The 57,671-nt window shown below is 72.9% G+C and carries 47 protein-coding genes, 1 pseudogene and 1 riboswitch (1 of these 49 cut by a window edge); of the genes and pseudogenes, 19 read left to right on the forward strand and 29 right to left on the reverse strand.

All coding sequences use genetic code 11. The features are described from left to right. Both ACZ6TV_RS17025 and ACZ6TV_RS17030 read right to left on the reverse strand, forming a co-directional pair. Nucleotides 1-827, reverse strand: a pseudogene (locus ACZ6TV_RS17025) (hypothetical protein); the annotation flags it as partial. An 872-nt stretch (nt 828-1,699) separates the two neighbouring features. Continuing rightward, nucleotides 1,700-2,446 (reverse strand): helix-turn-helix domain-containing protein, encoded by a 747-nt coding sequence (locus tag ACZ6TV_RS17030; RefSeq protein ID WP_465298117.1) that lies wholly within the window; start codon nt 2,444-2,446, stop codon nt 1,700-1,702. Between the two features lie 228 nt (nt 2,447-2,674). Here ACZ6TV_RS17030 and ACZ6TV_RS17035 point away from each other — a divergent pair, with 228 nt between their 5' ends. From ACZ6TV_RS17035 to ACZ6TV_RS17045, 3 genes are read left to right on the forward strand one after another with little or no spacing between them, the layout of a single operon-like run. Next, nucleotides 2,675-3,340 carry a DUF4097 family beta strand repeat-containing protein gene (locus tag ACZ6TV_RS17035; RefSeq protein ID WP_465298118.1) on the forward strand — a complete coding sequence of 222 codons (666 nt, stop codon included), beginning with the start codon at nt 2,675-2,677 and terminating at the stop codon, nt 3,338-3,340. Between the two features lie 53 nt (nt 3,341-3,393). Next, a complete protein-coding gene (locus tag ACZ6TV_RS17040; protein WP_465298119.1) occupies nt 3,394-4,173 on the forward strand; it encodes an alpha/beta fold hydrolase in 780 nt (259 codons plus the stop codon). A gap of 8 nt (nt 4,174-4,181) precedes the next feature. Beyond that, nucleotides 4,182-5,426 carry an MFS transporter gene (locus ACZ6TV_RS17045; RefSeq protein ID WP_465298120.1) on the forward strand — a complete coding sequence of 415 codons (1,245 nt, stop codon included), beginning with the start codon at nt 4,182-4,184 and terminating at the stop codon, nt 5,424-5,426. On the opposite strand, the gene ACZ6TV_RS17050 is transcribed toward ACZ6TV_RS17045, so the two are convergent. Continuing rightward, nucleotides 5,401-6,057, reverse strand: coding sequence for a hypothetical protein (locus ACZ6TV_RS17050; protein WP_465298121.1), 657 nt, complete (start codon nt 6,055-6,057; stop codon nt 5,401-5,403). The genes ACZ6TV_RS17045 and ACZ6TV_RS17050 overlap by 26 nt on opposite strands. A 127-nt stretch (nt 6,058-6,184) precedes the next feature. Between ACZ6TV_RS17050 and ACZ6TV_RS17055 the strand changes: the two genes are divergently transcribed. Continuing rightward, nucleotides 6,185-7,444: an MFS transporter gene (locus ACZ6TV_RS17055; protein WP_465298122.1), complete on the forward strand. Its 1,260-nt coding sequence runs from the start codon at nt 6,185-6,187 to the stop codon at nt 7,442-7,444. A gap of 31 nt (nt 7,445-7,475) precedes the next feature. On the opposite strand, the gene ACZ6TV_RS17060 is transcribed toward ACZ6TV_RS17055, so the two are convergent. The 3 genes from ACZ6TV_RS17060 to ACZ6TV_RS17070 form a co-directional block, all read right to left on the reverse strand. Beyond that, nucleotides 7,476-7,997 (reverse strand): hypothetical protein, encoded by a 522-nt coding sequence (locus ACZ6TV_RS17060; protein ID WP_465298123.1) that lies wholly within the window; start codon nt 7,995-7,997, stop codon nt 7,476-7,478. A gap of 76 nt (nt 7,998-8,073) precedes the next feature. Then, nucleotides 8,074-10,110 (reverse strand): prolyl oligopeptidase family serine peptidase, encoded by a 2,037-nt coding sequence (locus ACZ6TV_RS17065; protein ID WP_465298124.1) that lies wholly within the window; start codon nt 10,108-10,110, stop codon nt 8,074-8,076. A 4-nt stretch (nt 10,111-10,114) separates the two neighbouring features. Continuing rightward, complete coding sequence (locus ACZ6TV_RS17070) at nt 10,115-12,385, reverse strand: putative bifunctional diguanylate cyclase/phosphodiesterase (RefSeq protein WP_465298125.1); 2,271 nt, start codon at nt 12,383-12,385, stop codon at nt 10,115-10,117. A gap of 131 nt (nt 12,386-12,516) precedes the next feature. Here ACZ6TV_RS17070 and ACZ6TV_RS17075 point away from each other — a divergent pair, with 131 nt between their 5' ends. Next, the gene (locus ACZ6TV_RS17075; RefSeq protein WP_465298126.1) at nt 12,517-12,882 is read left to right on the forward strand and encodes a hypothetical protein; all 366 of its coding nucleotides are present in this window, start codon (nt 12,517-12,519) and stop codon (nt 12,880-12,882) included. A 26-nt stretch (nt 12,883-12,908) separates the two neighbouring features. On the opposite strand, the gene ACZ6TV_RS17080 is transcribed toward ACZ6TV_RS17075, so the two are convergent. Further along, nucleotides 12,909-14,270 (reverse strand): dihydrolipoyl dehydrogenase family protein, encoded by a 1,362-nt coding sequence (locus tag ACZ6TV_RS17080; protein WP_465298127.1) that lies wholly within the window; start codon nt 14,268-14,270, stop codon nt 12,909-12,911. Nucleotides 14,271-14,280: 10 nt separating this feature from the next. Continuing rightward, nucleotides 14,281-14,541 carry an SCO4848 family membrane protein gene (locus ACZ6TV_RS17085; RefSeq protein ID WP_465298128.1) on the reverse strand — a complete coding sequence of 87 codons (261 nt, stop codon included), beginning with the start codon at nt 14,539-14,541 and terminating at the stop codon, nt 14,281-14,283. A gap of 208 nt (nt 14,542-14,749) precedes the next feature. Here ACZ6TV_RS17085 and ACZ6TV_RS17090 point away from each other — a divergent pair, with 208 nt between their 5' ends. Beyond that, on the forward strand, nt 14,750-16,663 hold the full coding sequence (locus tag ACZ6TV_RS17090; RefSeq protein WP_465298129.1) for a S8 family serine peptidase: 1,914 nt from the start codon (nt 14,750-14,752) through the stop codon (nt 16,661-16,663). A gap of 66 nt (nt 16,664-16,729) precedes the next feature. Here ACZ6TV_RS17090 and ACZ6TV_RS17095 read toward each other — a convergent pair whose 3' ends face one another. After that, on the reverse strand, nt 16,730-21,736 hold the full coding sequence (locus tag ACZ6TV_RS17095; protein WP_465298130.1) for a type IV secretory system conjugative DNA transfer family protein: 5,007 nt from the start codon (nt 21,734-21,736) through the stop codon (nt 16,730-16,732). Further along, nucleotides 21,733-22,296 carry a hypothetical protein gene (locus ACZ6TV_RS17100; protein WP_465298131.1) on the reverse strand — a complete coding sequence of 188 codons (564 nt, stop codon included), beginning with the start codon at nt 22,294-22,296 and terminating at the stop codon, nt 21,733-21,735. Before ACZ6TV_RS17100 ends, ACZ6TV_RS17095 begins: the two co-directional genes overlap by 4 nt. 184 nt (nt 22,297-22,480) lie before the next feature. Between ACZ6TV_RS17100 and ACZ6TV_RS17105 the strand changes: the two genes are divergently transcribed. After that, the gene (locus ACZ6TV_RS17105; RefSeq protein WP_465298132.1) at nt 22,481-24,289 is read left to right on the forward strand and encodes a hypothetical protein; all 1,809 of its coding nucleotides are present in this window, start codon (nt 22,481-22,483) and stop codon (nt 24,287-24,289) included. A 27-nt stretch (nt 24,290-24,316) separates the two neighbouring features. Further along, nucleotides 24,317-24,661: a trypco2 family protein gene (locus ACZ6TV_RS17110; protein WP_465298133.1), complete on the forward strand. Its 345-nt coding sequence runs from the start codon at nt 24,317-24,319 to the stop codon at nt 24,659-24,661. 7 nt (nt 24,662-24,668) lie between these two features. On the opposite strand, the gene ACZ6TV_RS17115 is transcribed toward ACZ6TV_RS17110, so the two are convergent. Further along, a complete protein-coding gene (locus ACZ6TV_RS17115) occupies nt 24,669-25,472 on the reverse strand; it encodes a serine hydrolase domain-containing protein (RefSeq protein ID WP_465298134.1) in 804 nt (267 codons plus the stop codon). Nucleotides 25,473-25,504: 32 nt separating this feature from the next. Further along, on the reverse strand, nt 25,505-27,121 hold the full coding sequence (locus ACZ6TV_RS17120; protein ID WP_465298135.1) for a chitinase: 1,617 nt from the start codon (nt 27,119-27,121) through the stop codon (nt 25,505-25,507). A gap of 277 nt (nt 27,122-27,398) precedes the next feature. Between ACZ6TV_RS17120 and ACZ6TV_RS17125 the strand changes: the two genes are divergently transcribed. Further along, nucleotides 27,399-28,247 carry an SDR family oxidoreductase gene (locus ACZ6TV_RS17125; protein WP_465298136.1) on the forward strand — a complete coding sequence of 283 codons (849 nt, stop codon included), beginning with the start codon at nt 27,399-27,401 and terminating at the stop codon, nt 28,245-28,247. 539 nt (nt 28,248-28,786) lie between these two features. Here the strand turns inward: ACZ6TV_RS17125 and ACZ6TV_RS17130 are convergent. From ACZ6TV_RS17130 to ACZ6TV_RS17180, 11 genes are all read right to left on the reverse strand, one after another. Beyond that, nucleotides 28,787-29,245 carry a GNAT family N-acetyltransferase gene (locus tag ACZ6TV_RS17130; protein ID WP_465298137.1) on the reverse strand — a complete coding sequence of 153 codons (459 nt, stop codon included), beginning with the start codon at nt 29,243-29,245 and terminating at the stop codon, nt 28,787-28,789. A 70-nt stretch (nt 29,246-29,315) separates the two neighbouring features. Beyond that, the gene (locus ACZ6TV_RS17135; RefSeq protein ID WP_465298138.1) at nt 29,316-31,484 is read right to left on the reverse strand and encodes an MMPL family transporter; all 2,169 of its coding nucleotides are present in this window, start codon (nt 31,482-31,484) and stop codon (nt 29,316-29,318) included. Nucleotides 31,485-31,546: 62 nt separating this feature from the next. Next, nucleotides 31,547-32,086 carry a TetR/AcrR family transcriptional regulator gene (locus ACZ6TV_RS17140; protein ID WP_465298139.1) on the reverse strand — a complete coding sequence of 180 codons (540 nt, stop codon included), beginning with the start codon at nt 32,084-32,086 and terminating at the stop codon, nt 31,547-31,549. Between the two features lie 120 nt (nt 32,087-32,206). Further along, nucleotides 32,207-32,569 carry a hypothetical protein gene (locus tag ACZ6TV_RS17145; RefSeq protein WP_465298140.1) on the reverse strand — a complete coding sequence of 121 codons (363 nt, stop codon included), beginning with the start codon at nt 32,567-32,569 and terminating at the stop codon, nt 32,207-32,209. Between the two features lie 50 nt (nt 32,570-32,619). Beyond that, entirely contained in the window at nt 32,620-33,600 is a 981-nt protein-coding gene (locus tag ACZ6TV_RS17150) for an N-acetylglucosamine kinase (protein WP_465298141.1), read from the reverse strand. Then, nucleotides 33,597-34,838 carry a 6-phospho-beta-glucosidase gene (locus tag ACZ6TV_RS17155; protein ID WP_465298142.1) on the reverse strand — a complete coding sequence of 414 codons (1,242 nt, stop codon included), beginning with the start codon at nt 34,836-34,838 and terminating at the stop codon, nt 33,597-33,599. Before ACZ6TV_RS17155 ends, ACZ6TV_RS17150 begins: the two co-directional genes overlap by 4 nt. Next, nucleotides 34,835-35,656, reverse strand: coding sequence for a carbohydrate ABC transporter permease (locus ACZ6TV_RS17160; RefSeq protein WP_465298143.1), 822 nt, complete (start codon nt 35,654-35,656; stop codon nt 34,835-34,837). The genes ACZ6TV_RS17155 and ACZ6TV_RS17160 overlap by 4 nt, the downstream gene beginning before the upstream one ends. After that, nucleotides 35,653-36,564: a carbohydrate ABC transporter permease gene (locus ACZ6TV_RS17165; RefSeq protein WP_465298144.1), complete on the reverse strand. Its 912-nt coding sequence runs from the start codon at nt 36,562-36,564 to the stop codon at nt 35,653-35,655. The genes ACZ6TV_RS17160 and ACZ6TV_RS17165 overlap by 4 nt, the downstream gene beginning before the upstream one ends. A 1-nt stretch (nt 36,565) precedes the next feature. Then, entirely contained in the window at nt 36,566-37,867 is a 1,302-nt protein-coding gene (locus tag ACZ6TV_RS17170; protein ID WP_465298145.1) for an ABC transporter substrate-binding protein, read from the reverse strand. A gap of 156 nt (nt 37,868-38,023) precedes the next feature. Then, the gene (locus ACZ6TV_RS17175; protein ID WP_465298146.1) at nt 38,024-39,151 is read right to left on the reverse strand and encodes an ROK family transcriptional regulator; all 1,128 of its coding nucleotides are present in this window, start codon (nt 39,149-39,151) and stop codon (nt 38,024-38,026) included. A 75-nt stretch (nt 39,152-39,226) separates the two neighbouring features. Continuing rightward, a complete protein-coding gene (locus ACZ6TV_RS17180) occupies nt 39,227-39,607 on the reverse strand; it encodes a DnaJ family domain-containing protein (protein WP_465298148.1) in 381 nt (126 codons plus the stop codon). Between the two features lie 14 nt (nt 39,608-39,621). Here ACZ6TV_RS17180 and ACZ6TV_RS17185 point away from each other — a divergent pair, with 14 nt between their 5' ends. Both ACZ6TV_RS17185 and ACZ6TV_RS17190 read left to right on the forward strand, forming a co-directional pair. Further along, entirely contained in the window at nt 39,622-40,212 is a 591-nt protein-coding gene (locus ACZ6TV_RS17185; RefSeq protein ID WP_465298149.1) for a DedA family protein, read from the forward strand. 174 nt (nt 40,213-40,386) lie between these two features. Continuing rightward, complete coding sequence (locus ACZ6TV_RS17190; protein WP_465298150.1) at nt 40,387-40,962, forward strand: chaplin family protein; 576 nt, start codon at nt 40,387-40,389, stop codon at nt 40,960-40,962. A gap of 121 nt (nt 40,963-41,083) precedes the next feature. Here ACZ6TV_RS17190 and ACZ6TV_RS17195 read toward each other — a convergent pair whose 3' ends face one another. The 3 genes from ACZ6TV_RS17195 to ACZ6TV_RS17205 all read right to left on the reverse strand — a co-directional run bounded on the left by ACZ6TV_RS17195 (nt 41,084) and on the right by ACZ6TV_RS17205 (nt 43,627). Continuing rightward, nucleotides 41,084-41,917, reverse strand: a complete 834-nt coding sequence (locus ACZ6TV_RS17195) for a PhzF family phenazine biosynthesis protein (RefSeq protein WP_465298151.1) — start codon at nt 41,915-41,917, stop codon at nt 41,084-41,086. Between the two features lie 205 nt (nt 41,918-42,122). Further along, complete coding sequence (locus ACZ6TV_RS17200) at nt 42,123-42,530, reverse strand: hypothetical protein (RefSeq protein ID WP_465298152.1); 408 nt, start codon at nt 42,528-42,530, stop codon at nt 42,123-42,125. 194 nt (nt 42,531-42,724) lie between these two features. Further along, nucleotides 42,725-43,627, reverse strand: a complete 903-nt coding sequence (locus ACZ6TV_RS17205; RefSeq protein WP_465298153.1) for a dihydrodipicolinate synthase family protein — start codon at nt 43,625-43,627, stop codon at nt 42,725-42,727. Between the two features lie 70 nt (nt 43,628-43,697). Between ACZ6TV_RS17205 and ACZ6TV_RS17210 the strand changes: the two genes are divergently transcribed. The 6 genes from ACZ6TV_RS17210 to gcvP all read left to right on the forward strand — a co-directional run bounded on the left by ACZ6TV_RS17210 (nt 43,698) and on the right by gcvP (nt 53,122). Beyond that, complete coding sequence (locus ACZ6TV_RS17210) at nt 43,698-44,576, forward strand: LysR family transcriptional regulator (RefSeq protein WP_465298154.1); 879 nt, start codon at nt 43,698-43,700, stop codon at nt 44,574-44,576. 196 nt (nt 44,577-44,772) lie between these two features. Further along, complete coding sequence (locus ACZ6TV_RS17215; protein WP_465298155.1) at nt 44,773-46,203, forward strand: DUF1800 domain-containing protein; 1,431 nt, start codon at nt 44,773-44,775, stop codon at nt 46,201-46,203. Then, nucleotides 46,200-47,462: a DUF1501 domain-containing protein gene (locus ACZ6TV_RS17220; RefSeq protein WP_465298156.1), complete on the forward strand. Its 1,263-nt coding sequence runs from the start codon at nt 46,200-46,202 to the stop codon at nt 47,460-47,462. Before ACZ6TV_RS17215 ends, ACZ6TV_RS17220 begins: the two co-directional genes overlap by 4 nt. Nucleotides 47,463-47,915: 453 nt before the next feature. Further along, entirely contained in the window at nt 47,916-48,908 is a 993-nt protein-coding gene (locus tag ACZ6TV_RS17225; RefSeq protein WP_465298157.1) for a hypothetical protein, read from the forward strand. 79 nt (nt 48,909-48,987) lie between these two features. Next, complete coding sequence (locus ACZ6TV_RS17230) at nt 48,988-50,034, forward strand: hypothetical protein (protein ID WP_465298158.1); 1,047 nt, start codon at nt 48,988-48,990, stop codon at nt 50,032-50,034. 97 nt (nt 50,035-50,131) lie between these two features. Then, nucleotides 50,132-50,226: riboswitch (glycine riboswitch) on the forward strand. Between the two features lie 73 nt (nt 50,227-50,299). Continuing rightward, a complete protein-coding gene (gcvP, locus tag ACZ6TV_RS17235; protein ID WP_465298159.1) occupies nt 50,300-53,122 on the forward strand; it encodes an aminomethyl-transferring glycine dehydrogenase in 2,823 nt (940 codons plus the stop codon). A 21-nt stretch (nt 53,123-53,143) separates the two neighbouring features. Here gcvP and ACZ6TV_RS17240 read toward each other — a convergent pair whose 3' ends face one another. Beyond that, nucleotides 53,144-53,353, reverse strand: a complete 210-nt coding sequence (locus tag ACZ6TV_RS17240) for a DUF5999 family protein (protein ID WP_465298160.1) — start codon at nt 53,351-53,353, stop codon at nt 53,144-53,146. Between the two features lie 132 nt (nt 53,354-53,485). Here ACZ6TV_RS17240 and ACZ6TV_RS17245 point away from each other — a divergent pair, with 132 nt between their 5' ends. Then, entirely contained in the window at nt 53,486-54,685 is a 1,200-nt protein-coding gene (locus ACZ6TV_RS17245) for a chorismate-binding protein (protein ID WP_465298161.1), read from the forward strand. 268 nt (nt 54,686-54,953) lie between these two features. Here the strand turns inward: ACZ6TV_RS17245 and ACZ6TV_RS17250 are convergent, their stop codons facing one another. Next, the gene (locus tag ACZ6TV_RS17250) at nt 54,954-56,141 is read right to left on the reverse strand and encodes a ferric iron reductase (RefSeq protein WP_465298162.1); all 1,188 of its coding nucleotides are present in this window, start codon (nt 56,139-56,141) and stop codon (nt 54,954-54,956) included. A gap of 93 nt (nt 56,142-56,234) precedes the next feature. Here ACZ6TV_RS17250 and ACZ6TV_RS17255 point away from each other — a divergent pair, with 93 nt between their 5' ends. Next, entirely contained in the window at nt 56,235-57,314 is a 1,080-nt protein-coding gene (locus ACZ6TV_RS17255; protein WP_465298163.1) for an alanine racemase, read from the forward strand. Here ACZ6TV_RS17255 and ACZ6TV_RS17260 read toward each other — a convergent pair. Further along, a protein-coding gene (locus ACZ6TV_RS17260) for a peptide deformylase (RefSeq protein ID WP_465298164.1) crosses the window boundary here: on the reverse strand, nt 57,301-57,671 show its 3' portion. It continues 124 nt past the right edge of the window; the window shows 371 of its 495 coding nt (coding positions 125-495); its start codon lies off the right edge, out of view; its stop codon occupies nt 57,301-57,303. The two genes, ACZ6TV_RS17255 and ACZ6TV_RS17260, sit on opposite strands and share 14 nt — an antisense overlap.

Genomic DNA, 57,671 nt, shown 5'->3' on the forward strand with positions numbered 1-57,671 from the left:
TCGTGGGCATTGCAGACGCCGCTGCTTTCGTTGGCGTTGCTGCCGCTGTCACCGCCGTCGTAGTAGCTGGTGTTGGTGTCGCGGCCACTGTCGTGGGCGTTGCTGCTGCCGTCGTCGTGGCTCTTGTTGCTGGTTCCTGGGCGCCCGTTGCCGTCGTGGCTGCCGCTGCTGTCGTCGTGGCTGCTGCCGCGGTCGCGTTCGGATCCACCGCTGCCGCCGCTGCTGTCGTCGGCGTTGCTGCCGCTGTCACCTCCACCGTCGGCGCTGCGGTCGTGGGCGTTGCTGTTGCCGTCGTCGTGGCTGCTGCCGCGGTCGCGTTCGGATCCACCGCTGTCGCCGCTGCTGTCGTCGGCGTTGCTGCCGCTGTCACCTCCACCGTCGGCGCTGCGGTCGTGGGCGTTGCTGCTGTCGTCGTCGTGGCCGGTGTCACCGCCGCTGCTGGTGTTGGTGCGACTGCCGCCGCCGGGGCCACCGCTCCTGTCGTCGTGGCTCCTGCTCTCGCTGGCGCCGCTGCCGTTGCTGGTGCTGTGGTGGTGGCTGGTGTTGCCACGGTCGGCGTTGTTGTCGGTGTCGCCGCTGCCACCGCTGTTGTCGCTGGTGCTGGCGTCGTCGGCGTCGCGACTGTCACCGCCGCCCTCGGTTCTGCCGCCGCTGGCGTCGTTGGTGCCGCCGCTTTTACTGCCTCCGCCGGCGTTGCTGCGGTCGTCGGCGTTGCTGCTGCGGACGTGGGTGGTGTTGGTGCTGCTGTTGTCGCTGGGGTGCGTGGTTGCTGGTAGGCGGCGGGCTCGTCTTCGTCGAAGTCCTCGACGAACGTGAGCCTGAAGCACAGGCGCACCGGGGAGGGCTGGCCGCTGGTCACCCAGCGGCGGATCTCGTCGCGGACCCGGCGGACGTCGGTGCTCTCCCGCACGATCCGGCCCGGGCCGGGGGGTTGGTCCTGGGTCGGGCGTTCGCGGAGGGTCGGGTCGGGGCCGGTGAGGGCGGCGAGCCAGGCGCGGACGGTGGTGTCCTGGCGGACCTGGGTGTCGGCGACGATCGGGCGGTCGCCGAGCGCGGCGCGGACGAGGGCGTCGACCTGGTGGGACAGGGCGGCCCGGACGGCCTCCTCGGCGGTCCAGTCGGCGGCCGCGCAGGCGACGCCCGGCATCGCCCGCCACAGGGCCTCGAAGGTGACGGCGTCGTCGGACCAGAGGACCGGCTGCCAGCGGGCTTCGAGGGGGTGGTCGAGGAGGTCAGGGAGGACGCGGCCGCGCTGCACCAGGTCGGCGGCGAAGGTGACCAGGTCCGTGAGGGCGCCGATCGAAGGGCCGCCCGTCAGTGCCAGATCAGCGGCAAGGCCGGCCGTGGACAGGGCGGCCTCGAGGTCGGTGCCGGCCGGGACGTACACGGCCGGCACGGTCCACAGCATCTTGGCCGCGGAGTCCGCGGTGCCGTCGGTGGGCGGCGCGGTGCTGAGGAACGTGGCGGGCGCGGTGCGCAGGAGCGTGGGGGAGGGCAGGGGGCGGGCGGCGCTCGTCGGCAGGGCCAGGTCCGCGGTGCCGACGTCACCCTGGAGCGGGGGCAGGACCGCGAACGGGTGCGGGACCGCTCGTCGTGGCCGGCGGCGCAGGCCCGAGGCGGGACCTGGGGGTGTTTCGGCCCAGCAGGCCAGCCGGCCGCCGTCGGCGATGACCCCGTGCACGACATCCACCCGGAGACCCTACTCCGCAGCGGCCGGCCCGCCCTCCATAGGCGCGGGGCCGTCGGCCGGTCTGGTGTGCAGGATCTCGCGGACCTGCTCGGCGGCGCGCAGGATGCTCTCGCTGATGAAGTCGCTGAAGCGGGCGATGTTCTCGAGGCGGGCGGCGGCCGGGCTGCCGGGGCCGAGGACCGTGACGCCCTGGCGGGCGGTGGCGGCGACCTGGGCGATGCCGTGGGCGCTGGCGATCGTCGACTGATACCAGACGTCGTCGTCGACGAAGTAGCGCTCGCGCCGGCGGTCGTCGCGGACGCGGCGGACGAGGCCCTGCTCCTCCAGGAACGCCACGGCCTTGGAGACCGAGGCCGGGCTGACCTGGAGGCGCTGGACGAGCTCCGATGCGGTGAGGCTGCCCGCGTCGGCGGTGAAGAGGCAGGTCAGCACCCGGGACACCATCTTCGGCAGGCCCTGGTGCATCAGCAGGGTGGTGAACGTCTCCTCATACTCGCGCACCGCCTCGTCGTCGCGGCCGTGACCGGCGGCGGGCGTGCGCGGCGGGGTGCTCCTGCGGCGTTGGGCGCGGCGTTCGGTGGCGCGGTGGGCCAGGTCGGCGCGGTATGCGGTGGGGCCGCCGTTGCGCATCACCTCGCGCGTGATCGTCGACGTGGGGCGGTCGAGACCCCGGGCGATCTCCGCGTAGGCGAGGTCATCGGCGAGCCCTGACGCGATCTGCTGACGCTCCTGCTGGGTGAGTCTGCCTCCCGGCACGGCGGTCTCCCTTCCTGGTGCGGCCATCGTAGCGTTCGCCATCAGGCCAATGCAACGACCGCGAACCAAAGCATTGCGTTAGTTCCACACTCGTTGCAACGAAATACTGCGTCTGAGCTGCATAGTAACAAGCACGTTGCAACAACGATGTTGCCGCAAGAGCGAACGCAAAGTAGCGTTTCCTGCATCGGAAACAACGAGGAACGCGAAGACAACGAGGAGCAGACCATGCAGCAGTTCGAGACGCCCGCCGCCGTCACCGCCGTCCTGGGCATCCCCGCCGGGCGGATCCAGGTCATCGCCGCCGACCGGGCCGACACCACCGTGGAGATCCGTCCCGCCGACGCCGGCAAGAGCCGCGACGTGCGGGCCGCCGAGCAGACCACGGCCGAATACGCGGGCGGCGTCCTGCGGGTCACCGGACCGGCGACGCAGCAGACGATCCTCGGGCCGTCGGGCTCGGTGGAGGTGACGGTGCGGCTGCCCGCCGGCTCCAGCGTCGAGGTCAAGGCCGCCGCGGTCGAGTTCCGGGCCGTCGGGCGCTTCGGCGACATCACCGGTGAGGGCCTGCACGGCGCGGTCAAGATCGACGAGGCCGAGCGCGTGCGGGTGAGCGCCTACGACAGCGCCGTCACCGTCGGCCGGCTCACCGGCCCGGCGGAGATCAGCACCATGAAGGGCGACATCACCGTCGCCGAAGCCGTCCGCGGCGCGGTCGTCCTGAGCACGCAGCTGGGCGACGTGACCGTGCACGCCGCCGCCGGGGTGTCCGCCTCGCTGGACGCCGGCACCGGGCACGGCCGGGTCAGCAACGCGCTGAAGAACAACGGCGCCACCGAGCTGAGCATCAAGGCCACCACCGGCCACGGCGACATCCACGCCCGCAGCCTCTAGCCCCGCCCGCGCACCAGTACATGAGCGACCCCGGAAAACATCAAGGAGCTGACATGACCACCGCAACCTGGACCGGCATGATGCCGGTCGACGACACCGCCCTGGCCGTCACCGACACCGGCGGCAGCGGGATCCCGATCGTGTACCTCAACGGCCAGTTCGCCACCCAGGGCTACTGGAAGCGGGTCATCGCCGACCTGGGCCCGTCCTGGCGGCACATCACCTACGACGAGCGGGCCCGGGGCAGGTCGAAACGGTCGGGCGACTACTCGTTCAAGGCGGCCGTCCGCGACGTCGACGCGGTCCTGCAGGCCCGGGGCGTCGACCGGGCGCTGCTCGTCGGCTGGTCCTACGGCGCGAACGTCGCCGCGCACTGGGCCAGTGAGCACCCCGACCGCACCATCGGCGCGGTGCTCGTCGACGGCGCCCAGCCGTACGACTGGCTGGACGAGGCGATGGAGCAGCGCATCCGCAAGCTGTTCCGGCGGATGAGCTGGTTCCTGCCGCTGCTGCGGCCGACCGGTCTCGCCCCGCGGATGTCCGCCGACCAGCAGGCCGACAGCAACATCGAGATCGGCAAGCTGTCCCGGGTGGACGTGCTCGGGCCGGTGCTGGACGCGATCACCGTCCCCACCCGGTACGTGATCGCGTCCGGGACCTCGTTCGGCAGCCGCGGCGACGAGCAGGAACGCATCCGCTCCGGCCTCGACGCGGTGACCGCCCGCAACCCGCACATCAGGATCAGCGCGAAGGTCCCGAGCAACCACGGCGCCGTCCTGCGCAAGGACTTCCGTGCCGTCGCCGGGGCGGTACGCGAGGTGGCGGACATTTAAGGTGAGGCATGGGAGCGGTGAGCAAGGAGCACCGGCTGTGGGCCGCCGCCACCGCGGGCAACCTCGGTGACGGCGTCCACCGGGTCACGATCGTGCTGCTCGCCGCCCGCCTGACCAGCGACCCGGTCGCGTTCTCGGCGCTGACCGCGCTCGGGTACGTGCCGTGGCTGCTCCTCGGCCTGCCCGCCGGCGCCCTCGTCGACCGTTACGACCGCCGGCGCCTGGCGCTCCTCGTCGGCGCCGTCCGCACCGGCGTCCTCGCCGTGCTCCTCGCCGCAGTCGCCACCGACACGGTCTCGCTGTGGCTGCTGTACGGCGTGGTCCTCGTCCTCGGCGCGGGCGAGACGGTGTACGACACGGCGGTCATCTCCATGGTCCCGGCCGTCGTCGCCGACCGGGACCGGCTGGAGACCGTCAACGGCCGGTTCCAGGGCGCCGACATGCTCGCCCAGAACTTCATCGGCCCGCCCGTGGCCAGTGCCGTGTTCGCGGTCGCGGCGAGCGGCGCGTTCGGGATCAACGTCGCCTGTTACGCGATCGCGGCGCTGCTCATGGTCGCGCTGCCCGGCACGTACCGCGCGGCGCACACCGGGCACAGGGCGCCGATCGGACGGGCGATCGGCGAGGCGGTCCGGTTCGTGCGCGGCCACCGCGTCCACCGCGCGATGCTGTCCGTGGTGATCGTCCTCGGGTTCGCCAACGCGATGGCCACCGCTTTGATCCCCCTGTGGGCCCGCGAGACCCTCGGCGTGCCGGAGGCCGCGTTCGGGGTGTTCCTCCTCGCCGCCTCCGTCGGCGGGCTCCTGGGCAGCCAGACCGCCGCCCGCCTCGCCGCGAGGACCGGCCGGGGCCGCGCGATGGTCCTGGCCGCGATCGTCACCGGCCTCGGGCTGGTGCTCGCCTCGGCCACCCGCAGCATGTACGTGGCGGCCGCGGCGTGGGCGCTGACCGGCTGGGCGGTCCTGGTCTGGAACGTCGTCTACGGCGCACTGCGGCAGCGGCTCACCCCGGACGCGCTGCTCGGCCGCACCATCGGCATCTACCGGGTCGTCGCCTGGGGTGTCATGCCCCTCGGCGCGGTCGCCGGTGGCGTCCTCGCCGGCGCCGGGGGGCTGCGCACCCCGATGCTCGTCGCGGGCCTGCTCACCCTGGCCGCCGGCGGCTACGCGGTCTTCCGCCTCACCAACGCCCACATCGACGCCGCGGTCGCCGCCGCCGACGGGGCGCTCAGTGGTGGTCGCGTCGCAGCGTGATCTGGAAGGCGCGGACCGGCGGCGCCGGCTCCGTGCTGAACGACGCCAGCAGCGTGCACGACAGCGGCGCCGCCGGGGCGGTGATCCGGTGCGCGGTCACGTGCGCGGAGTCCCAGTGGATGCGCGGCAGGTCCTGGCTCGGCCCGAAACACGCGTCCAGCTCGGCCCGGGTCAGCACCGGCTCGACGAAGTGGATGACGACCGCGGACAGCCCCGCCAGGTCGTTCACGGACAGCTCCAGGCGGGCGGTGCCGGGCGGGCTCGGCTGCACGAACAGGCGCCCGAAGTCGTCCTGCGTCGGCGCCGGCAGCCCGAGCAGCGCCGCGACCTCCGCCGGGTGCTCGGTGGTGACGCCGCAGATCCGCCGCGCCCACGTCCACAGCAGGTCCGTGGTGATCGGCCGCGCGACCAGGTCCAGCAGGTGCGCGGGGGCCGGCGGGCGCCGCCACACCGTGGGCCAGTCGTCCAGGTCGAGCAGCTCGGATCCGTCGACGATCAGCGTGTACAGCGGCTCCGCCGGGAAGTCGTTGACCCGCACGGTGAGGGCGCGCCCGTCCACCTCGGCGTGATACGGGAACTCGCCGTCACCCGAGTGCTCCCACCGGATGGGAGTGGCGATCAGGTCGCTCATGGCGCATGTCCTCAAACAGGAGGGCAAAGTGGACCTGGACAGCGTATGGGGTGTCCGCAAGCCCACACTTGAGAGCCGTCACACCAGGCCCAAATCCGGGGCCACCGGGACTAGCGTCCATGATGCTATGCGCCGTCATGTCATGTGGGCGATCGGGCTCACCGCGTACATCATCGCCGTCTTCCACCGCTCGTCGCTCGGCGTCGCCGGGGTCGAGGCCACCGACCGGTTCGGGGTCGGCACGTCGCTGCTGGCCATGCTGTCCGTGGCGCAGCTCGCCGTCTACGCGGGCATGCAGATCCCGGTCGGGGTGCTGCTGGACCGGTTCGGCTCCCGCAGGATGCTGGTCGCCGGCGGGCTGCTCATGGTCGCCGGGCAGCTGCTGTTCGCGTACGCCGCCGACATCGGCCCGGCGATCGCGGCGCGGGTCCTCATCGGCGTCGGCGACGCGATGACGTTCATCAGCGTGCTGCGGGTCGTCGCCATGTGGTACCCACCGCGCCGCAACCCCCTGATGGTCCAGCTCACCGGCATGGTCGGGCAGCTCGGCGCGCTGTCCTCGGCGGTACCCCTCGTCGTGCTGCTGCGCGACGCGGGCTGGACGGCGACGTTCCTCGGCTCGGCCGTCCTCGGCGCCGCCGCCGTCGCCCTGGTCGCGGTGACCTTGAAGGACGCACCCGGGGTCACCGCGAAAGCGGCGACGGCCCCCCGGGCGCTCAAGCTGTCCTGGGAGCATCCCGGGACGCGGCTCGGCCTGTGGACGCACTTCGTCGCGCAGTTCTCCGGCAGCGTGTTCGCGCTGCTGTGGGGCTTCCCGTTCCTGACCCAGGGCGAGGGCCTCGCCCCGGCGACCGCGGCGCTGCTGCTGTCCCTGCTGACCGTCGGCGGCATCGTGCTCGGCCCGATCGTCGGCCACTTCTGCGGCCGGCTCCCGTACCACCGCTCGACCCTCGTCCTGGGCATCGTGGCCAGCTCGGCGGCCGCGTGGGCGGTCGTCCTGCTGTGGCCCGGCCGGGCCCCCGTCGCCGTCCTGACCGGCCTCGTGCTCGTCCTGGCCGTGAACGGTCCCGGCTCGATGATCGGCTTCGACTACGCCCGGTCGTTCAACCCGGCCGGCCGCATCGGCGGCGCGACCGGCATCGTCAACGTCGGCGGCTTCGTCGCGTCGATCCTCGTCATCGTCGGCATCGGCGTGCTCCTCGACCTGCAGACCCCGGCCGGCGCCGCCCACCCGTCGCTGGGCGCGTTCAAGTGGGCGTTCGCCGTCCAGTACGTCCTCTGGGCGTTCGGCGCGGCCCAGGTCTGGCGCTACCGCCGCACCACCCGCCGCATCATGCCCCCGGAGCACCTCGCCGCGATGCGCCGCGGCGACGCTCTCCCCGCCTGACCGTGGTCGCCCGCGCCGGCTGACGCGGGCGTCAGGAGCGACGCAGCTCGCGGATCACGCCGTGGCGGTGGAGGGTCCAGGCCAGACGCCGGGCGTGCCGGTGGCGCAGGACGAGGATCAGGGTCTCCCGGATCAGGGCCCAGCGGCGGCCGCGGAACTGGTTCTCCGCGACCTTCCAGATCGTCGCGCGCAGCGCCGCGGACTCCAGGGCCTGCCGCAGGTCGGTGCGGGCGGCCGGGTCGTCCAGGGCGGAGCGGACCGCCCTGGCCAGGTCGGGACGGTCGGCGAGGGCGGCGGTGACCCCGGCGGCGAGGTGGTCCCGGATGGCCGGGTCCTCGACGAGCAGCAGCGCCGCGCGCCGGATCTCGGCGGTGTCCAGGCCGGAGCGGAGCAGGTCCATCGCCCGCAACGAGACCGCGTCGTCGTGGTCCTCGACGCTCAGGGCGGCGAGCAGGCCGGTCACCTCGTCGAGGTCGATCAGGTGCCGCAGACCGGCCCGGAAGTCGGGCCGGTCCCACGCGACGAGCAACGCCTTCACGAAGTGACGATCCATGCCCGCTGATACCCGCGGACCGGAACGCCGGAAACGCCGGCGCCCCGCGGACCGGAGCGCCGGAAACAGCAGCGGGCTACGGGGCCAGGGTGCGCCAGAGGAACTCGAAGGCCAGGGCCCACTTGAAGGCGAGCTGGGAGTTGTCGGCGGCGCCGCCGTGACCGCCCTCGATGTTCTCGTAGTAGGCGACGTCGTGACCGTTTTCGGTCAGGCGGGCGACCATCTTCCGCGCGTGACCGGGGTGGACGCGGTCGTCGCGGGTGGAGGTGGTGATCAGGGTCGGCGGGTAGGGGACCCCCTGCCGCACGTTCTGGTAGGGCGAGAACAGCCGCAGGTACGCCCAGTCGTCGGCGGTGTCCGGGTCGCCGTACTCCGCCATCCATGACGCGCCGGCGAGGAGCAGGTGGTAGCGGCGCATGTCCAGCAGCGGGACCGCGCACACGATGGCGCCGAACAGGTCCGGGTAGCGGGTCAGCATGACGCCCATGAGGAGGCCGCCGTTGGAGCCGCCCTCGATGCCGAGCTGGGCGCGGGTCGTGATGCCCCGGTCGACCAGGTCGGCGGCGACGGCGGAGAAGTCCTCGTAGGCGCGGGGGCGCTTCTCCCGCAGCGCGGAGCGGTGCCACTGCGGCCCGTACTCGCCGCCGCCGCGGATGTTCGCCACCACGTACGTGCCGCCGCGGGCGAGCCAGCCGCGGCCGATGATCGGGCTGTAGGACGGCACGCGGGACACCTCGAAACCGCCGTAGCCGCTCAGCAGCGTCGGCCCGGGCCCGGCGGAGGGGTCGCCGACGACGAAGTACGGGACCTGCGTGCCGTCGGCGGACGTGGCGAAGAACTGCCGGGTGGTGATGCCGTCGGCGGGGAAGTAGGACGGGCCCTGCTTGAGGACCGTCGGCGGGTCGCCGCCGAGCACGCCGTGGCGCAGCGTCGGCGGGAGGGCGAAACCGCTGGACAGCAGCAGGTACTGCTCGTCGGCGTCGGCGTTGGTGTCCCACACGTCGGTCTGGCCGAGCTCGGCGCCGCCGAGGACGGTCCGCTGCCACCGGCCGTCGACGTGCCGGGCGATCTCGAGGCGGCTCTGCACGTCGGACAGCAGGACGAGGATCAGCCCTTCGCGGGTCCAGTCGCTGTACGACAGTGACGTGTGCGGGTCGGGCGTGAACAGCGTCGCCAGGTCGCGGCTGCCGGCGAGGAACGCGGCGAGGTCGACGATGAGCAGCGACCCGGCCGGGTGGGTGACGCCGCCGGTCTCCCAGTCGGTGCGGACCCGGATGAGCAGCCAGTCGCGGTGCAGGTCGATGCCGGCGTCGTCGGGCACGTCGAGCTTCGTGAGGGTGCCGTCGACGAGGAGGTGCCGCTCGGCGTGGAAGAAGTCGATCGAGCGGCGGATCAGGGCGCGCTCACCGTCGGCCGACGGGTCGCTGGACGCGCGCACCGCCACGTCCTCGGCGATGCCCTCGAAGACCAGCGGCGCGTCGGCGAAGGGCGTGCCGCGCCGCCAGCGGCGGACCTGCCGCGGATAGCCCGAGGCCGTCATCGAGCCGGGGCCGGTGTCCGTGCCGACGAAGATCTCGTCGATCGTGATCCAGCTGACGTCGCTCTTCGCCTCCGGCAGGGTGAAGCCCCCGGCGACGAACGCCTTGGCGTCCAGGTCGAACTCGCGGACGACCGACGCGTCGGCGCCGCCCCGCGAGAGCGAGAGCAGCGCCCGGTGGTCTCCGGCGAGCGGGCCGCGGCGCAGGTACGTGACGCCCTGCCAGACCCAGTTCTCGTCCTCGGCGGTGGCGAGCGCGTCGAGGTCCAGGACGGTCTCCCAGGTGGGCTCGTCCGCGCGGTAGTCCTCGAGCGTGGTGCGCCGCCACAGGCCGCGGGGGTGGTCGGCGTCCTTCCACAGGTTGTACACGCGGCCGCCGTGCCAGGCGATCATCGGGATGCGGTCGTCGGCGTCCAGGACGGTGCGGATCTCGTCGCGCAGCTCCGCGAAGCGTGCCGTGCCGGTGAGCGCGGCGACGGTCTCGGCGTTGCGGTCCCGGACCCACGCCATCGCGTCGGCGCCGTCGACCTCCTCGAGCCAGAGGTGGGCGTCCTCAGCGGTGATCGTCTCGGTCATCGGTTCAGTCTGACCGAACCGCGGCCGGGGTTGCCACGCGGATCGCCCATGTGGCCGCATATGTGGCGGGGTCGACTGCCTTGCCCCACAGCCAGCCCTGCGCGAGGGGTACCCCCAGCGCCAGCAGGACGTCACGCTGCGCAGGGGTCTCGACGCCCTCGGCGACGACCGCGAGATTCAGGGCGCTGCTCATCGCGACGACGGCCCGCACGATCTCCTCGTCCTCGGCGCTGGTGCCGAGCCCGTTGACGAACGACCGGTCGATCTTCACCCCGGTGACGGGATGGCGGCGCAGGTACCCCAGCGCGGAGAACCCCGTGCCGAAGTCGTCGACGGAGATCCGTACACCTTGCGCCCGGAGCTCCTGGAGCACGCGTTCGGTCAGTTCGCTGCCCTCGACCATGACCGACTCGGTGATCTCCAGCACGACGTTGGCCGGTGGCACGCCCGCCTGGCGGAGGGTGGTGCTGAGCCGTTCCGCGAACGCGGGGTCGCCGAGCTGGCGCGGCGAGACGTTCACGGACATCCAGAAGTCGTCGTCGACGACCCCCTCCGCGCGCCACACGGCGAGCTGCCGGATGGACTCGCGCAGCACCCACGCGCCGAGCGCGGAGATGAGGTTGGAGTCCTCGGCGACGGCGATGAACATGTTCGGCCCGATCCAGCCGCGCACCGGATGCTGCCACCGGCACAGCGCCTCCGCCCCGGTGGGCCGGCCGGTGCCCATCTCGACGATCGGCTGGTAGGCGATGCTGAGCTGCTCCTGGGCGACGGCGGCGCGCAGCGCGACCTCGATCTCGACCCGCTCCCGGACCGCGTCGCGCATCGAGGCGTCGAACACGGTCCAGCGGTTGCGGCCGGACTCCTTCGCCCGGTACATCGCGGTGTCCGCGTCGCGCATGAGGGCCTCCGCCTGTACGGCACCCTTCACCGACTGCACGATGCCCATGGACGCGCCGATGACGACGTCGGCGGTGCCGCCCTCGGCCGTGACCACCACGAGCGGCCGCTCCACGCACTCCATGATCCGCCGTGCGCCGGCCATCGCCTCCGGCTCGGTGCACCGCTGCACGACGACGAACTCGTCGCCGCCGACCCGCGCGATCGTCGCGGTCGCCGGCAGCGCCTGCCGCAGCCGGGTGCCGACGTCGACGATCAGCTGGTCCCCGGCCGGGTGCCCCCACGAGTCGTTGACCAGCTTGAACCCGTCGAGGTCGAGGTAGAACATCCACACGTTGGCGGCGCTGGCCGGCTTGTCCTCCGTCAGCAGCCGCTCGACCATGATGCTCAGCATCCGCCGGTTGGGCAGGCCGGTCAGCGGGTCGTGGGTCGCCTGGTGCTCGAAGCGCCGCTGCGCGGCGGCGTGGCTCTGCACCGCGTCGGACGCCCGTACCAGCAGCAGCGCGACGATCGCCGCGCCGCCGAGCCCGAGCGCGAGCCGCTTCGCGGTGCTGTCCGCGCCGAGCGTGACGGTGAGCACGAACGGCGCGGCGACCGCCGGCCCGATCACCAGCATCCGCGGCAGCGACCACGCCTGGATCGGCAGCGGCGTCGCCCGCGCGAGCGCGCTCGCGGTCGGGTGCAGCGCCGCGGCCCCGCCGAGCGTGAACGCCAGCAGGAACGGCAGCGCCATGATCGGGGGTCCGGTCACGTCGCCCTCACGCCCGATGATCGCGTACCCGAGGTCGCCGGCGAACATCAGCACCATCATCGCGCCGAGCAGCATGAACGCGGGCTGCCGCACGGCGGTCGTGAACGCCAGGTTCGCCACCAGCAGCACCGTGACGGTGTCCAGCAGCGGGTACAGCCCGGCGATGAGCGTCACGATCAGCGGCCGCCCGGGGATGGCCGCGACGGGCAGCACGAACAGCATCGTCGAGGTCAGCGCCGCGCCGATGCACACGATGAGCCCGTCGAGCAGCGCCCGGCGGTCCATGCCCCACCGGTTCAGGAACGTGACGAGCGCCGCGATGAAGAACCCGAACCCGCACACGGTGAACATGTCGCCGACCTGTGCGACCGGCGCCGGCTGCTCGACGAGCATCTGCCGGACGGTCATCCCGGTCAGGAAGAACACCGCGGCGGCCGTCATCAGCCGCCACGGCCGCCGGGGCCGCGCGTTGTGCAGTCTGGGCCCGAACGCCCACGCGATGATGCACGCCCCGCCGATGACCCCGGACGCGACGCCGGCGGCCACGTTCATCGCGTACAGGGCCGAGCAGATGACGCCGAGTGCCAGGAACGCCAGCCAGAGCCGGTCGCGGCGCAAGCCCACCTGCCCCCTCCAGCATCCTCGTCGTGAGCCTCCTATCGGCCGTCGCCGTGCTCCCTTGAGAAGATGCCGCCGTCAACGCCGCACTGTCGCGCTGGGCGGTGCTCTCGCCCGCGCTGCCGCTCCACGCGGACATGAGTCCCGACACGCTCGTGCTCGCCATGCGCGCCCACGCGCGGCCCGCACCCGCGGGCGACCCGGTCCGCCGCGTCGCGTTGCGGCTGACCGACTCCCGCGGTGCCGGTCATGAGCCGGTCGCATACCTCGCGACGGTGGGCCCGGCGGGCACCACGGTCACGAAGGAGCCGGCCCCCGCCGACGTCCGCGCGCGCGTCGACGCGCCCACCCGCGCCTGGAAGGCGCTCATCATCGGCCGGAGCCGGATCGAGGACGAGCGCGCCGTCGTCGTCACCGGCGATCCCGCGGCGGTCCGCGTCCTGCTCGACGCGACCTGCCTGAGCGCCGTTCCGGGTGGTGACCGGCCCGCCCCGCGCTCCTGAGACGAAGCGGACACCCGTCGGCGAGCTCAGGCGCGCAGGTCGCGCAGGGCGTCCTCGATGCCGCGGTGAAAGGTCGGATACGCGTAGATCATGTGGCGGAGGGTCTCCACCGGGACGGCGGCGTGCACGGCGACCGTCAGGGCGGACAGGACCTCGCCGCCGACCGGGCCGGCGGAGGTGGCACCGACCAGGACGCCGCGGTCGGCGTCCTCGACGAGCTTGATGAAGCCCTCGTTGCCGGCCTTGTGGATCCAGCCGCGGGAGGAGGACGGGACCTGGCCGGTGCCGACGCGGACGGTCAGCCCGGCGGCGCGGGCCTGCGCCTCGGTGAGGCCGACGGTGCCGATCTCCGGGTCGGTGAACGTGACCCGCGGCGTCGCGCGGTAGTCGGCCGGCGGGCCGTCCTGGCCCAGGATCGCGCGGACGGCGATCCCGGCCTGGTACATCGCCATGTGCGTGAACGCGCCGTGGCCGGTCACGTCGCCGACGGCCCAGACGCCCTCGGCGGCGCGCATCCGGTCGTCGACGGTGACGGACCGCGCCGACGGGTCGAGGCCGAGGTGCTCGATGCCGAGCTTGGACAGGTCGACCTTCCGGCCGGTGGCGACCAGGAGCCGCTGCGCGCTCACCACCGTGCCGTCGGAGAGGGTCACCGTGAACTCGCCGGCGGCATGGCGTACCGACGCCGCGGAGACACCGGCGTGGACGCTGACGCCGTCCCGGGTGAGCGCGGCCAGGGCGAGGTCGGAGGACTCCGGCTCCTCGAGGGCGACGAGCCGGTCGGCGGCCTCCACGACGGTGACCGCCACGCCGAAGCGGGCGAAGACCTGCGCGAGCTCGACGCCGATCGCGCCGCCGCCCAGCACGATCAGCGACTCGGGCAGGGTCTCGGCCTCGATCGCCTCGCGGTTGGTCCACAGCGGGGTGCCGGCGAGGCCGTCGATCGGCGGGACCGCCGGCTCGGTGCCGGTGCCGATGACGATCCCGCGGGTCGCGTGGAACACCCGGTCGCCGACCGTGACCTCGGACGGGCCGGTGACGCGGGCCCAGCCGCGCACGAACGTGACGCCCTTGCCGACCAGGCGGTCGACGGCGACCTTGTCGTCCCACGAGTCGGTGGCCTCGTCGCGGATGCGCCGGGCGACCGGCGCCCAGTCGGGCCGCACGGTCGCGGAGCCGGCGAGCTCAGGGACCCGGCGCGCCTCGGCGAGCGCGTTGCCGGCCCGGATCATCATCTTGCTCGGCACGCAGCCCCAGTAGGGGCACTCGCCGCCGACCAGCCTTCCCTCGACGCCGGCCACGCGCAGGCCCGCCTCGGCGAGCCGCCCGGCGACCTCCTCGCCGCCGACACCCAGTCCGACCACCACAACGTCCACGGTTTCCGCCATGGTGCCAACCCTAGGGCGCGTCGTCGCCCGATGCGCTTACAGACTCCGAACGGCGGCCACGCAGGCCGCGGACGCCCAGCACGCCGACGGCGGTGCCGAGCAGCAGCGACACGGCGATGAGCAGGACGTGGACCCAGAGGAACGCCGAGCCGTGCGGGGACGTCCACGACCGCTCGTCGTCCCAGATCGCGAGGAGGAACCGCGGCCAGATCAGCCAGTTCCACAACGCGACCACGATCAACAGCAACGACCACCGCCGGGACAGCACCACGGGCGAAGTATGCCAGCGGGCTGCGTCGGGCGTTCGGGGTGACCGGGCACCGGGGGCATGACAGCAGGTCAGAAAGCCTGTCGGGTGATCGGCGCATTGTGGTCACCGGTCCGTGACTTTCGGTGTATGACACCGCATCGTGGTGATTCGAACGCACGGAGTGAGTGCGTTCGTGCTCCATGGATGGGGGATGCGGATGAGGAAGCCGATGACGGGCCGTCGTCGACTGCGCGCAGGCGCGTCGGGTCTGGTCGCCGTCGCGACGTCGTTGGGGCTGCTCGGGCTCGGCGGTCCCGCCGCCGCCGCGACCAGCCCGGAGCCGGGCGGCAGCCGCCTGGGTGGCGGCTGGTCCGCCGACGAGTGGCCGGCCGGTGCCGGCACCACGCTCAAGAGCGTGCGGTCGATCGTCAAGGCCGACAGCGGCGCCGCGGCGTCGCTGACCGGTCAGGGGGTCGGCATCGCGCTGATCGACACGGGGGTCGCGCCCGTCGCCGGGCTGCCCGCCGCGCAGGTCGTCAACGGCCCGGACCTGTCGTTCGAGTCGCAGTCCGGGCAGCTGCGGTACCTGGACACCTTCGGGCACGGCACGCACATGGCCGGCATCATGGTCGGCCAGGACGCGGCGTCCGGCACGATCGGCCTGGCCCCGAAGGCGAAGGTGACCTCGGTCAAGGTCGGCACCGCCACCGGCGCCAACGACGTGTCCCAGATGATCGCGGCGATCGACTGGGTGGTGCAGAACCGCAACCACGACCCGTCGAGCCCGATCCGGGTGCTCAACCTGTCCTACGGGACCAGCGGCATGTCGTCCTCGACCGTCGACCCGCTGATGTACGCCGTCGAGCAGGCGTGGCAGGCCGGGATCGTGGTCGTCGTCGCCGCCGGCAACGACGGCAACACGACCACCGCGCTCACCAACCCGGCGATGGACCCGTTCGTCCTCGCGGTCGGCGCGTCGACCACCAACAACACCATCGCCACGACCGACGACGACCTGGCCACGTACACCAACAACTCCAACCAGTCCCGCAAGGTCGACATCCTGGCGCCCGGCACGTCGATCGTGTCGCTGCGCGACCCGGGCTCCAACGTCGACCAGCAGTACCCGAGCGCCCGGGTCGGCGACACCGGCTTCAAGGGCAGCGGCACGTCGCAGGCCGCGGCCGTGACCGCCTCCGCGGTGGCGCTGCTGCTGCAGCAGCGGCCGTCGCTCACCCCCGACCAGGTCAAGAAGCTGCTGACCAGCACCGCGACGGCGCTCACCACGGGCGCGGCGAAGACGCAGGGCCTCAAGGAGCTCAACGTCTCCGCCGCCGTCGCCGCGGCCACCCCGGCCGCGACGCAGACCCTCACCAAGGGCAACGGCACCGGCTCGCTCGAGACCACCCGCGGCGGCAACCACCTGTCGTTCAACAACATCGAGCTCAAGGGCGAGCAGTCCATCTTCGGCCCGTTCAACGGCACCGCGTGGGCCAACCTCGCCGGACAGAAGACCAGCTGGAACGGCGGCATGTGGATGGGCTACCGCATGGCCGGCGACACCTGGACCGGCGCCGGCGGCACCGGCGGCACGGGACAGATCACCGGTTACGCCGGCAAGTGCATCGACGTGCAGAACCGGCAGAACATCAACGGCACCCAGATCCAGCTGTACGACTGCAACAACACGCCGGCGCAGTACTGGGTGCTCGCCTCGGACGGCACCGCGCAGGCGCTCGGCAAGTGCATGGACGTCACCGCCGCCGGCACCGCCAACGGCACCAAGGTCCAGCTCTACGACTGCAACGGCACCCCGGCCCAGCAGTGGCGGGTCAACAGCGCCCGCCAGCTGGTGAACGTCGGGTCGAGCAAGTGCCTCGACGTGAGCGAGTGGAACTCCGCCAACGGCACCCAGCTGCAGATCTGGGACTGCCAGAGCCAGGACAACCAGCGCTGGGTCCCGCCGTCGGCGTCGCGGACCTGGGCCGCCGCCTCGTGGCAGGGCTCGCCGTGGACCGGCACCGGCTCGTGGAGCGACCCGGAGTGGTCGGAGCAGTACTGGACCGGCCACTACTGGTCCGGGCACTACTGGAGCGGCCACTACTGGTCGGCCGACGACTGGTCGACGTCCAGCTGGTCGTAGCCTGTCGCACCGCGGGGCGCTCTCGGACACCGAGGGCGCCCCGCCCGCGTCGCGGGGCCGGCACCGTCAGAGCGGCTGCCGGCCGAACGCGAGGAAACCGTCGAACTCCGGGTCGCCCTCGATCGGCGGCCCGGCGTCGCGGATCAGCTCCTCGTCGTGCGTGGAGGACCGCAGCACGATCGTGTCCGCCGCCAGGTTGTCGTAGACGCACATCGCGGTGCCGGCCGGCATCCGCCGCAACGACCTGGGCGCGGTCCCCGTCCGGTCGTCGATCAGGATCTCCCGCAGGAACCGGCTGGTCTCCGGGTCCCGGTTGTTGGGCAGCAGCAGCAACGCGGAATGGTTGTTGGCGATGCTGTACGCCCGTGACTCCTTGTACAGGCCCTTGATCTGCGCGATGTCGTGGAACACCGTGACCAGCTGGATGTTGGTGCCGGCGGAGGTGGTGGCGAGCGTGTCGAGGCTCTCGATCGTGGCGATGTTGCCGGCCTCGTCGAGCAGCAACAGCAGCGGCAGCAGCGTCTCGCCCAGCGCCTGCCGCCGGTACGCCTCCGCGATCACCCGCCGGATGAGGGCGGTGAAGATCGGGGCCAGCAGCTCCTGGTCCTCCGGCGGCGCGCACAGGTACAGGGTGTTCGGCTCCCCGTCGAAGAACCCCGCCACGTCGAACCCGGACATCGAGTTGCGCTGCACGGCGCTGGAGTCGTACGCGGACAGCAGCGTCGCCGCGACACCGTAGACACTGGACCGGGTGTTGTCGGCGAGGCTCTGGATGCCGCTGAAGCCGGCGATCGCGTCGACCTCGCGGGTCACGTTCAGCCGGGCCCGGACCTCCGCGTTCTCCATCGAGTGCACCCACCGGACGACCTCGGCCATGCTCTGCCCGGTGCGGGCCGCGGCGAACAGCAGCGACTGCAGCAACTGCGTCGCGGCCGTGTACCAGTACTGCGAGTCCGTCACGCCGCTCATGCCGGCCACCCGGGTCGACTCGGTCAGCGACCGGGCGGTGACGATCGCGCCTTCCCAGGTGTGGCAGTCGTCGAGCGGGTTCCACGGCTTGACCGCGCTGCCGTGCACCATCCTCGCCGCCGGTTCGAACACCGAGACCTCACCCATGCCGCGCCGCTTGCGGACGGTGGCACTGAGCACGTCGGTCCGCACCGACGTGACCAGCGCCGGGCCGTGCCACTCCAGCAGGGTCGGCGTGACGAGGCTGGTCGTCTTGCGGCTGCGTTGCGGGCCGAGGACCAGCACCGGGCGGAACTGCTCCGCGGCGATGCGCTCCTGCCGGTAGGTGCCGAGCACGACCCGGTGCAGGAACGGTGCCGGGTCGTGCTCGGAGGGCTCGCCGACCACCAGGGCCGCCAGGGTGTCCGTGTCGCCGCCGGCGGCGGAGGGCGTGACGGCGCCGCGCCGCTGGGCGTCGCCGGTGTCTGCGCCGGTCATCGCGGCGGCGCACTCCGCGGTGCGGGCCTCCAGGAAGACGATGTCCTCGTGGTCGCCCGGCATCACCGTGACGACGTTCAGCAGGTTGCGGGCGAGCCGGTAGTCCCGGATGGCGTCCGAGGGCCGGTCCAGCAGCTGGTACACCTCGCCGCGCAACGCGAGGACCAGCGCGTGCTGGCGGCGGCTGGCGTCGTTCGGCACGACCTCGACCCGCCGCTGCGCCTGCCGCACCGCCTCGTTGCCCGCGACGAGCGCGTCGTCGGGAAGCTCGGCGTCGATCGCGGCCCGCATCGTGAGGATGAGGCAGCCGACGAGCTCGGCCAGGCCGGTCTCCGGCGCCCGCTCGGCCAGCACCCGGGCGGTGCTGGTCGCCTCCCGCGCCGAGGCGAGCGCCCCGGCCGGGTCCTCGATGTGGTCCAGCAGCAGCAGCGCCCGCATGACCAGCAGGGTCTCGGTCAGCGCCGCGCTTGCGGGCGCGTCGAGCCGGCGCAGCGTCGCGATCGTCGCGTCGAACGCCTCCAGCGCCTGCGGGTACCGTTCGGCCGCGGCGAGCGTCGTCACCCGCGCCAGCGCGGCCGGGACCAGCAGGCCGTAGTTCAGCCTCGGCCGCTGCTGGTAGAGGTCCTCGACGAGCGCGTAGGCCAGCGCGGCCTCCCGCACGCCGCGGTCCTGCTGACCCAGGATCGACAGCAGCTCCGCGAGGTACAGCCACGCCATGGCGTACTGGGTGCCGAACAGCGCCGGCGCGTCCTCGTAGAGCCCGCGGTAGATGCCGCGGGCCTCCTCGACGAGGCGCAGCGCCTCCGCGTCGTGATGGTCGGTGTAGACGACGGCCGCGCTCATCCGGGTCTGGGCGCGGGCCGCGCGGGACGTCTCGCTGTGCGGGTCGGGCAGCCCGTCGGCCTCTGCGACGCTCTGCGAGGCCAGCCACAGCGCCTCCTCCAGCTCGCCGTTGGCCTCCCGCAGCGTCGCCAGATACCCGGTGTACATGCAGCTCTGCGGGGACGACGTGGTCAGGTGGCCGCGGGCGCGCTCGATCTCCAGCATCGCCTCCGCCACCTCACCGGCGATCATCAGCGTGAAGCCGTGCTGGGCCAGGGCCTGCGCGGCCAGCAGCGCCGGGAGCGTGTCCGCGACGTTGGCGGCGTCCTTGGCCACCCGCCGCGCCGCCGGCATGTCGTAGTCGGCGACGTACGCGGTCCACAGGCTCGAACGTGCCTCCGCGAGCTGCGCGGCGTAGCGGCCGGGGTCGTCTGCGGCGGCGTCCACGGCGATCCGCACGGCCCGTTCGGCGTTGCCGACGGCGGCGGCGGTGTTGCCGGTGGTGGCCCGGACCATGGCGTGCGACGCGAGGACCTTGCCCAGCCGCGGGTTGCGGCTCATCGCGGGGAACCGCGACACGTAGGTCATGGCCTCGGTCGAGGACGGCAGCGCCGACTCGAGCCGGCCGGCGTTCAGATACGCCTGCGTGGTCTTCTGCAGCAGGTCCACGGCCCGCTCCACGTCGCCGAGCGCCTGCCAGTGCTGGACCGCCTGCTCGTAGACGACCGCCGACAGGTGCTGCAGCCGCGAGTCCGCCGGGAAGGTCTGCTCGGCGGCGTCCGCGGCCGCCTCCGGGAGCGTGACCAGCGCCAGCGCCGACGCGACCCGGTCCGGCAGGACGATCGCGTCGGAGTGCGGGTCGGTGTGCGTGGCGGTGCCGATCGCCTGCGCGACGAGCTCCGGCAGGTGCTGGGCGAGCGCGCCGGTCAGCACGGTGAGCGCCGGGCCGGCCGTCGACGTGTACGGCGACCCGCACATGCGCAGCAGCACCTCCAGCATCCGGGACCGCTGCGCGGCGGTGCCGGCGACGGCGAAGAGCCGCCCGGCCCGGTCCCGGTCGAACAGGTGCCGCACGACGAGCCGCTCGCCGAGCAGGTCCGGCTGGACCGCGGGCAGGTACGCGCCGTCGCTGTACAGGTCGTGCAGCTGCGCCGCGATCGTCGCCGCGCGCCCGGCGTCGTGCCGCAGCGTCTCCACCACGGTGAGCAGCTCACCGGCGTCGTCGGCGTCCACGGCGTCCACGAAGCTCGCCACGGCCATCACCTGCCTGCGCACGGACGGGCTCGTGGCCAGGTCCCCGATGACCGGCGCCCAGAACTTGTTGTCCTCGCGGTCCAGCAGCAGGTCGAGCAGTTCGCCGGCGGCGTCCTCCGCGGTGGCCGGGACGTCGGTGGTGGTGTTGCCGTCCAGGACGTCCAGCAGGGCGCGGGCGTGCACCAGCAGCGGCGTGGTGAACACCACGAGCCGCTCCTCGATCGCGGCCTTCGCCGGCGCCTCGCCGGGGGCGATGGCGTGCAGCGCCGCGTACGCCTCCCGGGCGGCGAGGTACTGCGTGACCCGCTCGTCCGCCGAGTCCTCCGTGTCCTGCAGGTCGACCTCGACCGCGGGGGACTCGTAGTCCATGTCGAACGCGGTCCGCAGCCGCCGCAGGAACACCGCCGCCGAGCGGGCGAGGAACACGATGCGCACCGGCTCGGACCGCTCCACCCCGCGCAGCCCGCTGATCAGGTCGGCGGCCACGGCGGCGTTGTTGTCCATGTAGTCCAGCACGAGCAGGATCGGCCGGCGGACCGTGCCGAGCGTCGGGCGGCCGGTGCCCGGCTCGAGCGAGGCCAGCCCGGCGACCCAGCCCCGGTCGAGGGCGTACTGGCAGAGCTCGCCGGCGAGCCTGCTCTTGCCGCTGCCGCCCGGCCCCGACACCACCGCGTAGCTGATCGCCGGCTCCGGCCGCTCGAGCCAGTCCGTGAGCGAGCTCAGCACCGCCGTCCGGCCGGTGAACGGCACCACCTGGTACTTCGCCTTCAGGGGTGCCAGCCACGACCGCCGCAGCAGCCGCCGGACCTCCTCGTTCGCCGGTGGCCGCGGCGAGGAGACCTTGACCCGCAGTTCCCCGCCGACGTCGAACGTCAGCAGGTGGCTGAGCTGGTGCCGGCCGGTCACCTCCCACTGCGGTGGCAGCCACGGGCGCAGCCCGGGATCGTCGGCCAGCCGCTGCGCGGTCACCGCCTCGAGCCGGTGCCCGCCGAACGCCTGCTGGTCGTCGGTCACGACGCCGAGCAGGTGACCGCCGACGGTGAACACCGCCGCGCCGGACAGCCCGGACCAGCCCGGCCGGCCGGGCCGGTTGCCGTCGGCGGCCCGCACCGCCACGGCCGACTCGACGTCCAGTGACAGCACGTCCGGCGGGCCGGACAGTTCGCTGGTCACCCCGCGGACCGTCTCCGGGTTGCGGCCGGGGCCGTACGCCTGCGCGGCGGGGAAGCCCGTCGCGGCGAACGGCAGCCCGTCGGTGACGTCGATGACGCCGATCGTCAGCGTCTGGTCGGTCCGGTCCGAGACCGCGAGCCGGATGAGGGCGACGTCGATCGCCGGGTCGGCGGCCACGTGGACCTCCGTCGCCACCGTCCAGGCGGGCGTAGCCCCGGTGGCGGTGGCCCGGCGGACGCGGACCCTGGACGGGTCGCCGTCCCAGCCGTCCACGACGTGCCGGGCGGTGAGCACGAGACCGGGGGCGATGATGGCACCCGACCCGTGCCGGCCCGGCTCGCGGAGGATCTCGACGAGCTGTTCCGGGCGTGGGATCACGCGGCCTCCCGTGCGGCGTTCTGGTCGGCGGACGGGTCGGGATCGAGGCGTACGGCGACCGGCGAGCCGGCCCGTTGCGCCCAGGACGTCCCGCGGCTGTCGACGTACCGCAGCAGCAGCTGCTCGGCCTTCGCCGGCGGGCCGTGCAACGCGAACGTCGCGTCGTACGTGTGATGCGGCGGGAGCAGCGCCCTGGCGTCGAACTGGGGCTCGCCGTCCGGCGGCGAGTACATGACCAGCAGGTCGTAGGCGAAGTCGTCGCTGGCGTTGTGGACGCGCACGACGACGGCACCGGGCAGGTCCGCCGCGGGTTCGCCGGTGTACTGCTGGACCACCGTCAGCGCCAGCCGCCGCGCCTGCCGGGCCAGCCGGTCCTCCTGCGCGGTCAGCGCCGAACCGCTGACCGCGCGGCTCATGAGCGCGAGCTGCCGCGCGGCGTGCCGCAGCTCCTGGTTGGTCTGCCCGGCAGACCTGGCCAGCCGGGACAGCGACACACACGCCCAGATCAGCAGGGCGAGGGTCACCGCCGCGGCGGCGAGCAGAAGCTCCCGATCGGACACGCGGCGATCGTAGGCAGGGCGGCGGGCCGCGGCGTAGGCCGGCGAGTCCACCGAACGCACACACTGTGCCAACCGATACTCACCGACGGCAAACCACTCGCGGTGTATCGATGTCCCGACCGTCGTGGAATCCACGGCCTTCGTGCTACTGCCAACCCGCCGCCGGGACCGGCACCATGGCGGCATGCCCGCACCCGACGACGTCGCCGCCGCGGTCGCGGCGCTGCCGTCCCGGTGGCCCGCGGCCCGTGCCGAGCGGTGGCTACGGCACGTCGTGACCGGCCTGGCGCGGCATGGCCGGCACCGCTGGCGCTGGTGGGAGACGGTGGGTGGCAGGCCGGGCCCGCCGCCGCGGGACGGTGCGCCCGGGCAGCCCCCGTCGGCGGTCTGGCTCCGGCGCACCCCGGTGCGGCCGGGCGAGGCGGCCGTCATGCTCCCGGTCATGTGGGTCCTGGTGGCCGCGGTGGTGACCGGGCTGTGGTTCGGCGCGCCGCCCTTCACTCGGTGGGCGAACCGCAAGCTGGTCGACGGCGCGCGGCTGCGGTACTACGAGGCGATCCAGGACTGGCTCGGCGAGCAGCTCGGCAGGTTCACGGACCTCGTCGGCGGCACGGCGGCCGCGATCGCCGTGGTCTCCCTCGTGCTGGCGGCCGGTGTCGTGGCGGAGGACCTGTTCGGCTGGCAGGCGGTCCCGCCGGAGGACACGTCCCGCGGGGTCCTGGCCCAGCACCGCAGGGCGGCAGCACACCGCCTCGCCGTCCTGGCCGGGCAGGTGCTCGGCATCGGCGCGGTGGGGTGGCTGTTCATCGCCGTGCTGCTGCCCGTGTACCGGCGGCTGGCCGCGCAGGCCGGCACGACGGTGACCGGCGCGACGCCCGGATATCTGCGGGTGGGCGTCGCCGCGCTCGCCGGCTATCTCCTGTACACCGGCGTGCGGCGGCTGGCCGGCCTGCCGTGGCTGCGCTTCCAGGTCCTGCGGGCCGGGCTGGCGCTGACGCGGCGGGCGCCGTGGCGCATCCACCGGTTCCTCGACGAGGCCGCGGCCGCCGGGCTGCTCGTGGCGGAGGGCGGTGGCTACGCGTTGCGGGACGAGGACCTGGCGCGGCGGCTCTGGCCCGAGGGGCTGCGGGCCCCGGCCGGGGAGGGCGCCGGATGGCTGAAGGCCGACGGTGACCGCCTCGCCGCCGGCGGGGAGCACGAGGCGGCACTGAGCCGCTGGCGGGCGGCGGCCGCCCTGGGCGACGCGACCGCCGCGGTGGCGGCCGCGCGGCTGCTGTCGGAGCGGGCGATGGCCACTTCGTCGCTGCCGCGCACGGTGCCGACGCTGTGGGCGGCGATCCGGGCCTGGGAGGTCGCCGGCACCGAGATCGACGTCCGGCAGGAGACCGGCGACTTCTGCGACGACTGGCTGGCACGACCGGCCGCCGCCCCGGTCACGTTCCTGCGCGCGGCGCTGCTGCGGCGGCTGCGACCGGCACCGGCGGAGTTCGCCGCCGAGGCCGAGGCGCCGGCCGTGGACGACGGGCTGGTCCCGGCGCCCGCCCTCTACGCCGAGCAGGCCAGGACGGCCCTCGACGCGGCCGCCCGCGACCTGCCCGGCGGCGAGCTGCTCGGCACCGGCCGGGTGCTCGGCGCCCTGATCCAGGCCGACGCCTACGGCAACTGGGAGCGCGTCTGGCCCTTCGACCCGGAGTCCTCCAGGCTCGTCGAGGCCGCCGACCTCGACGGCGACGACATCGCGTGGCAGGAGTGGGCCGGCGTGTCGATGACCGCCACGCTCGAGCGGGCCCTCGTCTGGCTCGGCCGGCTCAGCCGCGAGTTCGGGCTGCGCCCGATCCCGGCCGACGCCCTCGCCCTCGCGCTCGTGCGGCACCCGGCGTCCGGTGCCGCACGGGCGATCATGCGGGTCAACGGCATCACCCACGACGAGGTCCGCCGGTACGTGCACGACGACCTGCTCATCGCCGAGGACGCGGGCATCCGCGACTTCTGACCGACCGCAACCGGGAAAGGACCCGCCGTGCAGCCCATCTCCGCGAACGAACCGCTGAGCATCCCCGAGGCCATGGAGAGCCTGCGCGGCCAGCTGCTGGCCGCGATCGAGAACGCCGACGGCGAGCGGCTCACGTTCGCCGTCGACGCGGTCGAGGTGCAGCTGCAGATGACCGTCTCGACGGTCCGCAAGGCCGAGGGCAAGCTGGCGATCTGGAGCGTGGTCACCGCGGGCGGCGGCGTCGACCACACCAGGTCCCAGGTGCACACCGTGAAGCTCACGCTCCAGCCCACCCTGCACGACCCGGCCGCCGCACCCGCCGGCGAACCCGCCGGCGCAGACCCGCGGGTGCGCATCGCCGACGACGACTGACGGGCGCTCAGCCGAGGACGGCGTCGGACAGGACCGGCCAGACCTCCGCGGACCACTCGCCGAAGTCGCGGTCGGTCAGGCAGGCGCACGCCAGGCCGGCGACCGGGTCGACCCACAGGAAGGTGCCCGAGCGGCCGAAGTGGCCGAACGTGGCGGGTGAGTTGCGGGAGCCCGTCCAGTGCGGGGACTTCCCGTCACGGATCTCGAAGCCCAGCCCCCAGTCGTTCGGGTCCTGACGGCCGAAGCCGGGCAGTACACCGGAGACCCCCGGAAACTGGACGGTCGTCGCTTCCGGCATCAGGTCCGGGACCAGCGACGGGTCGAGCAGCTCCTGGCCGAGCAGGGCCAGGTCAGACAGCGGGCCCCTGGCACCGGCGGCGGGGGAGCCCTGCAGCGTGGTGCCGCCCATGCCGAGCGGGCGCAGCACCGACTCGGTCATCAGCTCGGCGAACGTGCCGCCGGTGCGAGTCAGCACGAAGTCGGCGAGCAGCTCGAACCCGCGGTTGGAGTAGATCCGCTTCCGGCCGGGCTGCGCGACCTGCGTGTCGTCGTCGAACGCGACCCCGGACGTGTGGGCCAGCAGGTGGCGGACCGTGGCGCCCTGCGGGGACTCGGCGCCGGCGGGCTCGTCGAGCGTCACGTCGCCCTTGTCGACGGCGACGAGGACCGTCAGCGCCGTCAGCAGTTTCGTCACGGACGCCCACGGCAGGGGGTCGTCCGGACCGGTGCGGTCGCGGATCCCTTCGGGACCCACGACCGCGACCGATGCGGTGGTGACTGGCCAGGTGCTGACGAGATCAAGGGCGCTCACGCACTCGAACCTACGGCAGCGCGGCCGCGGAACTACGGCAGGGCGTTCAGGAACGGTTCCTGGGTGTTCATGAACTCCCAGGAGTAGTACCGGTCCCAGTTGATGGACCAGGTCATCAGGCCCCGGAAGTTGGGCGAGGTGCCGCCGCGCAGGGTGTACCCACCGCAGCCGGTGCCCTTGACGAGGCAGTTGACGGCGGCCTGGACCACCGCCGGGGCGACGTAGCCGTTGCCGGCGCTGACCGCGGCCGGGACGCCGAACGCGATCTGGTCCGCGCGCAGGCCCGGGAACGTCTGACCGGTGTTCGCGACCGGGAAGCCGGCCTTCATCATGTCGGTCATCGCGATGTGGAAGTCCGCGCCGCCCATCGTGTGGTACTGGTTGTCCAGCCCGGTGATCGGACCCGAGTTGTAGTCCTGGACGTGCAGCACGGTGAGGAAGTCCCGGACCGCGTGGATGACCGGCAGGTAGGAGCCGGCCCGGTTGTCACCCTGCGTGGTGCCGCCGTAGAACTGGTAGCCCAGCTGCACGAAGAACGTCTCCGGCGCCATGGTCAGCACGAACTTGGTGCCGTACTTGGCCTTCAGCGTCTTGAGCGCGGCGATCAGGTTCACCACGACCGGCGTGGTCGGGTTGCGGAAGTCGGCGTCGCCGGCGTTGAGGTAGAGCGAGTGGCCCTCGAAGTCGATGTCGAGCCCGTCCAGGCCCCACCGGTCGATGATCGCGCTGACCGAGTTGACGAACGCGTCCCGCGCGGCGGTGGTGGTGAGCTGCACCTGCCCGTTCTGCCCGCCGATGGAGATCAGGATCTTCTTGCCCTGGGCCTGCTTGGCCTTGATCGCGGCGAGGAACTCGGCGTCGGACTCGACGTTGGGGCACTCGGCGACCGGGCAGCGGTTGAACCGGATGTCGCCGGACGTCACCGAGGTCGGCTCACCGAACGACAGGTTGATGATGTCCCACGCGGCGGGGATGTCGGCGACCCGCACGTAGCCGGAGCCGTTGGCGAAGCTGGCGTGCAGGTAGCCGATGAGCGCGTGCTTCGGCAGGCCCGTCACCGGCGGCTGGCTGGTGCTGGGGCTGGTGCTCGGGCTCTTGCTGGGGCTCGCGCTGGGGCTCTTGCTCGGGCTCGGGCTGCTGCTCGGGCTCTTGCTGGTGGTCGGCGACGTGGTCGGGTTGCCGCCGGGGCCGTCCAGGGAGATGTCGTCGGCCTGGTACGCGCCGGTGCCGTACCAGCCGTGGATGAACACCTGCACCGACGTCTGGCCGGCGGCGGTGGTGAACGGGACGGTGAGCTTGCTGTAGGCGGTCCCGCTGGTCCAGGTGGACGCGCCGCCGGTGATGCCGAGGTACACGTAGGAGCCGCGGACCCAGCCGGTGAGCGAGTAGGCGGTGTTCGGCTGGACCGTCACCGTCTGGGTGCAGTTGGCGGTGTCGGACGCGGTGGCGTTGCCGTTGAGGGCGTAGGACCCGCCGTGCACGGGCGTGGTCACGACCCCGGATCCGGTGCCGGTGCACGACCAGCCGGACAGGTTCCCGCTCTCGAAGCCGGGGTTGGTCAACAGATTGGCGGCATAGGCGTTCGTAGTGACGAGCAGACCGGTCACCAGCAGGATCGCGGCGCCGAGGATGAGCGCGATGCGCTTCATGGGGGTGGACCTCCATCGACGGTGCTCGCCATTATTAAGTTTCCTTACTGTTTTTGTAAAGCCCGGCCGCCTGCCTGAACGGCGCCGGTGGGTGCGGTACAGTCGGCGCACCGAGGAAGGGACGTGGTCGCGAGACACGACAAGACGGAGATGGGGTCCCGGTCGGGAGCTGACCGGCGATCGAGGTCTGCACCTCGCCGCGCTATGCGTGCGGCGCCGCTCCCTTGTACGTCCTCGCCCGGCGCCAGGTGTGCGCCGCGATCACCCTTGGAAGATCATGATTCTGGTCACCGGTGCCACCGGCACCATCGGTTCCGAGCTCGTCCCCCTGCTCGCGCGGCAGGGCGCCGTGCGGGCCATGACCCGCAGACCCAGGCTCCCCGGTGAGGTCTACGGCGACCTCGACCGGCCCGAGACACTGCCCGCCGTCCTCGACGGCGTGACCGCCGTGTTCGTCCTCGTCCCCGGGCACGGACCCGGCGGCCCGGTCCAGGAGCGGTCCCTCGTCGACGCCGCCTGCGCCGCCGGGGTCCGGCACCTGGTCAAGCTGTCCACCAGCGGGGTCACGTTCGGCGCCACCGACGCGATCTCCGCCGGCCACCGCGCCGGCGAGGACGTGGTCCGCGGGTCCGGGATCCCGTGGACGATCCTGCGGCCGGGGACGTTCATGACGTACCTGGAGCAGTACGCACCCGGGATCGCCGCGACCCGCACCATGACGGTCACCGAGACCGACCCGGTGTCCGCGATGGTGCACCCCCTCGACGTCGCCGCCGTCGCCGCGGCGGTGCTGACCACGCCCGGGCACGCGGGCCGGGAGTACACGATCACCGGCCCGGAGGCGTTGTCGCCGCGGCGCCAGGCGGACCTGGTCGGTGCGGTGATCGGCGCGCGGGTGCGGCTCGCGGTCCGGACGGTCGCGCAGACCCGGGCGGTGTCCGAGGCCCGCGGCCGGGGCGGTCCCCGGCTGGAGTCGCTGCTGGAGCTCAAACGGCAGTCGGGCGCGTGGGACAACGCGGTGTTCGACACGGTGCCGCGGATCGCCGGGCGGCCGGCGCTGACCCTGCGGGACTGGCTCGAGGAGCACGTGGACCTGTTCAGCGGCGACGGAACCGGTCGTCCCTGACGAGCACGTCCATGTCGAGGCCGGGGAGGCCGAGCAGGAGGGCCTCCCCGCGCCGGCGGACGTCGCGGAGCAGCGGCACGTCCGCGCACGCCGCGGTGACGTCGTCGCCGAGCCGGAACAGGGCCGCCGGCGTGCCGAGCAGGAACAGCGTCGCCGCGTGCTCGGCGACCCGCGGCGGCGGCGCGGCCCGGTCGTCGGGCGGGGCCGGGCGCGGCGCGGGTGAGTGCAGCGGGGGGGGGGGGGGGGGGGGGGGGGGGGGGGGGACCCCCCCCCCCCCCCCCACGCCTTCCACGCCGAGGGGCGCAGCGCACGGGAGACGACCAGGTCCAGGGGTCCGGGCAGCGGCAGGTGTACGACGCTGTGCGGGCTGACCGCCGCGACCCTGCACCAGGCGCCGAACTCCAGCAGCGCCGCGCGGGACCCGGCGAGCAGTCCGTCGCCGTGTGTCGCGAGCGGCGACCGGACCTCGAGCTCCGGCGCGGAACGGGGACGCAGCACCCGCCCGCCGGGGGCGCGGCCGACGAGGGCCCGCAGCCGGGTCACGCGGCCGGCAGCTCGAGCCGGAACCGCTGCTCCGGCCGCCCGGTGCGCGGATGCGGGGCGGGCGGTCCGTCCGGGACCCAGCCGAGCCCGGTGTACAGGCGCACGGCGGGCAGGTTGTCCACGTAGACGGCGAGCTCCGCGTGCGTGTGCCCGGCCGCCGCGAGCAGGCCCGGCAGGTGCAGCATCAGCCGGCGGCCGACGCCGGTGCCCCAGTCGGCGGGCCGCACCCCGACGTAGCGGACGACGGCGCCTTCGACGGCGCCTTCGACGGCGGCGAACCCCGCCACGGCGCCGGCCGGGTCGAGGGCCACGACGACCGTCAACCCCGATAGCAGCGGCCGGGCCAGGTGGAGCGGCGCGACCGGGCCGCCGTCGCGGGCGGCGGTCGCCGACGCCCAGACCGCGGCCGCACCGTCCAGCAACGCGTCGTCGGCGGTCACCAGGATCCGGGTCATCGCGTCAGTGTGCCGATGCCGGGAGCGGGCGGCGAGCGGATTCGCCCGCCACCCGGCCCCCGGCGGGGCGTCAGACCCGGACGGGCAACGGCTCGGGCTCGGCGGCGAGGTGCTCGCGGAGCTTCTCGCCCTCGATGTCGACGTTCGGCAGGATCTTCGACAGCCAGCCCGGCAGCCACCACGCGGACCGGCCGAGCAGCGACACGACCGCCGGGACGATCGTCATGCGGACCACGAACGCGTCGATGGCGACGCCGATCGCGAGGGCGAAGCCCATCGACTTGATGACGGGGTCGTCGAGCAGGATGAAGCCGGCGAACACCGACGTCATGATGAGCGCCGCCGCGGTGACCACCCGGGCGCCGTGGCCCATGCCGCTGATCGTGGCCTCCTGCGGGCCGGCGCCGTGGACGTAGTCCTCCCGCATCCGGGACACGAGGAACACCTCGTAGTCCATGGCGAGGCCGAACAGGATGCCGATGAGCAGGATCGGCAGGAAGCTGACGAGGGGCCCGGGCGTGTCGAGCCCGACGAGCGACGCCAGGTGCCCCTTCTGGAACACCAGGACGGTGATGCCGAAGGTGGCGCCGACGGTGAGCAGGAACCCGGCGGCGGCCTTGAGCGGCACCAGGATCGAGCGGAACACCAGCATCAGCAGCAGCACCGACAGGCCCACGACGAGCAGCAGGTAGCGCGGCATCGCGTCGGACAGCTTCTCCGACACGTCGATGCCGACGGCGGTCTGCCCGGTGAGCGCGATGTCGGCGCCCTGGACCTGCTTGACCTTGGCGCGGACGTCGTGGACGAGGGTCTCGGTGGCCTCGTCGGTCGGGCCGGTCTTCGGGATGATGGCGAGCAGGGCGGTCTTGCCGTCGCGGCTGAAGTTCGGCGGGGTCGCGGCGAGCAGGTTCGTGGTGCCCTGCAGGACGCCGAGCGCCTCCTGCGCCTTCGCCTTGGTCGTGTCCGGCGAGTCGGTGGACACCACCAGCGCGAGCCGGCCGTTGAAGCCGGGCCCGAAGCCCTGCTCGATGAGGTCGGCGGCCTTGCGGGCGGGGGAGTCGGTGGGGCCGGCGCTGGCGCCGGGCAGCGCGATGCGCATGTCCGCGGCGGGGATGGCGAGGGCGCCGAGGCCGATGACCCCGACGAGCAGCACGGGGATGCGGAAGCGGGTGATCGCCCGCGCCCAGCGGAACCCGAACCCTTCGGCGTGGGTGGGGACGGCGTCGACGGTCTTGCGCAGGCGCCTCGGCAGGATGCGCAGTCCGGCGAAGCCGAGCAGCGCCGGCTGCAGGGTGATGGCGACGAGCACCGCGACCGCGACGGTGCCGGCGGCGGCGAGACCCATCACGGTCAGGAACGGGATGTTGACGACGAACAGGCCGGCGAGGGCGATGACGACGGTGGCGCCGGCGAAGACGACCGCGGACCCGGCGGTGCCGACGGCCCGCCCGGCCGCCTCCTCGGGGGCGATGCCGTCGACCAGGTTCTGCCGGTGCCGGGAGGTGATGAACAGCGAGTAGTCGATGCCGACCGCGAGGCCGAGCATGAGCGCGAGCACCGGTGCGGTGCTGGTGAGCTGGATGGCGCCGCTCAGCGCGTAGAGCCCGGCCATGCCGGCGCCGACGCCGATGAGCGCGTTGAGCATCGTCATGCCGGCCGCGACCAGCGCGCCGAACGTCACGACCAGCACGACCAGGGCGATGAGCACGCCGATGCCCTCGGTGCCGCCGACCTCCGGTTCGCTGTTCATGACCTCGCCGCCGTGCTCGACCCGCAGGCCGGCCTGCTCGGCGGCGGCGCCGCTCGCCTCGTAGGCGGAGCGCTGCTCGTCGGTGACCTTGTCGGCCCGCTCGGCGAACTGGACGGTGATCAGCGCGTAACGGGTGTCCTGCGACACGGCGCCGGTCTGGAAGGGGTCGAGCGCGCCGATGACCCCCGGCAGTTTGCCCGCCTCCGCGACGAGCGCGTCGACCGTGCTCTTGGACGTCTGGAGGCTCTGCCCCTCCGGGGCGGCGACGACGATCGTGCCGGTCGCGCCGCTGGCCTCCGGGAACTGCGACTTCAGCGCGTCGATCGCCCGCTGCGACTCGGTGCCGGGCATCGTGAAGTCGCTGGAGGTCGCGCCGCGGAACGCGAGCGCCGAGCCACCGAGCCCGCCGAGGATCACCACCCAGATGATCAGCACGAGCCAGCGGTGCCGGAAGGATGCTCGCCCGAGCCGGTAGAGCACGGTTGCCATGTCGGTCGTCCTTAACTGGGTCAGGGGTTGTCGGAGAGGGATTCAGAGCGATTCAGAGCGATTCAGAGCGATTCAAGGGCCCGGCCGGCGGTGGCGATGAGCGCCGCCCGCAGGGTCGCGTCGTCGAACTCGGTGCAGGCGAAGATCACCGCGGGCAGCCCGGCGAGGACGAACTTCGCCGACAGCCGCGACTGCGCGGTGCCGGACGTGCCGGCGAGGGTCGCGTGCAGCTGTTCCGTCAGCTCGTGTACCGGCCGGAGCGCCGGCTGCAGGAGCAGGGCGGGCAGGTCCCCGTAGATGACCTGGATCTCGCGGCGGTGGCGCATCGCCAGCTCGACGAACCCCTCCACGGCGATCTTGCGCGCGGCGGCGGGTCCGGGGGCGGCGCCGACCTCGTCGAGGAGGTCCTTGAGCTCGGCGATGGCGGGCGCGCACAGCTCGCGGAGGATCGCGTCCTTGCCGTCGAAGTGATACAGCAGGGTGGCCTTGGAGCAGCCGACCTCGGCCGCGATGTCCTGCAGCGACGTGCCCTTGTAGCCGGACTCGGCGAACTGGCGGCTGGCGGCGGCGAGGATCTCGTCGCGGGTCCTGCTGCGGGCCATGGGGGTCACCTCCGACGGCCAGCATGCCTGACCGATCGGTCAGAACCTGACCGATCGGCCAGTTCTGTGCCCGACCTCACACACCCCATCGGCGGGCGACCGCCGGGTGTGAGCCTAGTGTCAGCTCGCGACGGTGAGCGGGCTGCCGCCGGTGTCCACGATCGGCCTGTCCTGCAGCGGCAGGTCCAGCCGGTACGCCACGACCTGCGACGTCGTCGGCACGGTGCCGCACGAGGGCAGGTCGTGCACGTAGGCGGCGAGCGCCACCTTCCGGTAGCTCTCGACGCCCGCCATCCGGTCGAACTCCTGGCAGCTGGAGAACGTCAGGTGCACGTTGAGCGTGCGCCCGTCGGTGTCCCGCGCCACGGCGACGTAGTCGATCGGCACGCGGGTCAGGTCCGGGTGCGCCGCCCACACCACCGCCACGGCAGCGGCGACCGCGCACGCCACCACACCCAGCCACACCGTGCTTCGCCGAGTCACGCGGATCCCCCTGTCCGTCAGACTTCGACCATAGCGGTGGAGCTGAATGTCTACAGGCCTGCTCGGACGGCGGCCTCCACGGTGGCGGGGACCGGGCCGCCGTGCAGCGCGTCGAGGGCGAGCAGCGCCGCCCCCGCGACCGGCGGCGACGACAGCACCGTCACCGACGCCCGCGGTGACAGCGCCGCGAGCCGCGCCAGGACGTCGGTGTGCAGCTGCGGGTGCCGGGCGGTGAGCACGCCCCCGCCGAGCACGACCGTGTACGCGGCGCCCAGCAGCCCCAGCCGGTCCGCGGCGACCCTGACCAGGGCCTCGATCTCGTCGGCGAGCCGGGCGACGACCCGCGACGCGACGGCGTCACCGGCCGCGGCGACGGTGAACAGGACCTCGCACAGCTCGTCGAGACGGCCCGGCGGCACGTCGCCCAGGTGCAGGGCGACGCTGACCGCCTCGGCGCTCGGCAGCCCGAACAGGTCGGTCACGGCGCCGGTCAGCGCGGTGGGCCGGCCGCGACCGTCCTCACCGCGGACCGCGTAGTACAGGGCGAGCGCGGCGAGAGCCTGACCGCCGCCCCAGTCACCGGACAGCTGGCCGAGCGCCGGGAAGCGCGACGTCCGCCCGTCGCGGCGACGCCCGGCGGCGTTGATCCCGGCGCCGCAGACGACGCCGACCGCGTCGGGGTCCGCGGTGCCGGCGCGCAGCAGGGCGAACAGGTCGTTGTCGACGGCGACCGCGTCGGCCAGGCCGAGCGCCGCCACGCCCTCGTTGAGCCGGTCGACCTCGACGGGCAGGTCGGCGCCCGCGAGGTACGCCGACAGCCGGCTCAACGGCAGCCCGGCCGGCAACGCGGCGGCCGCCCGGGCCTGCCGCACCAGGCCGCCCAGCGTGTCGAGGCAGCCGGGCAGGCCGATGACGTGCGGGGACACGGTGGGACCGTGGATGCGGGCGAGGATCCTGCCGTCGGAGTCGCCGAGCACGACGTCGGTCTTGGAGTTGCCGCCGTCGACCGCGGCGTAGAGCCGAGCCGTCACGACAGCCACGCGAGGTGGTCGCGGTTCGCGGCGAGCAGGTCGTCGGTGAGGCGGGCCGCCCGGTCGTGCTGGCCGACCAGCGGGTGCGCGAGCAGTGCCTGGTACACCCGGTCCCGGCCGCCCCGCACGGCGGCGTCGACGGCGAGCTCCTCGTAGGCGCTGACCGCGCCGACGAGACCGCGCAGGTGCGCGGCCAGCGGCGGGGCCGGCAGCGGGGTCGCACCGGAAGCGCCGACCTCGCAGGTGACCTCGATGACGGCGTCGTCGGGCAGGAACGGCATGGTGCCGCCGTTACGGACGTTGACGGCGTGGATGCCGCCGTCGTCGTGCTGCAGCGAGGCGATCAGCCCGACCGCCGCCTCGGAGTAGAACGCGCCGCCCCGCTGCCCGAGCAGCTCGGGCTTCCTGGTCAGGGCGGGGTCGGCGTACATGCGCAGCAGCTCCGACTCGATCTCGGCCACGCGGGCGCCGCGGGTCGGCTGCCCCCGCTCCTCGGCGACCACGGCGTCGTGGCAGTAGAAGTACCGCAGGTAGTACGACGGCACGTTGCCCAGCGACGCCAGCACCGGCGCGGGGATCTGGACCTCGGCCGAGATGTCGCCGAGGTGGTCCGTCAACAGGGACGGCAGCCGGTCCACGCCGTCCACGTACGCCGCGCGCTCCCACGTGAGGTGGTTGAGCCCGACGTGGTCCAGTACCACGGCGGACGGCGCGACACCGAGGGTCGCCGCGAACCGGCGCTGGAAGCCGATCGCCACGTTGCACAGGCCCGCCGCCCGGTGCCCGTGGTCGAGCAACGCCCGCGTCACGATCCCGACCGGGTTGGTGAAGTTGACGATCCACGCGCCGGGGTCCGCCCGCCGCGCGATGTCCAGGACCACCGGCACCGTGCGCAGCGCCTTGGCGAGGCCGCCGGCGCCCGTCGTCTCCTGCCCGACACAGTCGCAGGCGAGGGGGAACGTCTCGTCGCTGATCCTCGCCGCCTGCCCGCCGACCCGCAGCTGGATGACCACGGTCGAGGCACCCTCGAGGGCGTCGTCGACGTCGGACGTCCACCGCAGCGTCCCCGGGTGCCCGTGGGCGGCCATGAGCCGCCGGGCGAACGCCCCGACGACGTCGAGGCGCTCCCGGTGCGGGTCGAGCAGGACGATCTCCGAGGCGAACGGTGCGAGCCGCGCGAACCCGTCGATGAGCTCCGGGGTGTAGGTGGACCCGCCCCCGACGACGGCGATTTTCAACCTTTGACTCCTGTCAACGTGACACCTTGCACGAAGGCGCGCTGGGCGAAGAAGAACAGCACCACGATGGGCACCATCGTGAGGATGGTGGCGGCGCTGACGAGGTTCCACTGCACATGATGCAGGGTCCTGAAGGACGCGAGGCCCAAAGAGAGGGTCCAGTTGCGTTCGTTCTCGCTGGTGTACAGCAGTGGCCCGTAGTAGTCGTTCCAGGCGTAGAAGAACTGGAACAATGCCGCCGCGGCGATCCCGGGCCGGGCCATCGGCAGCACGATCCTCAGCAGGGTCCGCCACTCGCCGCACCCGTCGACCCGGGCCGCGTCGAGGTACTCGGTGGGGATGGTGAGCAGGAACTGCCGTAGGAGGAAGATGGAGAACGCGTCGCCCAGCAGCATCGGCAGCACCAGCGGCCACAGCGTGCCGGTGAGCCCGTAGTTCGCCCACATCAGGTACAGCGGCACCGTCGTGACCTGCGGCGGGATCATCATCATGCAGACGATGACGACGAGGTAGACCCCCTGCCCCCGCCAGCGCAGCTTCGCGAGGGCGTAGGCGGCGGGCACGCTGGCCAGGAGCATGAACACGGTCGCCGCCACCGCGTACAGCACCGTGTTGAGCAGGTACCGCGGCAGCGGCGTCTTGCCGAACACGTCGGCGTAGTTGGCGAAGCGCCACTCCCGCGGCCAGTAGGACGAGGTCAGCGCCTGCGAGTCGGTCATCAGCGAGGTCAGCACCAGGAAGAGCACGGGCGCGACGAACATGACGCACAGCGCGACGGTGATGCTGTGCCGTGCCGTCCACAACAACCAGCGGTTCATGTCACCTTCAATGAGCGGCGCAGGAGCAGCAGCGAGACGGCGAAGGCGACGAGGAACAGCACGACCGCCATCGCGTTGGCGTAGCCGAGGGCGCCGTAGCGGAAGCCGACGACGTACAGCCACAGCGGGTAGGTGAACGTGGAGCCTTCCGGGTAGCCGAAGGTGGAGGAGATGCCGGCGCCGGTCGTGGCCTGGCCGCTGGCCGCCGACGCCGCGACCGCCGCCTGGGTGAAGTACTGCAGGGTGCCGATGACCCCGACGACGGCGGTGAACAGCACGACCGGCGAGATGTGCGGCAGCGTCACGTTGCGGAAGCGCTGCCAGGCGTTCGCCCCGTCGATCTGGGCCGCCTCGAGCTGCGCCTGCGGCACGTCCAGCAGCGCCGCCAGGTACAGCACCATGATGTCGCCGACGCCCCACAGGCCGAGCAGGACCAGCGACGGTTTGGACCAGTCGGGGGAGTTGAACCACAGCGGCCCGTCGACGCCGACCTGCGCCAGGGCGGTGTTGACCGGGCCGACGCCGGGTTTGAGCAGGTACACGAAGGCGAGGGTGGCGGCGACCGGCGGGGCGAGGGCCGGCAGGTAGAAGATCGTGCGGACCAGCCCGCCGCCGCGCCTGACGGTGGTGAGCAGCCAGGCGGTGGCGAGGCCGCCGATCATCCGGGCCGGGACCATGATCGCGCACAGCCACAGCGTGTTGACCGCGGCGCGGGTCAGGAACGGGTCGTCGAACAGGTGCCGGTAGTTGCGCAGCCCGACCCACTCCGGGGTGCTGAGCAGGTCGAACTTCGTGAACGAGAAGTAGACCGCGCTCAGCAGCGGATACAGGAAGAAGACCACGATGCCGACCGTCGCCGGCGCCATGAACGAGGCGACGGTCAGCGTGTGGCGGAGCTTGTGGTGCACGTTACCCGCCCAGCGTCAGCAGCGAGTTGACCTGCTTGTCCACGTCGGACAGGCCTTTGCCGAGGTCGGTGGCGGCGCCGCTCTGCCAGGAGTCGCAGAACGTCTGGAATGTCTCCTGGTACGCGGGTCCGGCCGACGACGGCGGCGTGGTGGTGGTCTTCGGGTGGTTGAAGATGTCCACGAACGTCTTGAACTCCGCGTCCAGGTGCAGGTCCGGCGACGCGAGGGCCTCCTTCGTGGACGGGATGTTCTTGAGGCTGTTGGCGAGCTTGACGATCGCCTTGGTGTCGGTGGTCAGGTACTTGATGAGCTCCCACGCCGCTTCGGGGTTCTTCGCGGTGCGGGAGATGCCGATGACGTTGCCGGTGACGTAGCCGGCGCCGTACCGGTCGGGGCCGGCGGTGGGCATCGGGGCGACCCCGAACTGCAGGTCCGGCGCCTGGTCCTTGGCGAACGCGATGCGGTACTCGCCGTCGAAGTTCATCGCGACCTGGCCCTTCTGGAAGGCGTTCGCGTCGGAGTACTCGTCGCCGAGGGAGGCGCGGAAGGCCTCGAGCTTGTCGTACCCGTACCAGTCGACGAGGTCCTTCTGCCACTTGAGCAGGGTCTGCCAGGCGGGGTCGCCGCCGATCGCGGACTTCCCGTCGCCGGTGAGCCACTGCCCGCCGACCATCGGCCCGAGGTGCGAGGGGGCGTTCTCGTAGAAGCCCCACAGCGGCAGGAACCCGGCGACCTGGATGGTGCCGTCGGCGGAGCGTTTGGTGAGCTTCTTCGCCGCGGCGGTGAACTCCTCCAGGGTCTTCGGCGGCCCGGCGATCCCGGCCTCGGTGAAGAGCTTCTTGTTGTAGTACAGCCCGTAGGCGTCGGCGAGCACCGGCATGGCGCAGCGCTTGTTCCTGTACTGCGTGTACTCCTTGACGGTCTGCGGGAAGCCGTCGAGGGACACCTTGTCGCGGGTCAGGTACTGGCCGAGGTCCAGCCAGGCGCCGCTGGCGCAGAACTGCCCGACGATGTCGGTGGAGTAGGACAGGCCGACGTCGGGGCCCTGCCCGCCGCCGATCGCCTGGGTCATCTTCGAGTCGTCCTGGCCGGACTTGACCACGACCTTGATCTTCGGATGGGTGGCCTGGAAGTCGGCGACGACGGCGTCGATCGCCTCGGCCTCGCGGTCGGTGAAGAAGTGCCAGAACTCCACGGTGCCGGAGACGTCGGCGCCGGGGTCGGCGATCGGTTTGTTCTTCGGTCCGGGGGTGCAGGCGGTGACGAGCAGCGCCACCGCGACGAGGGGGATGAAGCGACGCAAGGGGTTCCTCCTGGGGGTCGGAACGAAGCGTGCGGAAGCGGCGGTCACGCCGAAGGCATTGACCGATGTCACTTGCATGAGGGATGGTGTGTGGAGCGCGCGGACGCCGGTCGATGCCGCCAGATCGGCCGGCGTCCGCGGTTCGAGGGGGCGCCGTCAGGCGCCCGGTTGCCGCAACCTGTCGAGCAGGACCCGGCGCACGGCGGACAGCGCGGCGTCCGCGGCGCCGAGCAGGGGAGCGTCGTCCTCGACGGTGCTCACCGCGATCTCGGTCTCCAGCGGCGCGGCCCGCGCCATCGCCTTCGCCACCGCCTCGCCGAGCGCGGTCCCGCCTTCCCGGCCGATCTCCCCGCCGAGCACCACGAGCGGCGGGTCGAGCACCGCGACGACCGCGGCGAGGCCGAGCACGATCCGGCCGGCGAGCTCGCGCAGCAGTGCCGCGTCGGTGACCGGCACGCCGCGCTCGTCCGCGAGGGCCCGCACCGCGGCGCCGCTGACCAGGTCGTGGAAGTCGCGGGCGCCCTCGGCCGAGACGGGCATGTAGCCGATCTCGCCGGCGCCGCCGCGGGCGCCGCGCAGCAGGTTGCCGCCGCCGAGGTCGATGGCGAGGCCGAGGCCGGACTCGCCGAGCCACAGCAGCGCGAACCCGTCCGTGTCCGGCAGGTCCCGCGCGGCGCCGTGGGCGCGTTCGGCGAGCGCGGCGAGGTTGACGTCGTTGTCGACCTCGACCGGCACGCCGGCCGCGGTGGCGAGGTCATCGACGAGACCGCGGCGGCTCCAGCCGGGCACATCGACGTGGTGGATGACCCGGTCCCGGGGGTCGAACGAGCCGGCGACGGCGAGCTGCACGTGCGCGACCGGGCCGCGGTCGACCCCGGCGGCGGCGCACAGCGCGTCGATGGCGGACGTGACCGCGGTGGCCGGGTCGGTGTGCGCGAAGTCGGCCGGGACGGCCAGCCTGGCCCGCTGGACGCCGCGCAGGTCGTGCAGCGACGCGGTCAGCGACGGTGCGCCGTCGCGCACCGACATGGCGACGGCATACGCGGCGTCGGGGTTGACCGCGTACACCTCCGCGTTGGGGCCGGGCCGGCCGGTCTCGTGCCCGGCGCCGACGACCAGGTCGGCGTCGGCGAGGCGGCGGATCGCCTCGGAGATCGTGGGCTTGGACAGGCCGGTCAGCGTCCGCAGCTCGGCGCGGGTGAGCTGCCCGTGGTCGAGGAGGTGACCGAGCGCGGCCGCCTCGTTGAGTGCCTTGAGCAGCTTGGAGGAACCACCGAGCGGCATTTGCTGCCTCCTCCAACTAATAGGCAGATTGACTAACAGTTGCGGGAGCAACGTAAGCGGCGCCACGCCACCGTGTCAACGGCCCGTTCGCCAGTCGCGCACCACGGCGTCGGCGTCCAGGGGCGGCAGGAGCGTCGCCGGGCCGTCCATCAATCCACGTCGTGCCTGCTCGATGCGGGTGTTGAGGTCCTCGACCACGGCCCGGACCTGCTCCTCGGTCCGCAGCGCGGGCAACCGCTCCGGCAGGTCCTCGACCTCGCGGCGCAGCCGCAGGGTCGGCGGCACCCCACCCGGCAACCCCTCCCGCCGGGCGAGGTCGCGGATCCACCAGTCCTCGTCGTAGAGCTCCCCGCGGTCCGGCAGCGGCTTCCCGGCGCCCGGCAGATCGTCGAACTGCCCGGCCTCCTGTGCCTCGCGGATCTGCCGGTCGATGTGCGACTCGTACCAACTCGACATGATCTCATTGTCCCGTGGAGCAACTGGAGCGCTACGGCTATCCCGCCCTCGCCCTGCTGGTGCTGCTGGAGGGGATCGGCATCCCCACCCCGGCGGTCAGCGTGGTGGTGGCCGCCGCCGTGCTCGCCGGGCACGGCTCGATGAGCCTGCCCCTGGTCGTCGTGATCACCTTCGCCGCCGCCGTCGCGGGGGACAACCTGGGCTTCTGGCTCGGCCGCAAGGCCGGTCGCCCGGTCATCCTGCGCTGGGGCCGCCGGGTCGGGCTGACCGAGCCGCGCCTGGACCGCGCCGAGCGCTTCTTCGCCCGCCGGGGCCGCAACATCGTCGTCGTCGCCCGCTTCATCGACGGCCTGCGCCAGACCAACGGCCTCATCGCCGGCGCGATCGCCCTGCCCTGGCGCGTGTACGCGATCCGCGACGCGATCGGCGGCGCCCTCTGGACCGCCCTGTGGGTCTCGATCGGCGCCTTCGCCGGCGGCAACCTCGACCGCCTGCGCGCCCTGGTGCACCGCTACGAGACCCCGGCCCTGATCGTCGGCGCGCTCGTGCTGATCTCGCTGCCGCTGGTGTACCTGTGGCGCCGCCGCCGCCGGACCTCGCCTTGATCGAGATCTGTCGCTGACCCCAAGGCGCCACGCCGTAGAGGACTACATTACGTAACCTTGCGGGTGCATTGCGTGACTGTTTTTCGTGAAATATCCGTCCAGGACTCGCATTTCGGGTTTAGTGGGGGTCGCGACGGACGTTCACCGTCGATCACTCGTCGAAAGGTCGTCATCATGAATCGCTGGCTCATCCGGTCGGTGCAGATCGCCGCGCTGTCCTTGGGTGGCCTCGCGCTCACCGGCACCGCCGCCCACGCCGACTGGGACACGGGCTACAACGCCGGGTTCTTCAACGGCAACCAGTCCTCGACCACGGTCCAGGTGCCGGTCAACGTCTGCGGCAACGCCGTGGCGATCGTCGGCTTCGCGAACGCCAACTGCTCCGGCGGCGCCTACGCCTACAACGGCGACGGCGGCAGCTACAGCGGCGCCGGCAACGGGAACGGCAACGGCAACGGCAACGCGAACGCCAACAGCCACAAGAAGAAGCACAAGAAGCACCACGCCAACAACAACTCGTACGGCAACAACAACAGCTACCACAACAGCTCGTACGGGAACGGCAACGGCAACGGCAACGGCAACGGTGGCGGCGGCGGCGCGTACGCGTACAACAGCAACGGCGGCAACTGGACCTCGGGCTACAACGCCGGGTTCTTCAACGGCAACCAGTCCTCGACCACCGTCCAGATGCCGATCAACGTGTCGTGCAACTCGGTCGCCGTGATCGGGTTCGCCTCCAGCTGCTGACGCGACAGTAGAGGCACCGCCTGCCTCGACCCGTAGAGCGTTGGCCGATGTCCGCGGTGGATCAGCCCTCCCCGCGGCGCACCGGCCAACGCTTCTCGCGTTCCAGGCGGGTTTTCGCCGGCTATCCGATCGGCACGGCGGTGCCGGTGACCGCGACGCCCCGGCCCGGGTCCGCGTCCAGCTCGACGGTGACGAGGCTGGGCCGGCCGAGGTCGTCGCCCTGGTGGATGCGCAGCGTCGCCGGCACGTCGACGAGCCCGAGCTCGCGCAGGTACCCGCCGAACGCGGCCGCCGCGGCACCGGTCGCCGGGTCCTCGTAGACGCCGCCGGGCGGGAACGGGTTGCGGGCGTGGAACACCGTCGCCGACTCCCGACACACCAGGTCGACCGTGGTCCAGTCGTGCCGCGCCATCAGCGCGGTCAGCGCCGGCACGTCGTAGTCGAGGTCGGCGAGGCGGGCCCGGGTGGCGGCGGCGACGACCGGGTGCCGGGCCCCCGCGTACGCCACCCGCACCGGCAGCGCCGGGTCGAGGTCCTCGGCGTCCCAGCGCAGCGCGCGCAGCAGCGCGGCCCGCGTGTCCGCGTCGATCGGCTCGGTGTGCGGCGGGACGCTGCGCAGCGTCGCGGTCAGCCCGTCGACGCCGACGCGCGTCTCGACCTCGATCGTGCCGACGCGTGACTCGAAGCGCAGCGGCCCGAGCCCGAACCGTTCGGCGTACGCGGCGGCGGTCGCGATCGTGGCGTGGCCGCAGAACGGCACCTCCGCGAGGGGACTGAAGTACCGCACCCTGATCCGGCCGTCGTCATGGAAGAGGAACGCGGTCTCGGAATACCCGACGTCGGCGGCGATGGCCTGCATCGCTGGGTCGTCGAGCCCGGCGGCGTCGAGCACCACCCCGGCCGGGTTGCCGCCCTTGGGGTTCGTGGTGAACGCGCTGTACCGAAGGATTTCCATGCCCTCGACGCTAGGCGCGGTCCGGCACGGCGGCGCGGTCCAATCGGCGCCGGGTGGTTGTAAGCACCGCCACGTGTCGGCAACCCGGCGGCGCCTTCGCTCCCGCGTCCAGGCCGGCGCGCCGCCCGCATAGCGGCCGCACGGACAACGACGGCGCCGGTCAGCTGCGGGGCTGACTGACGCCGTCGTGACGTGCGGAGGAGAACTAGTTGGACGCGACGCCGAGCTGGCCGCCACCGTCGGTGTGCAGCTCCGTGGCGGACGCGAACTGCGTGTCCAGCTGGTGCTGGAGGGCGTCGAGCTGGCCGAACTCCGACGCGTGCGAGGACTCCGAGCCCTCGGCGGCGAAGATGTGATCGGTCTCGGCCGCGTTGTGGTCGTACGAGGTGAAGTTCGACTCCTCGTAGTGCGCACCGCTCGGGTCGCTGTATTCGACGTGGTGACCCTGGTCGAAGCTGGTCGACTCGGCCGAGGCGTGGTCCTGCTCGTAGACGCCGAAGTTCGAGTTGTAGTCGTTTTCGCTGCCCTCGACCTGGTGGAGCTGGTCCAGCGACTCGTGCTCCTGGCCAGCCTCGACGTGGCCGTAGTCGGCGCCGGTGTCGAAGTCGCTCATGGGAGTTCCCCCTCAGTTGCTAACGCTTGGTGACATCATCGACGGTACGGCCTGTTGGGTTGAGTGGAATCCCCCGAACGTGCCACCGTGACAAGCTGGTCGAACCGCCCGGTATGTGCTGACGTGGGGCATGCATGACATCCGCGTCTGTGGGTGACCGGCCGGTGACGATGCATCGATGACCGCCGGTCCCGTCACCCGGCCGGACGGCCCACCCCTGCCGGGTCGTGGACGGTGTCGATCGTGTTCAGCGCCGCGTCGAGCGCCGCGCCCGACGCGGGCAGCAGCGGCAGCCGCACGTCCGGGGTCGGGATCCGCCCGGTCGCGTGCAGCACGGCCTTGATGACCGCCGGGTTCGGCTCGGCGAACAGCGCCGCCGACACCGCCGCGAGTCCCGCACCGAGCGCCCTGGCCCGCGCGACGTCGCCGTCCCGCCACGCCTCGGCGAGTGCCACGAACCGGCCCGTCGCCACGTGCGCCGACGCGAGGATCCCGCCGGCCGCGCCGACGGCGAGCAGCGGCCCGATCACCGTGTCGTCCCCGCCGAGCACGGCGAACCCGCTCGGCAGCGCCCCGAGCAGCGCCACCGTGTCACCGGTGACCGCCCCGTCGGACAGCTTCATCCCCACCACGTTCGGCAAGGCAGCGATCCGCAGCAGCGACCCGACGTCCAGGGCCTGCCCGGTCCGATACGGCACGTGATAGACCACCACCGGCACCGGCGAAGCGGCCGCGACCGCCTCCAGGTGCGCGGCGACCCCCGCCGCGCCCGGCCGCGTATAGGGCGGCACGACCACCATCGCGGCGTCCCCACGGACGTGCCGCACCGCCTCGACCGTCGCGGCCGTGCCGCTGCCACCCGTCCCGACCAGCAACGGCACCCGATACGCCGCGCAGACCTCCCGGCACGTCGACACCACCGAGGCCTGCTCCGCCGCGGTCAGCGTCGCCGGCTCCCCGGTCGTGCCGAGGGCGACCAGCCCTGCCGCGCCCTCGTCGAGGACCTGCCGGGCCAGCGCGGACAGCGCGGCCAACGCCACCGACCCGTCGCGGGCGAAGGGCGTCACGAGCGGCACGAAGATCCCCGAAAGCTCCATGCGACCACTGTCGCGGCCGCCGAGCGGAAGGTCCAGTTCACATTCGTTCACGCGAGCATAAGATGAACTGATGCTCGACGCCCGCAAGCTCCGCCTCCTGCGCGACCTCGCCGACCGGGGCACCATCGCCGCCGTCGCGGCCGCCCACAACTACACCCCGTCCGCGGTGTCGCAGCAGCTCGCCGCCCTGGAACGGGAGGCGGGCACGGCGCTGCTCGCCCGCACCGGCCGCGGCGTCACCCTCACCGCCGCCGGCACCGTCCTCGCCGCGCACGCCGAGGACGTCCTCGCCGCCCTCGAACGCGCGACCGCCGCGCTCGCCGCCACCCGCACCGGCCTGTCCGGGCCGCTGCGCATCGGCGCGTTCCCGACGGCGATGCGGACCCTGCTGCCCGGCGCGCTCGTCGCCCTCGCCGGCGAGCACCCGGCGCTCGACCTCACCGTCGACGAGCTCGACCCGGCGCACGTCCCGGCCCGCCTCCGCGACGGCACGCTCGACGTCGCCCTCGTCCACGACTACGACCTGGTCCCCATCGCCCCCGACCCGGCCCTGGACACCGCGCCGCTGCTCGAGGAGACGATGTACCTCGCCGCGACCCGCCCCCTCGACCTGCGCGAGTGCCGCGACGAGCCGTGGATCCTCGCCGGGCCCGGCACGCTGTGCCACACGATGACGGTCCGGGCGTGCGAGGCCGCGGGGTTCCTGCCCCGCGCCCGCCACCACGCCGACGACTTCGTCACCGTCCTGACCCTCGTCGCCGCCGGTCAGGGCGTCGCGGTCGTCCCGTCCCTGGCGCTGCGCCCGATCCTGCACCAGGGGGTCGTCGACGGTGTCGTCCTCACCCCGCTCGGCACCAGACGGCGGACCAGGTTCGCCTACCGGGCCGGCACCGGCGCGCACCCGTCGATCGCCGCGTTCGTCGCCGCCGTCCGTACAGCGGCCGGATAGAAGGCCGGATAGAAGGCCGGATAGAAGGCCGGATAGAAGGCCGGATAGAAGGCCGGATAGAAGGCCGGACAGAAGGCCGGACAGAAGGCCGGACAGAAGGCCGGACCGAAGGGCGCGGCGGTGCGGTGCGGTTGCCGGGCAGGAGCTTGGCGGGCACCTCCGTCAGACCGGCCGCCGCCGTGTCGACGTTCGACCCGTGACCGTCTTCACCCCTCAGGACCCGGTCCTGCACCTGCTGCGCCGCGCCACCTACGGGCCGACCCCGGCCGCGGAGGCCGAGCTGCGCTCGCTCGGCGTCACCGCCTGGCTGGACCGGCAGCTGGCCCCGGCGACCATCGACGACACCGCGTGCGCGAAGCTGCTCACCCGGTTCCCGCTGATCGGCCTCGACATCACCGCCGTCCGGGCCAGGGTGAAGGCCGGCGCCATGAAGAACGGCGGCTGGGACGCGATGCAGGAGCTCGGCTCCGCCGCCGTCGCCCGGGCCGCGTGGAGCAAGCGGCAGCTGCTCGAGGTCATGGTCGACGTGTGGTCGAACCACCTCAACGTCACCTGCCCGTCCAGCGACGTGTGGGACAGCCGCGGCTCGTACGACGCGCTGATCCGCACGCACGCGCTCGGCCGGTTCGCCGACCTGCTCAAGGCGAGCGCCACCTCCCCGGCGATGCTGTCGTACCTGGACAACCGCAGCTCCACGAAGGCGAAGCCGAACGAGAACTACGCCCGTGAGCTCATGGAGCTGCACACCGTCGGCCTCATCTACACCGAGGCGGACGTGAAGGACGCCGCGCGCCTGCTCACCGGCCTCACCGTCGACAAGAGCACCGGCCTGTACAAGTTCGACGCCACGCAGCACGCGACCGGCGCCGTCACCATCCTCGGCTGGCGTCACGACAACGCCACCGCCGGTGGTGGCGAGGCGGCCGCGCTCGCCTTCATCGAGATGCTCGCCCAGCATCCCGCGACCGCCGAGCGCGTCGCCCGCAAGCTCTGCGTCCGGTTCGTCTCCGACGATCCACCGGCCGCGCTCGTCCAGCGCCTGCAGCAGGTGTACGTGCAGCAGAAGTCCGCGATCGCCCCGGTCCTGCGGGCGCTGTTCACGTCGCCGGAGTTCGCCGCGTCGGTGGGTGCGAAGGTCCGCACCCCGTTCGAGGACCTCATCGGCACGGTCCGCGTCCTGGGCCTGCAGCCGGAGGCGGCCGGCACCGAGGGCGTCCGCGCCCTGTACAACTACCTCGTCGCCGCCGGTCATGCGCCGATGCGGTGGGCGCCGCCGAACGGGTACCCGGACGTCGCCGCCGCCTGGACCGCGCCGTCCGGGCTGCTCATCCGCTGGAACGCGCACCTGAACCTGGCCGCCGGGTGGTACCCGAAGCAGCTGGTCCGGCCCGCGTCGATGCTCGCGTCGCTGGTGCCGGCGCTGCCGCCGACGCACGGCGCGTTCGTCGACGCGCTGTCGACCCGGCTGGTCGGCACCACGCTGCAACCGGCGCACCGCGACGCGCTGCTCAGTTTCCTCGGCAAGACGCCGACAAGTCCCCTGAAGGCGAAGGACCCCGCCGTGACCGGCAGGCTGCCGCACCTCATCGCCCTCATCCTCGACTCGCCCTACTTCCTGGCCAGGTGACTGTGTTGAACGCTTGCTGCTCCGCCGAGTCCGGCGAAGGTCTGTCCCGCCGCGGACTGCTGGGCCGTGCCGCCGTCATCGGCGCGGGCGCCGCGCTCACCGGCCTGGTCGGGGAGGGCCTCGCCACCCGGCTGGCGTTCGCCGGCACCCCGTACACCGGCGACACCATCGTCGTGCTGTCGTTGCGTGGAGGGTTCGACGGGCTGTCCGCCGTCGTCCCGATCGGTGACCCCGACTACTACGCCGCCCGGCCGGGCATCGCGGTGCCGAAGGCGTCGGTGATCGCCGGGGACGGGATGTTCGGCCTGCACCCGGCGTTCGCGCCGCTGCTGGCCCGCTGGAACGCCGGCACGTTCGGCGCCGTGCACGCCGTCGGCCAGCCAAATCCGTCCCGCTCCCACTTCCAGGCGATGGAGGAGATGGAGCGCGCCGCCGCCGGCACCTCCGTGCGCACGGGCTGGCTGGACCGGATGCTGGGCGTCGCCGGCGCGGTCTCGCCGACCGCCGGTGTCGCCATGGGCGCCACCTCACCGGCGCGGGCGTTCGCCGGGCCGTCCCCGGACGTGTCGATGTCGTCCGTCGACGGGTTCGCCCTGTCCGGCAACGACGCGAAGACCCCGATGGCCGCGACGATCGCCAAACTCTTCGACGGCGCCCCGGCGGTCATGGCCGACCCGGCCCGCGCCGTCAACGCCACCCTCGGCACGGTCGCCACGCTGGGCAAGTACACGCCGGCGGCCACCTACCCGGCGACCGCCCTCGGCAAGGCCCTGTGCGACGTGGCCCGCCTGGTGAAGTCGAACGTCGGCCTGATGGCGGCGACCGTCGACTTCGGCGACTGGGACATGCACGAGGGCCTCGGCGGACCCGCCAAGGGCCAGCGGATGCACGACCACCTGACCGAGCTCGCCCTGGCCCTGGAAGCGTTCGCCGCCGACCTCGGCGACGCCTTCAAACGCGTCACCCTGGTCACGCTCAGCGAGTTCGGCCGCCGCGTCGCGGAGAACGGCTCCCGCGGCGTCGACCACGGCAACGGCAACGCCATGCTCCTGCTCGGCGGCAACGTCCGCGGCGGCCGCGTCCACGGCGTCTGGCCCGGCCTCGCCCCGGCGAAGCTGACGGCCGGCGACCTCGCCTCGACCACCGACTACCGCTCGGTCATCGGCGAGCTCCTCCAGCGCCGCTGCGGCGTCGGCTCGCTGACCAACATCTTCCCCGACGTCACCCCCTCCTCGTACGACCTGGCCGTCGCCCGTTGACCACCCCCGGCACGCTCGAACCGCGCGCGGGGTAACCCGGAAGATCGATGTCCGCCGGGGCGCGGCACGCATAGATTCGCGTGATGCGCCCGCCGAACCCGAAGCTCGTGGTGCTCGCCCTCGGCCTGTCACTGCTCGGCTTCCTGGGGCTGCTGACCCTGGCCGACGCCGAGCCGTTGGTCCAGTTCCGGTCCGCGCCTGCCGTGGACGGGGCCAGCGTGCCCGGCTGGGCGCTCGACCCGGCCCAGCCGAACCGCGACCTGGCGATGGACGTGGTGATCAGCGGCACGGCCGAGCGGCTGAGCGTCGCCGTCTCCTACGAGCTGCGGGTGCCGGCGAGCGACCCGCTGCTGGAGCTCCTGGCGTTCCGCGAGGTCACCGGCGCGGACCTGGGCCGGTTCGTGGCGCTCGGCCCGGCGAACACCCCCGTCACGGCTGTTCGTGGTGCTGGTCGTGGCGACCGACCCGTTCCCGTTCGGCTGGCTGCACCTCGTCGCGGTGGGCTGGCTGGTGCTCGCCTGGCGCTGGCTGGTGCCGGTCGACCGGCGGGCGAAGGCGGTCCGGCTGGCCGGCGTCGACGCCGAGCGCCACCGCGAGCTCGTCGGGCAGGAGACCCGGCGACGGCTGGCCGAGGCGAGCGCGCACGACCTGTACCGCAAGGCCCGCGCCAGACTCGCCGGCCAGGAGGTGGGGCTGGCCGCGTACGACGTCGCGCAGCGGGACCTCGACCACGCCGCCCGGCTCCCCGCGCCGTCCGGACAGGGCATCACCACCGCCGACGCCCTGTCCACCGGCGGTGGCGCCGCGCCGTGGCCGAACGCCGTGCGGGCCGTCGCCTACGCCACGCCGGTCGCGGTGCTGCTCGTCGGCTACGAGACGTTCGCGCTGCTCGCCCCGGACGCCGGCGCGTCGGCGATGCGCGCGCGCACCCTCGCCGAGCTGGCCGAGATCGCGGCACACACCGCGCGCTGGTTCGTGTACGCGCTCATGTTCGGCTTCCTGTACCCGCTGCTGCGCGGCACCGCCCCGGTGACGAAGGCCGCCGCGTTCGCGGTCGCCCTGCTGGGTGTCGAGCTGCTCCCGATCTTCGACCTGTCCGCCCGGTCCGGCGGGGCGTCGTCGGTGCTGTCCCCGGTGTCCGGCCGCGAGCTGCTCTTCGCGGTGCTGATCCGGACGGGCCAGCTGGTCATGTTCGCCGGCGTGCTGAGCCTGCTGTGGGAGCGCTGGCTGACCCGGGCGGCCGGCTACTCGTGGGACCGGGTCCGCAACGTCCGCAGCGTGCGCGCCCTGGCCGCCCCGGTCGGCACCGTCGCGGCCGCCGTGCTCACCGCGGCGGGCACCGCCCTCGCCGGCGCGGCCGTGGCCGCACTCCTCGCCGCCGGCCCGGCGACGGACGGCGACCCCGCCTCCCGCCCCACCCCGACACCAGCCACCCCTGGCCGGTGACCGCGGGCGTCGGACAGGCCGTCCGGGTAGGGTGCCGACTGGTCCGTGAGGATCGAGGGCCCCGACCCGAGGAGATTCGTTGAAGCGCAGTGCCGCGCTCGCTGTCGTCGTCGTGTGTGCCGTGAGCGTGGCCGGGTGCGGCTCGTCGAAGGAGCCCAAGGCGGCGCCCGCGGCGGCCGCGTCCGAGGTGTCGCAGACGGCCGCGCCCGACGGCGCCGGGGGGCTGGGGTCCGTGAGCCCGTCCGCCTCGGCGAAGGGCCCGTGCACGGTCTTCCCCGCCGACAACGTGTGGCGGGCCGACGTGTCGAAGCTGCCGGTGCACCGGGACTCGGCGGCGTGGGTGGCGAGCATCGGGGCGTCGGCGAAGGCGCACCCCGACTTCGGCGCGGGCCTGATCGACGGCGCGCCGTTCGGCATCCCGATCACGACCGTCGGCGCCGGGCAGGCCGGCGTGAAGGTCGGCTTCGACTACGCCGACGAGAGCGACAAAGGTCCCTACCCGATCCCGCGCAGCGCCCGCATCGAGGGCGGCGCGAACGCCGACGGCGACCGGCACGTCATCGTCCACGACACGGCCGCGTGCAAGTCCTACGAGCTCTTCGACGCGCACCCCAACGCGGACGGCTCCTGGAAGGCGGGCTCCGGCGCCGTCTACGACCTGCGCCGCAACGACCTGCGCAAGGCCGGCTGGACCTCCGCCGACGCGGCGGGCCTGTCGATCCTCGCCGGGCTGGCCCGCGCCGACGAGGCCGGCGCGGGGAAGATCGGCCACGCGATCCGCTTCACGGCGCCGCGCACGAAGAACGCCTACATCTGGCCCGCCCGCCACGCGGCGTCCTCGTCCGGCGACGCCGCGCTGCCGCCGATGGGGGCCCGCTTCCGCCTGAAGGCGTCCGTCGACATCTCCAAGTTCCCTCCCCAGGCCCGGACGGTGGCGCAGGCGCTCAAGCAGTACGGCGCGATCCTGGCCGACAACGGCTCGCCGTGGTTCTTCTCGGGGACCCAGGACGACAAGTGGAGCAACGACCAGCTGAACGCGTTGAAGTCCCTGTCCGGCAAGGACTTCGAGGCCGTGGACAGCTCCCTGCTGATGGTGGATCCGAACTCCGCCCGCTGCCGCCCCTGAGTCATGGACCTAGCTTCCTAGGACGCCCTGGCGCGTGTGGTGTGGACCACGGGCGCGTGACCATAGTCGAAGAACCGGTAGATTAGGCAACGCCGGCAATACCCGCGCGGGAGAGATCGTCTGAACGTAAGGCGACGCCGAAGGGGCAAATCCTCCCCGGAACCTCTCAGGCAGAAGGACCGCGACGGGTTGGCACCTCTGGAGGCCACACGACAGAGGGGGAGGGACGCGCACCCCCGACCCCGGATCCGAAAGAGTGTGGCCAATGACCAGTTTCGCCAGCCGGCACATCGGGCCGTCGCCGGACGATCAGTCCGAGATGCTCAAGACCGTCGGATATGAGTCCGTCGAGGCGCTGATGACCGCCGCGATCCCCGGCTCGATCCGCTGGCACCAGCCGCTCGATCTTCCGCTGGCGGCGTCCGAGGCCGAGGTGCTGGGGGAGCTGCGCGCTCTCGCGGCGGCCAACCGGACCCTGGTCAGCATGATCGGCCTCGGCTACTACGGCACGCACACGCCGCCGGTCATCGTGCGCAACGTGCTGGAGGACCCGTCGTGGTACACGGCGTACACGCCGTACCAGCCGGAGATCAGCCAGGGGCGTCTCGAGGCGCTGCTGAACTTCCAGACGGTGATCACCGACCTGACGGGCCTGCCCGTCGCGGGCGCGTCGCTGCTCGACGAGGCGACCGCCGCGGCCGAGGCGATGACCCTGGCGAGGCGCTCGTCGAAGGTCAAGGCCGACGTGTACGTCGTCGACAAGGACGTCCTCCCGCAGACCCTCGCCGTCATCCGGACCCGCGCCGAGCCGCTGAACATCACCGTGCTGACCGTCGACGTCGACGAGGACCGGCTGCCGGAGGAGTTCTTCGGCCTGCACCTGCAGTACCCGGGTGCCTCCGGCGCCGTGCGTGACCTCGAGGCGCTGACGGCGGCGGCGCACGAGAAGGGCGCGATCGTCACCTTCGCCGCGGACCTGCTGGCCCTGTGCCTGCTGCGTGAGCCCGGCGCGGTCGGTGCGGACGTCGCCGTCGGCAGCGCGCAGCGGTTCGGGGTGCCGATGGGCTTCGGCGGGCCGCACGCCGGCTACATGTCGGTTCGCAAGGGCCTGGAGCGCACCCTGCCGGGCCGGCTCGTCGGCGTGTCGAAGGACGCGGACGGCGCCCCGGCGTATCGGCTGGCCCTGCAGACCCGTGAGCAGCACATCCGCCGGGAGAAGGCGACCAGCAACATCTGCACCGCGCAGGTGCTCCTCGCCGTGACGGCCAGCATGTACGCGGTGTACCACGGCCCGGACGGGCTGCGGGAGATCGCGTCGCGGACCCACGACATGGCGGTCCGGCTCGCCGCGGGCCTGCGCGCGGGCGGTGTCACGACTGAGCACGAGGCGTTCTTCGACACCGTGACGGCGGTGGTGCCGGGCCGGGCGCGGGAGATCACGCAGAAGGCCGCGGAGCGCGGGATCAACCTGCGGCACGTGGACGACGACCGGGTCGGGATCGCGTGCGACGAGACGACCACGTTCGGCCACCTGCGTGACGTCCTCACCGCGTTCGGGCTGGAGCACGTCGACGTCACGGCGCTGGACACCGCGGACGCGGTCCCCGCGCGGCTGCGGCGGGCCGGTGACTACCTGAGCCACCCGGTGTTCAGCTCGCACCGGTCGGAGACGGCGATGCTGCGGTATCTCAAGCGCCTCTCCGACATGGACTACGCCCTGGACCGGGGCATGATCCCGCTCGGCTCGTGCACGATGAAGCTCAACGCGACGGCCGAGATGGAGCCGATCACCTGGCCCGAGTTCGCCAACGTGCACCCGTTCGCGCCGGCGGCGCAGACCCAGGGGTACCGGCAGCTGATCGGCGACCTGGAGCGGTGGCTGGCGGAGGTGACCGGCTACGACGCCGTGTCGCTGCAGCCGAACGCGGGGTCGCAGGGTGAGCTGGCGGGTCTGCTCGCGATCCGCGCCTACCACCACTCGCGGGGCGACACGCAGCGCGACATGTGCCTGATCCCGTCCAGCGCCCACGGGACGAACGCCGCCAGCGCCGTCATGGCGGGCATGCGGGTCGCGGTCGTGGCCTGCGACGAGCTGGGCAACGTCGACCTCGGCGACCTCGAGGCGAAGATCGAGCTGCACCGGGACCGGCTCGCCGCGATCATGGTGACGTATCCGTCGACGCACGGCGTGTACGAGACCGGCATCTCCGACCTGTGCGCCAAGGTCCACGAGGCCGGCGGCCAGGTGTACGTCGACGGCGCGAACCTCAACGCCCTGCTCGGCTACGCGAAGCCGGGCCAGTTCGGGGCGGACGTGTCGCACCTGAACCTGCACAAGACCTTCTGCATCCCGCACGGCGGTGGCGGCCCCGGCGTCGGCCCGGTCGCGGTCCGCGCCCACCTGGCGCAGTTCCTGCCGTCACACCCGATCCTGGCCGGCAGCGCCCCGGTCGGGCCGGTGTCGGCGGCGCCGTGGGGCTCGGCGGGGATCCTGCCGATCCCGTGGGCCTACCTGCGGCTGATGGGCCCCGACGGCCTGGCGAAGGCGACCGCGACGGCCGTCCTGGCGGCGAACTACGTGGCGGCGCGGCTGCGGGGGCACTATCCCGTGCTGTACAGCGGCAGCGAGGGCCTCGTCGCGCACGAGTGCATCCTCGATCTGCGGGCGATCACGAAGGCGACCGGGGTCAGCGTCGCGGACGTCGCGAAGCGGCTGATCGACTACGGCTTCCACGCGCCGACCATGTCGTTCCCGGTGTCGGGGACGCTGATGGTCGAGCCGACGGAGAGCGAGGACCTCGCCGAGCTCGACCGTTTCTGTGACGCGATGATCGCGATCCGTGAGGAGATCGACCGCGTGGCGTCCGGTGCATGGCCGGCCGGGGACAACCCGCTCGGCAACGCCCCGCACACCGCCGCGGTGGTCACCGCCGACGAGTGGTCGCACGCCTACCCGCGCTCGGTGGCGGCCTACCCGGCCGGGGTGACGGTGGCGAAGTACTGGCCGCCGGTGCGGCGGATCGACGACAGCTACGGCGACCGGAACCTGGTCTGCTCGTGCCCGCCGGCGTCCGCCTTTGAGGAGTAACTGAATACGGAGCGTGACCGGTCAGGCCGCGTTGACGAGGACGTGCCTGGCCGGGCCGCGGTGCGGCTCGATCACGCTGCAGTCCGGGAGAAGCTCGCCGGTGTCCTCGAAGACGATCACTCCGTTGCACAGGAGGCTCCACCCCTGCTCGGGGTGCGCGGCCAGGATCCTGGCGGCTTCGTGGTCGAGATCGGCGGCTGAGGGACAGGGTGGTTGGTGCTGGCAGAGCATCGGGGTTCTCCGATTGAAGGGTTCCGTTGGGGCCTGTGTGGTTGTTCACATGACCAGTGATGCACGCTACTACGGCCAACGACACGTTTCCGAACGCGTCACGGCACAACTTGGAGATAATCCGCCATTCGTATGAGCACATTAGGACCGGTCGTCGGGTGCCGGCCCGGGTCGGTGGATCTTCACCCTCCCGGGTCGGCTCCAGCGTGCAGACCACATCTATGGGAGCGTTCCCGCATCGAGTGGCATTCCCGCGATGGGGGTGACCCGCTCGCCATCCTTTCGGCGTTCCTGATCGATGCCGGACTTCCCGTCTCCGATCTGTCCCGATCACACGCGGTGACGGACCCGGTGTGTGGCGCGGCGATCCTTCTGGCACCGCCGTCGATGGTCGCGTCACCGGCCCCGTCCGTGCCCGACCTCGTCGCCGTCGTCTACGCGCATTCGCCGTCCGCAGGTGTACGACCTGGCGGCCGCTCCGCCGCACCTCCGGGGGCGCCCGGGTCCGCCCCGCGGGTTGGGTTGTGGACCCCGAGCTGGACCACCGCGGCACACGCCGCCGCCGTCGAGTCGGTCCGCGCCGCGATCGCCCGGGGCGACGTCTACCAGGCCAACGTCGTCGGCCACGCCAGTGCCCCGTTCACCGGCGACCCCCGTGCCGCCCTGGCCCGGGTCGCCGCCCTGCCCGGCGCCCGCTACGGGGGAGTGCTGTCCGGCGACTCCTGGTGGGTGGCCTGCGCCTCCCCGGAGACCCTCGTCGAGGTGTCCGCCGGCCGCGCCGTGACCCGCCCGATCAAAGGCACCCGCCCCGCCACCGGCCAGGGCCGCGCGGAGCTCCTCGCCTCCGCGAAGGAACGCGCCGAACACGTCATGATCGTCGACCTGGAACGCAACGACCTGGGCCGTGTCGCCCGCACCGGCACCGTCCGCGTCGACGAACTGTTCGCGATCCGCCGCTGGTCCCGCCTCTGGCAGGCCGAGTCCACGGTCAGCGCCGACCTGGCCCCCGGCGTCGGCCTGCGGGAGCTCCTCGCCGCGGTCTGGCCGGGCGGCTCGGTGACGGGCGCCCCGAAGCTGGCCGCCATCGACGTCGTCAGTGCCCTGGAACCGGTCGGCCGCGGCCCGAGCATGGGCGCCGCCGGCTGGATCGGCCACACCCCGGACGGCCGCCTCCACCTCGACCTGGGCCTGACCATCCGCACGGTCGCGGTCGCCGGCGGCCTCGCCCACGTGTGGGCCGGCGGCGGCATCGTCTGGGACAGCGACCCGGCCGCCGAGGTGGCGGAGGCGGCCGCCAAGACCGCCCCCATCAAGGCCGCCCTGTCCGCCTGACGAGCCTGGCCCGACGACCTCGCAGGAAGCGCCCGCAGCACCGGGCTGCACATCTCAGGTCCGGCCGGGACGGCGTTTCGTCACCGTCGACAGCGTCGTGGAGCGGTACAACGACGAGGGCGCGGACTTCGGCAACAGTGCAGGGTTCGTCGGCGACGTCATCGCCGACCTCGGCGACGACGCGAAGCTGGTCTGCGTCAGCCGCAACCTCTACATCGATCTGCGCTTCCACGCCACGTCCGAGCGGGCGTGGAGCTCCGACCCGCCCTCAACGCCAGTCGGGGGTCTGGCCGGTGTCGACGAGTTTCCAGTCGCCGTTTTCGTACAGGACGTTGTCGTAGTAGAAGACGGTGTCCGGCAGGAGGTCCTGGGCGGTGAACGCGGCCCTGGCCGCGGCGTGCAGGGTCGCCGGGGGCACGCCGAACCGGTCGGCGGCGAGCGCCGCGACGTAGGACAGGGCGTGGTGGCCCATGAAGCTGTCGTAGGTCAGGCTGAACACCTCGTCGGCGGCCATCGGCACGTCGCGGGGGATGACGTTCGTCGGGGGCAGGGCGCCGGTCAGGCCGAGTCGGGCGCGCAGCGCGGCGTCGACGTAGATGGCGCAGTCGCGGTAGAGGATGCGGGTCTCGCGGCGGGCGACGTCGAACGCGAAGAGCGTGTTCTGCCCGTGGGTCTCCAGGGGGCAGCCGGTGCCGCGGGCCACGGACGCCCACAGGCGGACCATCGGCACGATGATCCGGTCCGTGACGAAGGTCGCCGGGTCCTCGTCGAACGCGGCGACGAGCTGCTCCAGCAGCGTCGGGTCCGACGGGTGGTGCAGGTCGCGGCCGTACAGGGCGAACAGCGGCACCGTCCACGACGGGGCCGGGGCGAGGGGCCGGGCGGCGCGCAGCAGGAAGCCCCAGGCGTCCTCGGCGGAGTCGCCGAACCAGCCGCCGCCGACCTCCGGCAGGACCGGGGCGCCGACGCGGACGAGCTCGTCGGACACCCACAGCTGCAGCTCGATGACGGGGCGGCGCAGCCGGCGGGTGAAGCGGGACAGGCGCCGCGGGTAGTGCAGCTTCACGAAGTGCGGCTCGACCGGGGTGCCGTCGATCGCGGTGACGAAGACCGTGCGGGCGTTCGCGGACGGGACCACGGTGAGCTCGGGACCGGGCGCGCAGGACGACAGGACCGACCGGCCGATGAGGTCCGGGGCGTCCAGCGCGTTCGGGTGGACGGGCAGCAGACCCTCGTACAGTGGCGGCAACGGCGAATCGACGGCCGACGCGGTGACGTGGACCGCCCCCGGGACCTGGAACGTCGGCAGCTGGAACGACGGCGCGCCGAGCTGCGGATGATAGACGTCGTCGATGTCGAGGTCGCCGGCGTAGGGGCTGTAGGTGCGGGTCCCGACACCGAGATACCGTTCCGCGTACTGCCACAGGGCGATCGGGTCAGAGGAGTCGAGCTGCATCGCCGGCAAGCCTACCGGTGCATGGAGTGGAGTCGGATGGTGGTTCCCCCTCACGTGGCGGCCGCCATAACCGCCGCGGATCGTCCCGTCTGTGTGTACGTGTACGACCGCCGGACGCTGCGGGCGAACGTCGATGCGTTACGGGCGGCGCTGCCGCCGGGCGCGAAGGTCGCGTACGCGATGAAGGCCAACGGCGACGACCGGGTGCTCGACGCGTTGCGCGGCCATGTGGACGGCTTCGAGGTGGCGTCGGGCGGCGAGCTGGCAGCGGTGGCCGGTGAGCCGTTCGTCCTGTTCAGCGGTCCGGCGAAGACCGACGCGGACCTGCGCGCCGCGGTGGCCGCGGGGGCCGTCGTGAATGTCGAGAGCCTGCACGAGTTGCGGCGGCTCATGATGTACGGGCGGGCGAAGGTCTGCCTGCGGGTCAACCGGACCCACCCGGCGCTGCCGGGGACGCACGCGATGGCGGGTGTCCCGACCGCGTTCGGACTCGACGAGTCGCTGCTGCCGGCGGCGTTCGGCCTGACGGCGGCGGGCGGCGCGGACGTCGTCGGGTTCCACCTGCACGCCGTGTCCAACAATCTCGACGCGGCCGCGCACGCCGCGTTCGTCCGCGACGCCGTCGGGTGGGGTCTGCGCGCGGCGGCGCGCTGGGACGTGCCGGCGCCGATCATCAACGCCGGCGGCGGGTTCGGGGTCGACATCGCCGGCGACGGCCGCTTCGACCTGGACGTGTTCGCCGCCGGCCTGCGGGGCCTCGACCTGGCCGGGGCGACGCTCGTGGTGGAGCCGGGCCGGTTCGTGGCGGCGGCCGCGGGCTGGTACGGCACCGAGGTCATCGACGTGAAGCGGACCCACGGCCGCTGGTTCGTCGTCGTTCGCGGCGGCACCCACCACTTCCGGCTGCCCGCGTCGTGGGGTTACAGCCACCCGTTCACGGTCCTGCCCGTCGACGCGTGGCCCTACCCGTTCGACCGGCCGGGTGTCGCCGGCGCGACGGTCGACGTCGCCGGGGAGCAGTGCAACCCGCGGGACGTCCTCGCCCGTGACGCGGCGGTCGCGTCGGTGCGGGCCGGCGACGTGCTGGTCTTCGCGAACACCGGAGCGTACGGGTGGGAGGTGGCGCACCACGACTTCCTGCGGCACGCCCACCCGCAGTTCATGATCGTGTGAACTGTGACCTGACCGCGCGCAGCGCCTGACGGCGGGTGTCGCCCTTGAGCGTGTCGACGTAGAGGGTGCCGTCGAGGTGGTCCGTCTCGTGCTGCAACGCCCGGGCGAGCAGGCCGCTGCCGGACACCGTGACCGGCTCGCCGTGCTCGTCGACGCCCTCCGCGGTCGCGTGCATCGCCCGCGGTGTGGCGAACCACAGGCCCGGGATGGACAGGCAGCCCTCCTCGCCGTCCTGCAGCCCGTCCACGGCCGTGATCGTCGGGTTGATCAGGTAGCCGACCTGCTTGTTCGCCGCGTAGGAGAACACCCGCAGCCCGACCCCGATCTGCGGCGCGGCGACGCCGGCCCGGCCCGGCT

This window comes from Dactylosporangium sp. NPDC051087, from assembly GCF_055586325.1.

Coding starts and splice junctions, on each gene's coding strand:
- ACZ6TV_RS17035 (WP_465298118.1), top strand. CDS start 2,675: ATGCAGCAGTTCGAGACGCCCGCCGCCGTCACCGCCGTCCTGGGCATC.
- ACZ6TV_RS17040 (WP_465298119.1), top strand. CDS start 3,394: ATGACCACCGCAACCTGGACCGGCATGATGCCGGTCGACGACACCGCC.
- ACZ6TV_RS17045 (WP_465298120.1), top strand. CDS start 4,182: ATGGGAGCGGTGAGCAAGGAGCACCGGCTGTGGGCCGCCGCCACCGCG.
- ACZ6TV_RS17050 (WP_465298121.1), bottom strand. CDS start 6,057: ATGAGCGACCTGATCGCCACTCCCATCCGGTGGGAGCACTCGGGTGAC.
- ACZ6TV_RS17055 (WP_465298122.1), top strand. CDS start 6,185: ATGCGCCGTCATGTCATGTGGGCGATCGGGCTCACCGCGTACATCATC.
- ACZ6TV_RS17060 (WP_465298123.1), bottom strand. CDS start 7,997: ATGGATCGTCACTTCGTGAAGGCGTTGCTCGTCGCGTGGGACCGGCCC.
- ACZ6TV_RS17065 (WP_465298124.1), bottom strand. CDS start 10,110: ATGACCGAGACGATCACCGCTGAGGACGCCCACCTCTGGCTCGAGGAG.
- ACZ6TV_RS17075 (WP_465298126.1), top strand. CDS start 12,517: ATGAGTCCCGACACGCTCGTGCTCGCCATGCGCGCCCACGCGCGGCCC.
- ACZ6TV_RS17080 (WP_465298127.1), bottom strand. CDS start 14,270: ATGGCGGAAACCGTGGACGTTGTGGTGGTCGGACTGGGTGTCGGCGGC.
- ACZ6TV_RS17090 (WP_465298129.1), top strand. CDS start 14,750: ATGACGGGCCGTCGTCGACTGCGCGCAGGCGCGTCGGGTCTGGTCGCC.
- ACZ6TV_RS17105 (WP_465298132.1), top strand. CDS start 22,481: ATGCCCGCACCCGACGACGTCGCCGCCGCGGTCGCGGCGCTGCCGTCC.
- ACZ6TV_RS17120 (WP_465298135.1), bottom strand. CDS start 27,121: ATGAAGCGCATCGCGCTCATCCTCGGCGCCGCGATCCTGCTGGTGACC.
- ACZ6TV_RS17125 (WP_465298136.1), top strand. CDS start 27,399: ATGATTCTGGTCACCGGTGCCACCGGCACCATCGGTTCCGAGCTCGTC.
- ACZ6TV_RS17130 (WP_465298137.1), bottom strand. CDS start 29,245: ATGACCCGGATCCTGGTGACCGCCGACGACGCGTTGCTGGACGGTGCG.
- ACZ6TV_RS17135 (WP_465298138.1), bottom strand. CDS start 31,484: ATGGCAACCGTGCTCTACCGGCTCGGGCGAGCATCCTTCCGGCACCGC.
- ACZ6TV_RS17140 (WP_465298139.1), bottom strand. CDS start 32,086: ATGGCCCGCAGCAGGACCCGCGACGAGATCCTCGCCGCCGCCAGCCGC.
- ACZ6TV_RS17160 (WP_465298143.1), bottom strand. CDS start 35,656: ATGAACCGCTGGTTGTTGTGGACGGCACGGCACAGCATCACCGTCGCG.
- ACZ6TV_RS17175 (WP_465298146.1), bottom strand. CDS start 39,151: ATGCCGCTCGGTGGTTCCTCCAAGCTGCTCAAGGCACTCAACGAGGCG.
- ACZ6TV_RS17180 (WP_465298148.1), bottom strand. CDS start 39,607: ATGTCGAGTTGGTACGAGTCGCACATCGACCGGCAGATCCGCGAGGCA.
- ACZ6TV_RS17190 (WP_465298150.1), top strand. CDS start 40,387: ATGAATCGCTGGCTCATCCGGTCGGTGCAGATCGCCGCGCTGTCCTTG.
- ACZ6TV_RS17195 (WP_465298151.1), bottom strand. CDS start 41,917: ATGGAAATCCTTCGGTACAGCGCGTTCACCACGAACCCCAAGGGCGGC.
- ACZ6TV_RS17200 (WP_465298152.1), bottom strand. CDS start 42,530: ATGAGCGACTTCGACACCGGCGCCGACTACGGCCACGTCGAGGCTGGC.
- ACZ6TV_RS17205 (WP_465298153.1), bottom strand. CDS start 43,627: ATGGAGCTTTCGGGGATCTTCGTGCCGCTCGTGACGCCCTTCGCCCGC.
- ACZ6TV_RS17210 (WP_465298154.1), top strand. CDS start 43,698: ATGCTCGACGCCCGCAAGCTCCGCCTCCTGCGCGACCTCGCCGACCGG.
- gcvP (WP_465298159.1), top strand. CDS start 50,300: ATGACCAGTTTCGCCAGCCGGCACATCGGGCCGTCGCCGGACGATCAG.
- ACZ6TV_RS17240 (WP_465298160.1), bottom strand. CDS start 53,353: ATGCTCTGCCAGCACCAACCACCCTGTCCCTCAGCCGCCGATCTCGAC.
- ACZ6TV_RS17245 (WP_465298161.1), top strand. CDS start 53,486: ATGAGCACATTAGGACCGGTCGTCGGGTGCCGGCCCGGGTCGGTGGAT.
- ACZ6TV_RS17250 (WP_465298162.1), bottom strand. CDS start 56,141: ATGCAGCTCGACTCCTCTGACCCGATCGCCCTGTGGCAGTACGCGGAA.